Here is a 56035-nt window from a genome sequence, read left to right as displayed (position 1 = left end):
TCAATCGAATATGCTGCCATCTCTAAATAATCTGTTTTTTTACATCTTTAAAGTTTACAATCTTTGTGGCTGGTTTGATATCAAATTGCTGTAATAGAAAAAGCTAAAGATGCATGGGTTGCTCAAGATGTCGATGCTCTTGCACAGTTGTTTACAGTTGATGGGGAACTAATCGTACCTGGTCAATCTTGGCGGGGGCAAGAAAGAATTCGAGAAGAAGTTACCCATTTTACACAACAGTATTCAGATGTCAAAATAGACATCCACCGGATTATCGTTGGAGCAAATCAGGCAGCAGTAGAATGGCACTACGAAGATACCGAAAAGGCGACAGGTCGTCGTAATAAAGCTGATGATGTAATTGTCGTAGATTTCAGAGATGGTAAAATTAGTCGTTGGCGTGAATATTTTGACACACAAACGCCAGCTAACAAATAGTTACACTAGCTATGATAGTCCGATCTCGTTAGTTCAAAATGAATTAAGGAGATTAGAGCGTCATAATTAAGTTGTAATCTAAAAGACACAAGACGTTTACCACCTTAGACCGCTCTGATGAAGGGTTTAACCTTCCCTTGGTGATAATAAATTGGAGGAAGCGACAAAAACTCCAGACCGTCCATGCCTTTAATTGATTTACACTGTTCAAACATCTGCGATCGCTCTCCTTCGATGTCTGATAATGGGTCACAGCGGCATAACACCCATACAGTGTTGTTTGTTTTCACTCACTAGAATAGCTAACAGTTGGATGAAAAACCTTCACTCGAAGGTAGGAATACTAGCTAGCCAACAGAGAGAGCTATATTGGTTATCCAAGCCTATCTCAAGTAGGATTTTAATTCTTTATAACTTGACCACAAAATCGCTTAGCTACTCCAGCTAATGGGTAGAAACTGGGCGGTTACGAAAATCTCAGATGAAATTAGTCCCCAGATAATAAATGCTTGATTGACCTTTAGCTAGATTTTTCAACTACCTTTTTGCGATCGCAGGACGAAGATACCAAAGAAGTCGTTATCCTGAGAAGTTTCTTTTGTTTAAGCGTGGATGAGTGGTGATGTCTACGACCGGCTGTGACGCTCCTTGACTCATCCACGCTTAAGCAGTGACTAATCTAGCGCTTTATTTACGTACTAGGTTGAGCAGTTCTTTAGGAGAAGCGAGTAAGTCAATCCCTACAAAGAAGATTTTGCCTTCGGGATTTAGCAAAAACCGCCATGCAATATTCATACCCACACTAGCACCGAACCAAGGGCTTTGAACTTTGCCTGTGACTTTAACTTGTGTATAGCCATCTTCCACTGGCTCAGAGACACCGCGCTCTGGGATCATCTTCAATCCCTGGCATTCTTCACGCATATAAACGCGGATTCCGTCCTGACCAACAATCGGTCTTTCAAAGGGAGGTTGCAAGGCACCTTCAGAGGTAAACAGAGCAACCGCAGCATCAAAGTCATTGGCATTCATGTTGTTGATATAGCCCAGCACCGTAGCGTTGTTGATGCCCTCAATCGTGATTTTAGTCCGAAATGCTAGTGCAGTGGGAGGAGCCACAGGCTCTGAGACTTTTTTATAACTGCCGGGAGCGTTCGGGTCAAATCCCATGCTAACTACGGTATTGCGTAGGATTGTGATTTGTTGACCTGAATCAGCATTGCGGATAGCTTCCAACACCTCGGCAGCCTTTGGAGAAAGCTTGTAGCCTTCTGGGATTGGAGCAACGATTCCCTGGGCCATCCATTCTCCTAACTGATACCAGAAGCCCAACTTGATGTTCACGGTGAAGGATGCATAGGAACGGCAGAAGGGAGTGTGAGCAGAGTTAGCCAAATCGTACATGACTTGCGTTTGAGCCTCAAAAGACATCTGCTTAATTTGTTCGAGTAAGCCTTGCGCCAGGATCATGTTGGCTGCTCCAGGAGCAGCAACCGTAATACTTTTACCCATCTCGGTATAGGCAAACCAGAGTAATGCTAGTTGATCTTCAGCATTGAGCTGAGAGAATGATTCGACAACAGTTGGAACAACATCAGCAACTAGGGTGCCGGGAAAAATACTTTGAGCCGACTGGATGGTAAAAGGCATAGCAGAAATTCCCAAAAGAAAATTACAGTTCTATCGAATCTGAAAATCAAGTGTGCAAAGACGGAAAGCAAAGGCATTTAGCTGTTAACAAAGGCACTCAGTAGCTGTTGCGTATGCGTAGCCCGTACTTCTCTACGAGACGCTGCGCGTAGCTTGCTTCCAAGTGGTACGGCAAGCTCAGTAACCATCGTAGACATCGCTTTACCAAAAGCATAGCGATTCCTCTTGCCGTTGAGTTTTAATACTCGGCAAAGCACATTGCATACTCAACTGCATGTTATTTAGAAAGCCTTAATCAACAGTGCTTTAACGCATTTATGTTGCTTTTGTATCTTTATGTAAAGAAACATAGCAACTTCGTTACAAATAAGCAATACTTCCTCACTTATAGATTGATAATTTATTTTTATATAAATGATAAGTTTTATTCAAGTAAGATTAAACGCAATTAGTGCCATTGTGTGTATTCACTTCTAGGAGCTCCGGCGTAGCCCGCACTTCTCTATGAGAGGGTACGCCAACGACAAAGCTAGACATTGCACGTCTGCTACACCATGAAATTTCCGTAAAAAATCCTTAATTGAACCTATAGCGGTTCTCAGTTGGGTGTAATACGCCTGCTTATTGGGGAGTCCGAAGCCAGAATTCAGGTAACAATCGCTATATTGCGATACCTACTTTTTCGCACAAATCCAAAATACCCTAGTTGCTTAGTACGGATTTTACTACCTTTATATTTATGTCAAGCACTTGTAAAAAATATTTACAATAGTTAATATTAATTTACAGATAACAAAAGATCACAAATAGAGGCTTTACCATTAACGAACGCTGTCAACTCAACAAATTTGCGATTGAACCCAAGATTTATGTTGATAAAACCCCACGGACAGGCTTCACCGAATATGCTGAAAAACTCAACGGCCGTTTGGCAATGATTGGTTTTATCTCACTTAGAGCTTTGGAAGTTCTCGGCGGACACGGTTTGATTAGATGGCCAACCAACCTTTAGATAAGACACTTTGAGATTTACGAATTTTCTTTACTTGACAAATAAAATAATTTAGAGGCAAACTATGAAAACTGATTTTGATTACCCCAAAAAAGATTTAATTGGGCCGGTTGTTTTTAGACCTGATTTCAACAACTTTGAGATTATCAATGCAAATCAAGCCTGGTCATTGTTTTTCACAGTCGGTCAAGATGACAAGGGACTGGGACAAGAAATTGAATTCGGCAAATTTTTCACTAACCTTTTAGTCGCCATTGGAGTAACTGGAATTCTTTGGGCAATTTACTTCAACCAATTGGGATGAGCAAGTTTGTTCATTTCTAGGGTGTAGGAACTTCAACTGAGGTCTTGGATTTGAATACCAAGACTTCTTTTTAGTTTAGATTGATCGGTTAGCAAGTCTGACAATTCAGACTTTAGGCGTAGGTTGGGTTGAACGTAGTGAAACCCAACCTACAATTATCTTTAACCAAGTGTATTGAATTATAGCCGAAAGTAACTATACAACAGGCATTGATAACGATATTAGACCTACCTTTAAAGAGTGCTGAGTTAAAAGGTAGGAGTTAATTTTGAATTTTAAACGTATCGCGGCAGTCCCTAGTTCAACGTAAACAACGAATTGCCTCTAATAGACCTCTAGCTTTATTCAGCGTCTCTTCGTATTCTTTCTCTGGCTCAGAATCAGCCACCAAACCTGCGCCGGCTTGGACGCTGACCGTATTATCATGCACTACCATAGTGCGAATTGCGATCGCAGTATTTAATTGTCCTTCAAAATCGTAATATCCATACACACCGGAGTAAACTCCCCGACGACTAGATTCTAACTCGTGGATAATCTCCATCGCCCTAATCTTGGGTGCGCCGCTTACCGTACCTGCTGGGAAGCAAGCTTTCAATAAATCCCATGCTGTTTTACCAAATGCTAATTTACCCACAACATTGCTGACAATGTGCATCACATGGGAGTAGCGCTCAACTACCATTAATTCATCAACTTTGACGCTACCATTTTGACAAACACGCCCCAAATCATTCCGCCCTAAATCAACAAGCATGACGTGTTCGGCAATTTCTTTCGGATCTTGGAGTAAATCCTGAGCGAAGGCTGCATCTTCCTGGGTAGTTTTACCCCGTGGACGTGTCCCAGCAATTGGGCGTACCGTTGCTATCACTTCACCATCTGCATCTATTTCGGCTTTCACCATCACTTCAGGACTGGAACCGATGATTTGCCAATCTTGGAAGTTAAAGTAAGCCATGTAAGGCGAAGGATTTATCTGACGTAGGGAGCGGTAAAGGGCAAATGGATCGCCTATGTATGGTGTTGATAATCGCTGAGAAATTACTACCTGGAAAATATCGCCTGCTTTGATGTGATCTTTTGCCTTTTGGACGCTAGCACAAAAATCAGGACGGGTGAAGTTACTAGTGTATTCCTCTGCTCCTCCAGATACGTGACTTCCAGGCGGTTTCCATTCCAATCTGGTTTTTTCTGGAGATAGTGGCAGAGATAGCTTTTCAAGCATTTGGGTGACGCGATCGCCCGCTTGTTGATAGGCTGCTTTCAAATCTACTTTCTCTTCACGTAAATCAGCATAAGCGATCGCCCAAATTTTCCGCTTCACCTGGTCAAAAATCAATAGGTGGTCTACCTGCATCCACAACCCATCAGGTATATTTCGGTCATCTTGGGGATTAATTGGCACACGCGGCTCAATCCAGCGAATCAATTCATAGCCCCAAAACCCAAATAAACCGCCAATTCCTGGCGGGAGCTGTGGTAATTTAACTGGGTGATAAGGTGCTAAACATTCGGCTAAAGCTGTAAAAGGGTCGCCTGCAAAAACGACCTGCGAACCATCGCGGTTTTTCTGGGTCGTGCGATCGCCCCTTGCTTCCAAAACCCACACCGGATCGCAGCCCACTAAACTATAGCGTCCCAGCTTTTCCCCACCTTCGATCGATTCCAACAAAAAGCTATAGGGCTGACCTGCACATACTTTATACCAAGCAGATACGGGTGTATCTAAGTCCGCTACCCATTCTTGATATACCGGGACGAAGTTACCTTTTACAGCTAGCTGAGAAAATTCGGAGAAATCGGGGAATACCATAAATTGCTTGGGGATTGGGTATGGGGCATGGGGCATGGGACATGGGGCATGGGGCAATTAGAATTTTGGATTTTTGATTGACGATAGCGCAGCATTAGCGACTATTCGAGCGTCACGTCTTTTGGATTAAATTTCAATTCTTTAATTCAAAAGCGTTCGATGGTTCCTGAGCCTTGTCGTTCGCGTAGCGTCCCGCAGGGAAGGACTGAGCGCTCACGCCCTACCCCTCCGGGGAAGCAAGCTACGCGTAGCGTTCCGCAGGAAAGTCTAAAATCTAAAATTCTTACTCCCCAGTCCCCAGTTCCCAGTCCCTAGTCCCTATGCTTCGTGGGTAGCTTTACCACTGAACTTGAGTTGTGCAGGACTGGGGTTTTCCCCAATGCTGCGTGGGACATAAGCCACTTTTGGACGACCTTCTTTGACTTTTTCGGGGAATTCACCATCAGCTGGGTGAATTAAAGTAGTTTCTCCGTTAGGTAAAATCCGGTAAATTTTGTAGTCTGTGATTTTGAATTTCCGGCGGAGTTGCTGACCGCCCAAAGCGATGCCATATTCTTTACGAGCTATATACAGCAGGTTTTCACCTTTCCGCATAATAGCAGCACCACTTGTAGGCAATTCAAATACTTGCTCTTTCGGGCTAGTCCAAGTGATCGCGTACTTTTCTTCAACTTCTGCTTTTCTGAGCAAGCCACCGGTGCTGCCACCGTATAGCGGGGTTTGTCCAGAGAGTGTTTCTGCCATAAAGTGATTCTCTCAACGTTTTTAGGGAATCCTAACATCGCAACCAGGATTATATTGCGATCGCGTCATAGACTGTAACAGTTTTTAGTCATTTGTCCTTTGTTCTTTGTCATTTGTTAAAAATTAGTACCCAATGCCCCTGATCAGTGCTGAGTTTTGAGTGCTGAGTGGGGAATCTCACTTCTTTACTCGGAAAATAGGAAAAGAGGAACTCGGAACTGTTTTGCCCAATGACTAATGATTAATGACTAATGACTAAATACCTATTTACTCTTGACTTTTGTCCGCTTTTCCTCTTGGCTACTGTGAACAATCGGGATAGTGAAGTGAATCTGACTACCCTGGTCTTTGCCAGTTGACTCTGCCCAAATTTCCCCACCCCAGCCATTAACAATTTGACGGCAAATTGCTAAACCAAGTCCAGTCCCGCCAGTGGTGCGGCGCAGCGCTCCTTCTTCTTGATAGAAGCGGTCAAAAACTACTTCTAAACGATTCGGTTCAATGCCCCGTCCAGTGTCAGCTACAGTCACCTCAACCATTTGACGGCTGTTGTGAATCGCTTTGATAGTGATTTCTCCTTGGGGTGGCGTAAATTTATAAGCATTGTCCATGAGTTTTGCCAGTACCTCTACTAGCCAATCACCATCAGCTCTAACCAAAGGGAGGTTTTGGGCAATTTGAGTCTTGATTTGGAGCGGCTTTTCTGTTGAGGAACGCGTGCGATTTCGGCTGAGTGCTAAATCTACACACTCTTGGAAGGTGAGTGATTCTGGGTGCCACTCCACCCGACCGCTTTCCAAGTTGGAAAGTGTGAGGAAATCTTGTACCAGTTTTCGCATCCGCTCTGAGTCGGAAAGGGCAGTATTCAGCATGATCTGCTGCAACTCCAAGGGCATATCCGGCTCACTAGCGAGACTTTCCAGGCAGACTTGAATCGTAGATAGGGGGGTACGCAGTTCGTGTCCGGTAATAGCTATCAGGTTGCTGCGGGTGCGGTCTAGGGCTTCTAACTGCTGGTTAAGTTCTTCTAGGTTGGCGTAAGCTTCCGCTTGGATGAGAGCTGCTCCGACTTGGGTAGCGATCGCTTCTACCAAATCCAATTCCCCAGGTTGGCACTCATGGGGTGGCATCCGGCAATAGTGCAACTCCACAATGCCTAATAATCGCCCCTGATAAAACACTGGTTCCATCAACCAAGAACGAATGGCAAACTTCTTGGCGATCGTGGAGAGTGCTGGCGAATTGTTTACGCGAGGGTCGGTCAGCGTATCGCTCACACAAACACCTTCGCCTTGGTCTACAATGTCCCGAAATAGGGAATTTTTCTCTAACTCCCAGGTTTGCCCACGAACCGATAAAACACCGGGATTCAAAAACTCGTGTTCAATTATGGCTTGGCTATCTGAGGCTTGAGCGCGGTAAATTAAACAGCGACACGCTTCTAGGTGTTGTCCTAATTCTTGTGCCGCCACCTGGAGAACTTCGTGAGGATCGAGCGATCGCCGAATGGCAGTGCTAATGGAGTTGACTAATCGTTCTTTTCGTGCTTGGGCAGCAATTGAACGGTAAGCTTTATGCAATTTGTACTGGCTAGCTTGCAAATAAGTTACTAAGCGCTGCACAAAGGGATCTGTATCAATGTCACAAGCGTATTCGTTTACTTGTTCGGCTCCAGAGTTGCTTCGCGGCTGTCCGATGCCAAACCTCTGACGTGCCTCCTGAATTTTACTTGCTAGTTCTGGTCTGTAAACCAAAATCCTGTCTAACAGCAATTCGGCGGCTTTCAGGCTTACCCCCCTTTCCGATGTCCAAATTCCCTCAAATCTTCGCGCTGTGTCGATATCCAGATTCGGGCTTAGTTCCGGTAATTGCCTATTTTTGGCAATAGAACCAAGGTTTTCCCGGCAAACCAGACAAGTTGCATAATTGTCAGCAATTACTACTAAATGCCACTCTTGACTTAAGCCATCCTTTGGTTCAAAAGCGATCTTTTCGTAGTGTTCGGAACTGTTGGTGAAATCCGTTTCTGGAGCAGATAATACATATACTTGATTACTTCGCAAGGCAAGTCGCTGGTAGCGATGAGCTTCTTGGCGGTAGAATCGCTCTCGCTGAAAACTAGCAATTACAAGGGGTTCAGCTAAAGTCCCAGCCAAAACTTGATCTTCCATCGCGTGCGAGAGCGCCGTTAATGAAGCCTTAAAATATAGCTGGGGTCGCAAGTAGGGTAGGGACTTTAGCAGATCACTCAGCACAGAAGTCGAAATGCTCATGAATTATTGTTAAACGCTCAACCTCGATCAGATCCACGTCACAGCTGCATTGTACAAATTCCAAGGGACTCTCAAGTAAAATAGACAGTTGCAATATGTAAAGAACGCTAAAAAGCGCTTTTCGCCAAAGCAGGCGCAACACTTTGTTACCAATTAGCAGGAGTGCGTACAACTTGATTTGTTAATTGACAACCTACTACGCCCAATATACATTCAGGGCGAACTTATGCTTTTGCTTGTACAGGTAAAATCTTTCCTAACTAAGTACTAAAATACTAATTATTGTATGGTTTGAACTCTTGTGTTGCCGAATAACCACTGATAATTGATTGATAGTTCACACGTTGCCGTAGCAGGTTGTAGACATCGCCTACTTTGATTTATGCTCACTAAATAAATTTTCCTACCCAGAAATTATTATTGCTACATTCAGATAATTTAGTCCATAATTAGTGATGAAATTTAATCAATTAAACCTCATCTAAGTTTATAAGCGTAGTTTTTGCCCTCACCCTAAATCCCTCTCCTAGATATGGGAGAGAGACTTTGAAATTCTGGCTCCCCGAATCCCAAATCTGGGATTCGGGGTTGGGGGATGAGGGCAAATCCTTTTGATCACCGAAGAACTACAGGTTTCAAGATAGACGCGGTTTAATTAATTATCATAAATCTGTCTAATCAAATACTAAAGATATTTAAGACAAAATCGTATAATAGTAGGGAACAAATGCTCTCTATACCCAACAAAAACTGTGAATTTCGCATTTTTGCTGAGTATACTATATGTCTTGTATTTCTGAAAGTTAAATGACTAATGAATTATCTCAAAATCCTCACTTTTTAATCTTGACTTGAGACTTATAAAATATAAAATTATCAAAATTTGCTTATATGGATTTGAGCAGTGCTATTTTGTCAGCAGTATGTAAGGATTACTTTGGCTGGAATGGCTCAAACTAATTTTAGAGAGCGTCTTTTTTTCGGAAGTTGTGAGGGTCAGTAACCTCAACTCGGAAGACCACAAAAATATAGACCTGTACACGGAACTTTTACTAATGACACCGGATACGCTAATGACCCCGGAAAAAATTTTTCTGGATGGAAAAACTTTTATTCCTGCTGAACAATTACCGATCCCGGAGTGGCCTTGTGTTGTGAGTGAAAGACCACAACCGACACTGACGGTTAAAGATGATGATTTATTTTTTGTGACAGATAGCATCGGGAATATTTCTGGCTGTTCCCTCAACGATGGCAATTCCAGCATGGGGCTGTTTTGTTGTGATACAAGATTTCTGAATCGCTTGGAATTGCAAATTGAAGGGCGATCGCCTGTACTCCTCAGTAGTACTGCTGAAAAAGGGTTTTCACTCTCAGTTTTGTGTACCAACCCCAAAATTGAGGAACGCCTGAAACCCGACACTGTAGGAATTCGCCGAGAAATCGTGCTGAATGGGGCACTATTTGAAGAAATAGAAATATCTAACTACAGCACAACTACCGTCAGTTTTGAACTAAGCATCAGCTTTGATGCAGATTTTGTTGATTTATTTGAAGTCCGGGGTTATGACAGAGAAAAACGAGGTCGGCTTTTACGCCTAGCGGAACTGACGGCTGAGGAAGAAACATTTTCTTTGATTGATGGCGTTGCGTCTGTACCCAAAGAGCCATCCGCCTCTAGGGAACAATCTTTGACACTCGCCTATCAAGGTCTGGATGGCTCCGTGATGGAATCCCGGATTCTATTCCAGCATCGGCAACCAGACTCTTTCAAGGGTTACACTGCGGTTTGGCAGCTAGAGTTAGCTTCTCATGAAACTCAAAAGCTGGGCTACCGAGTGAATATGTTGAGAAACAACCAATCCAGTTCAACCGTGAGCGCCGCCTTCACATTAGGACAGGCGAAAGCGGCGGAGTTGATGGAGGAGCAAAACTGGGTACAACAAATTACACGCATTAGCTCAGATAAGAATACCTTCAATCGAGTGATTGAGCGGGCTGAACAAGATATGTATTTGTTGCGCCAATCTTTTGGGAAGCATAAAACTGTTTCTGCGGGAGTGCCGTGGTTTTCGACACTATTTGGGCGAGATTCGCTGATTACAGCTTCTCAAACCCTGATGTTAAATTCGCAAATCGCCAAAGAAACCCTGATATTACTGGCGACATATCAAGGTAAATTTGAGGACGAATGGCGCGAAGAAGAACCGGGTAAGATTTTGCACGAGTTACGTTTGGGAGAAATGGCTCGTTGTCAAGAAATTCCCCATACACCTTACTACGGTACAGTTGATGCCACTCCCCTGTGGCTGATGCTTTATGCCGAACATTATGCTTGGACTCACGATCAAGAACTCCTAGAGCAACTTTGGCCGAATGCTCTAGCAGCAATGGACTGGATCGATCGCAATAGCAAACAAACCAGCTACCTCAGTTACTTCCGTAAATCCAAACGCGGTCTGGTTAACCAAGGTTGGAAGGATTCTGGCGACTGTATTGTAGACCAGAAGGGAGAATTAGCCAACGGGCCAATTGCCCTCTGTGAGGTACAAGCTTACGTCTATGCTGCAAAAACGCGCCTAGCAGAAATAGCTAGAATGAAGAAGCGGCTTGATTTGGCAGATCGTTGGCAAGAAGAAGCTAAAAATCTTAAGATTCGTTTTAATCGAGATTTTTGGGTAGAAGACCAGGATTTCTGCGCTTTAGCTTTAGATGGAGATGGCAAGCCAGTAGACAGTATTACCTCAAATCCCGGTCATTGTCTGAATTTGGGACTCTTCACACCCGAAAAAGCCTATAGTGTAGCAGAACGGTTGCGGGCACCAGATATGTTTAATGGTTGGGGCATTCGGACTCTGAGTAGTTTGTCACCCGCTTATAATCCGATGGGCTATCATATTGGTTCAGTTTGGCCTCATGATAACGCTCTGATTGCAATGGGATTGCGATCGCTCGGTCTAATCGATCAAGCCCTGGAAATATTCCAAGGTTTATTCGACATGACTGAGCAGCAGCCCTATCAACGTCCTCCAGAACTTTTCTGCGGCTACGAACGGAACGGTGATAATAGCCCTGTGCAGTATCCAGTTGCTTGCACTCCCCAAGCTTGGGCTACTGGTAGTATTTTCCAACTATTGCAAATGATGGTCAATTTGGTGCCTGACGCTCAAAATAACTGCTTGCGAATAATCGACCCCGCTTTGCCAGAATCGATTAATCGCCTGTCATTTCATAATTTGCGAGTCGGCCCCACTATCCTCGATTTGGAATTCGAGCGTTCTGGTAGTACGACTGCTTGTCGCGTTGCGAAAAAACGGGGTAATTTGCGGGTAGTTATTGAAGCTTAGAAAGTGACTAGGCTTGCCGTGAGCGTAGCCGAATGGGAGTAGGGAGTGCTAAACTCCCTATTTTATACTTAGTGCGTGCGATCGGTAGCACGGCATACGGTGGGGTAAGCGGTAGCAGAGAGCTTTGTATCCCCATCAAGGACTCTCACCGCTCCAACGAAGTGTTAGTCTGCAACTCACTGATCGCCTCTCAACTGTGATCGCCTCCACCGACAACCTTATAAATGACAAAACTTTGACCGATAACCCCAAAACGACTGCGACAACCAACAAGCGTCTGAGCGATCGCACCGCACCTCTCACTAATAACCTCGAAACGTCGCTTTCCGAGCCGAGATGATCCGAATCATGACGTTTTCACGCTCCTGATCGTTGCGGCTTGCATCAACCACCACTAGAAACGGATCGAAGAAAGCTTCTACAGCTTGCTGAAATGTTACGCCGTCATTATTGCTGGGATTAATCCCAGCTTTCTCCTCGTTCCAAACGAAGGTGACACCATTAAGCACGAAAAATACATCCATACCTCATAGTCTAGGCAAGATGTATTTACGTTGTCAATACGTTTTGTGATAAAAGTTTACAATTACAATTCCGGGCTGAATCTTGATGGGTGTCAGAACCTTGCAATGCTCACCTGTTTCTTGTCTTCCTCAACCCGATAAATAATGCGATCCGGTTTTATAATTAATTGGCGAATGTTAGGCTGATCAAATTCAGAAACCTTTTGCGCCTTAAATGGAAATTGGCTGAGTTATTTCGTTTTCTCTAATAACCTCTGACCAATTTTCCTGGCTGCTTCCGGATTATCCTGAGCGATGTACCGAATGATAGTTTCTAAATCTCCAAGTGATTTTGGCGAGAGAATTACTTGGTAGTCCATGTATCGATTATCTGCTCAACCTGCTCAACCGGAATGCCTTGCCCTTGATCAATTTGGTCAAACCCTTCCCGTATAGCTGCAATAAACTCAATTTTCTGAACAATTTCTCGTAGGGTTACATCCTGGGGTAAATGTTTCACCAACTCAATAACGGCTTTTTTGTCACTCATAACAACTTAAGCTTGTGTCAAGTGGACAATACAATGTTATCTTCCCAACCTACCGACGCGATCGCCTCAAATTCAAAGGATGCTAATAAATTTCTGCTACCAGAAGCTTTAAGGATGCAAAAACAACAATAATTTACACCCAAACTTCTAACTCCTGTACAGACGCGATTAATCGCGTCTCTGCTCCTAACTCCTAACTTTTTTAAGCTTCCTCGGAATTTTCACTTTTATGTCCTGGAGATGCTTCATAAAGTGCATCGAGATGTTGACGCGCATCTTCAACGTTAATCGAACGCATTACCAAAAGTGGCTCTTTAATTAAGTTGCCCGCGCTATCTAATAACTCTGGATGGGGTACAAACTGTTTTTTTGATGAATAATAACCATAGTTGCCTTGATTATTCATTGACAAGGTATTCGTCGGGTAAGTTCGCTCCCGATCAAAACTGAACATAATCAGATTACGAATTAAGTTGCCAACAGCTATAAATGCAAGGATTGTAAAAGCAAGAATGTAAAGCAGGTGTAACATGGGATTTTCCTCCAGGGCAGCAATTTTTAAAACTTTATTTTGTAACGCTTTGCTTCGCCGATACTGTGACTCACAGTTAAGACGAGTATTTGACGCACTCTTTGGGCACTTACATTTATATGAAACTATTTGTCAACCGTTATTCAACTTACGGTAACATAGGATACATTTTTTTGTTAGTCCAAATAATGTTAAGAAATTGTTAAGAATTTTCTACTATCTGTTTAAGGACTGTTTTACTGTCTTGCGTAAACGCAAAGCTGTGAGGCTGTAGCAATCTTCTCTCATGGGCTAAAGCATCTCGTAAGAGAAGGGAAGCCGCTAAGAGCGATCGCGCATCTGGCAGAGAAGCAGTGTCACCCGCAGGGTTTGGAGTAGTCTGGCAAAATTTACCAGATGAGAGCATCTGCTGCTTAGAGTTCACGCCCTTGACGAAAGCGCATTGCGACATTCCAACATTCTGTTACTAAATCATGCCAAGGCATTAACGTTGCCATCTCAATCCCGACTTGTTTATCAGTAGCAGCAAACAGCATCCTCACCGTGTTTAGTTCATCCTGCGCTTGCTTAACACGCCAGAGCAAGTCAGATTGCTCTTGCTCACTCATAAATGATATTTGCTCAGTTTCGAGTAAATGGCGCGATCGCCTAAACCAATGCTGAAAATCTTCCAGCAGGGGTTCTAAAACCGTTTTCAGTAACTCAGTCCCTGGTAAATTTGAGTCTGACATAAATAATAAGCATATTTCAAACTTGCTTACTAATATTAACGTTATTTATGTTTCTTAACATATTTCTTATTTCTCTCATAATTCCGGGGATGTAAAAATATGTAACAAATAACACAAAATGTATTATATAGTCTTGATATCGGGTTTGTAGAGTTCCTTTGGAGAGGCATCTATACGTATAACTGACAGCGAGTTGCAATTCATCAGATAATTTAGCGATGTCTACGACGGGCTACGCCTACGCGTCCAATCCTGAATTTCACACTCAGGTAAGCAATCAAAAATTTATCTTTATCCCCGATTAAAAATTAATCTTAGTAGTGGGAACATGAAGCCGACAGGGCAAAAATCAAAGTCGTTATAGTTGAATAAGCCTACAGATTCAGATAAACCACCTTTTGTAATCACTTCGCCAATGGTTCAGCAGCCAATGTCGCTAAAATCATCGAATCCGTCAGAACAGCCAGAACAAGTTGAAAAAATTTATTTACCGCGTACCAGCGAATCGGAGAACTTAAAAAAGATTCGCCACACTGCTTCCCATGTAATGGCAATGGCAGTACAAAAGCTGTTTACCAAGGCACAAGTTACAATCGGCCCTTGGATTGAAAACGGTTTTTACTATGACTTCGACAATCCAGAACCATTTAGCGAAAATGATCTCAAAGCCATTAAGAAAGAGATGGCGAAGATTATCAATCGCAAGCTGGGAATAAGTCGAGAAGAAGTTAGCCGCGAAGAAGCCGAACGCCGGATTCAGGAAATTAACGAACCTTACAAGCTAGAAATTCTGGCAGATATTAAAGAGGAACCAATCACGATTTACCACCTGGGGAATGAATGGTGGGATTTGTGTGCAGGGCCTCATCTGGAAAATACTAGTGAATTAAACCCGAAAGCAATTGAACTAGAAAGCGTTGCTGGCGCTTATTGGCGTGGGGATGAAACTAAAGCCCAATTACAACGTATCTACGCCACCGCTTGGGAAAGTCCAGAACAACTCACTGAATATAAACGACGCAAAGAAGAAGCGCTGCGGCGAGATCACCGGAAGCTGGGTAAGGAACTGGGATTATTTATATTTTCTGATCTAGTCGGGCCAGGTTTACCTTTGTGGACGCCAAAGGGTACTCTGTTGCGGAGTACTTTGGAAGACTTCCTTAAGCAAGAACAATTAAAACGGGGTTATCTGCCTGTGGTGACTCCCCATCTTGCTAAAGTCGATTTATTTAAAAAATCTGGACACTGGCAGAAATATAAAGAAGATATGTTCCCTTTGATGGCGGATGACGAGGAAGCCGCAGCCAAAGAAGATGGCTTTGTCCTCAAGCCGATGAACTGTCCCTTCCATATCCAAATATATCAAAGTGAGTTGCGCTCCTATCGGGAACTACCGATGCGACTGGCAGAATTTGGTACTGTTTACCGCTATGAACAATCAGGGGAATTGGGCGGTTTAACACGGGTGCGCGGTTTTACTGTGGATGATTCTCACCTGTTCGTCACCCCAGAACAGCTAGATAGCGAATTCCTGAATGTGGTGGATTTGATTTTGTCGGTGTTCAATAGTCTGCAACTAAAGAACTTTAAAGCTAGACTGAGTTTCCGCGATCCTGCTAGTGATAAGTACATCGGTTCAGATGAAATTTGGGATAAAGCCGAAGGTGCAATTCGCCGTGCCGTTGAAACCTTGGGGATGGATCACTTTGAAGGTATTGGAGAGGCAGCATTTTATGGGCCAAAACTTGACTTTATCTTTAGTGATGCTTTAGATCGGGAATGGCAATTAGGAACTGTGCAAGTAGATTACAATTTGCCAGAACGCTTTGAGTTGGAGTATGTCGCCGAAGATGGGGTTCGCAAACGTCCGGTAATGATTCACCGTGCGCCTTTTGGTTCACTGGAAAGGTTGATTGGGATCTTAATTGAAGAATATGCAGGCGATTTCCCTTTGTGGTTAGCGCCTGTGCAAGCTAGATTACTGCCAGTGGGTGATACACAGTTAGATTTTGCTAAAGATGTGGTGGCGAAAATGAGAGCGTTGGGCATCCGTGCAGAAGTTGATACCAGTGGTGATCGCTTGGGTAAACAGATTCGGAATGCAGAGAAAGAAAAAATACCCGTGATGGCAGTGGTGGGAGCTAAGGAAGTGGAAACCAACAGCTTGAGTATCCGTACTCGCGCCTCTGGGGAATTGGGAGTTATAGCTGTAGATGAGGTGGTAGAGAAAATGAAGGATGCGATCGCTAAGTTCGAGAATTTCTAAAATCTAACCGCAGACGCACACTAATTATGATTAGTGTGCGTTTTGTCTAGTAGATCAGATCATTGGCTAGCTGGTAAATTTTGGCAAAGGTGCGATCGCTTGTTTTATACTGGATAGCTAGCTATCCAATCAAGCCGAGCCTTCCAGACAAAGCGATCACCTCACTAAGAATAATTTTTCATAAAGCTAAGACTTTGCTTGTTTTAATATATAACTAATCGGACAGAAATATTTACACATCACTTTTCAGACTGGATAAGGGTTTCAGGTCAAAATTTGTGTAATTAATTTTGTCTTACTACTTATCATTATATACTGATATCGAAGATAATAAAATTAAGCAGCTCTGGCAGGCAGGCAAATGACCGAGCTTTACGGAGGAAACGATCCTAGAGACATTCCCGCCTACTCCATTAGCGATGCCGCTCGTTATTTACGCATTCCGGCAGGCACAATTCGTTCTTGGACAGTTGGACGACACTACCCGATTTCAAAAGGTTCCAACTTCTTTAAACCCCTTATCCTAATTCGTAATCTTAAACCAAGACTCCTCTCATTTAACAACCTAGTTGAAGTTCATGTTTTAAGAGCAATTCGCAAAAATCACAAAATTGATCTAGGCAATGTACGAACTGCTCTTGATTTCATTGATGAGCAATTTCAAGTATCCCACCCGCTTGCTCGTGAACGTTTTCTTACCGATGGTGTTGACCTGTTCATTGAGCGCTATGGCTCTCTGATTAATGCATCGAAAAGCGTGCAAACGCAGATGAAAGAGGCTTTTAATACTCATCTTGAGCGAATTGAACCCGACGACACTGGGCTTGCAATTAAACTGTATCCCTTTACTCGCTCTCACGAGGAAGATAGCCCTCGTGTTGTCGTCATTGATTCCCGAATCGCCTTTGGTCGCCTTGTTATTGCTGGGACAGGAATTACCACCAGCGTGTTAGCAGAACGGTATAAAGCAGGTGATTCAATTGACGATCTCGCTTATGATTATGACAGCGAACGCTTCAAGATCGAAGAAGCTATCCGGTGTGAACTACCTGCTGTTGGATGATTCAACCCCAGTCCATTACTTTTTTTATAGATAGATGTCTAGGTAACAGACGCATTGTAGAAACGCTTCGGTCCGCAGGTGTCACTATCGAAATCCATGACGAACACTTTGACAAAGGCGCTCAAGATGTGGACTGGTTGCCAGAGGTCGGCAAAATGGGCTGGGTTGTTTTGACCAAAGATGGCAAGATTAGCAACAACTTATTAGAAAGGATTGCTGTTGCACGCGCTCAGGTCAAGATGTTTATATTTGCTTCCCAAAGTGTATCAGGTGCAGATATGGCCACAATTTTTCTAAAAGCAATTGTGCCGATGCAAGAATTTGTTCGGAAACATCCTGCTCCATTCATTGCGAAAATCTATCGTGATGCAAGTATTGCCCTATGGAAAGACAGCTAGGCGCTAGTAGAAGAATTAGAACGGTTTTCTTAGATTGCGCGATCACCTTTTTTGGATACTTAAGCGTCCAATCAAGTAGGCAGATATTGTACAAAGAAGAGTAAAGAATTTTTCACGAGTGGTAATTTTGGCGTTGCTTTTGGGAGCTATACAGCTATAGAGTTAAATTTCTACTGTGAATTAAACTTATATTTTTAGGCACTGCTTTTTCATTTGGCGTAGATGCATTTGTATAATTCGTAATTTTATTTAGAAATCAAAGCTGTTTCTGCCCTTTCCTTGGTAGGGAAAGAGAAGGGAGTTAGGTTTTTTACTAGTCAAGCAGGAACCGCTACAGTTATCTTTTTACCGTCTGATAACTCAACCTAGCCAGAAATGGAATATTAATGTAAATACTACAGGAATTTAAAAAGATACGCTCAGAGTATAATAATGAGCTTCCTTGAGCGATGGTGCGTAGGCGTAGCCCGTACTTCTCTACGAGACGCTGCGCGTAGCTTGCTTCCACGAAGTGGTACGGCAAGCTCAGTAACCATCGTAGACATCGCCTACTCAAACCACTGCACGAGATAATAACAATACCTCGTTCAATTGTTGGCGATCGTTAATGTCCTTTGATAACCTCTGCAAACTCCTGTCCGAAAAACATCCTGCTACCTTTGCCAGTTGGGTATTAGGAACACCGCAAACAAGCGTCAAAGTCCTCAAAACCGAATTGAGTATCGAACCAATTCGCGCTGATTATGTAACATTCTTACAATTACAAGGACGCATTCTCCATCTGGAATTTCAAACCAAACTAGAATCTACGCCACCCCTACCCTTGCGGATGCTAGATTATTGGGTACGTTTGTATCGTTTGTACCGTCTACCAATAACGCAAGTTGTCGTATTATTGCTTCCCCCTGCATCAGGAACCGTAATTGAAACTGTCTTTTCAGTCGAAACTACTCGTCATGAATATCGCGTGATTCAAATGTGGTCAGAAAATCCTGAATCATTCCTCAATGACCCAGCTTTATTACCCTTAGCACCACTAGCAGCAACCATGCAACCTCAAGCCTTATTACAACAAATTGTGGAAAAAGTTAATCAACTTGAGCCAAGACAACGACCAGAAATTTCCGCCTACAGCCAAATCTTAGCGGGGTTAAAATACAATCAGGATTTGATTCGACAATTATTTCGGGAGGGTATGATGCGCGAGTCAGTAATTTATCAAGAAATTCTCGCTGAAGGCGAACAACGTGGGGAACAACGTGGACGGGAAGAAGGACGAAAAGCAGAAGGGCAATTGCTCATTCTCCGTCAACTTGCTCGAAGGGTGGGAGAATTACCCCAAGAGGTGCTAGATCGTATTGAAACTCTCTCCTTAGAACAATTAGAAAATCTCGGTGAAGCATTGTTGGATTTTCAGGCGATCGCGGATTTAGAAACCTGGTTTAGTACATTAGACGTAGGAGTGAAAATGACGTAGGTACAATTTATGAATTATGCCTACCAAGGATTTCGGGCAACGCATAATTAATTTCACTCCTATGTCTATTAGAATTTTTCCATTTGAGCCAATGTCTGATAGCGCTAGAGGAAAAATAGTTTCAGAAGAACGAAAGCGATCCCTAGCTTGTCAGATTGCCACATTAGAGTTCAATTAACTGGAAGCCCCAAGGTTTCAAAGCCGCTAAAGCTAATTCTCCATCTACACCTTCATAAGCCTCCCATTCCAAGGGATGCTCTTTAGGATGTCCGTCGCCGACATTACCTGCAACTTTGATTATCGGACAGTTGGCGATGCGATCGCGCTCTAACCCTTTTGGAATTGCTAGTTGGATTTTGTGACCGACAAACTTCGCTGTACTTTCATTAGCTACAGATTCACGGATCAAACAAATATCACCAGCAGTCCCCCAAGTCGTTTGGTAGATGTGGAGAAACGATATATAGGTTGCTGGTTTGATGGATCTTTTTAGAACGTGCATTATCGGTAATCCTTACATTATGAGTGAAAAATTATATGAGTATTTTCTATCACGTTCGTTGGGAAGAATGTTTTTAACTCACATTTTGCACCTAGCCCAGGCGATTAGAAACCGCCTGGTGGAATATATCTGAAGCTCAAAACACGATAATTACCCACATACTAACTCCCAAAGCGATCGCCGCTAGGTGTTGCCAAAGGAGCGATCTTACTGGTTGCTTGGCAATCTTTTGCGTTAATAATATACTCAGTAACACGGAGAAAATTATCGTTGTACCTTGCAAAAAGGCAATCACAGCCGGGTGAGCAACCAATATTGGCAATTGTTCACCACTCAACCCAAAAGTAGCAAAAGCTACGGGTAAAATCCGCCCACCTTCGCCTAAGCCCAAACGCAGATAGTGAGCCAAGTTGCCCCCCAAAACTAATGGTAGGTAGCCATAGGCAAGTTCTACAAATGATCGAGGTCTATTATAATTTTGGATTTTGGATTTTGCTGCTTCGATATAGTTCGCTAACCAGTAAAACAGTTGCATGACTTTGTATGCGGCAAAGGTAAAAGCTGCTGGGATAATTAACACTAGCAGCGATAATCCTAAGTGCTGCCAAAACTGAGTTAAATCCAGTTGTAAGCCCAACCAAGATAGCAACTCTGGTAAGCGATGCAGATATATACCACCCAATAGCAAAAACAATAATGCTACTTCATAGCTGCGGGGTACATGAGTTGTCCACAGTTCAATACCAGGGGGACGCAAGTTGAACTCAACGGAACGATGGGGACAGGCTTTAAGGCAAGTCATGCACAATACGCAATCTCTATTATCTTCTAACTGCGCTGGGTGCGAGTATAAAGGACATCCATTCGTTTCCATCCCTTCGCCCTTTTGCGGACCACCTTTATAACACTGATAAGTGGTGCAACTGGCAGAACAAATACCTTGCTGTGCCCGGAGTTCCGTCATGGAAAGTTTGGCAAATAAACCATTCATCCCGCCGATGGGACAGAGATACCGACACCAAAACCGCCGCTCAAAAATGGCAGAGAAAATCATCGCCCCGGCGGTAATTAATAGTAGCAAACAAGCGCTGAGGTAGGCAGTATTTTCTAAATGCCAGAGTTCTTCCCATAAGAAAATTAGGGAGAACAAACCAAACATGAACCATCCGCCCCATTTCTCAGCTTGCTCTCTGGGCCAGCGCTTAAGTTTTCGAGGCCACAGCCATAAAGATAACTTTTGGGTAATTTCCCCGTAAATCATAAAAGGACAAACAGAACACCAGATACGTCCCAAAAAGGGAAAGAGAAATAAGAAGAAAGGCCACCACCAAGCCCAAAATAGATTTAATCCGAAATTGCGATCGCGGGTTTGAGGCCCAATAAATAATACTGCAACCATGAGGGCAAAAGCCGTTGCAGTAAAACCATAGTTAAGGCGATCGGGCCACCAGGGACTACGTAAAAACCGCCGTAAACGAGGATAGGCATTTAACAAATTCACCCGAAATCGTTTTTTCTTAGTTTCGGCTGGCCAGAAAATTTCTTCTGTTAATTCATTGGCATCTTCCGCTTGCACGATCGCCCGTTCTACCAGATTTTTCAATTCCTTGACATTGCCAGGGAAATCATAGGACTGTAGGCGGCGCAAAGCTTCTGGGGTGATGTGCGGTTTAGAAATGCCTCTAGCCCGAATGTAAAGACTAGTATAATATTCAACCTGTGCCTGAATATCAGCTTTCCGCACCCGTAGCGGCGGTACTTTAATAATGTGACCAATACAGCGTTCAATTGTCGGCTGAGTTTTTTCTGAAACAATCAGAATTCTAGCTTTACTGGGACGAGCTTCGGCTGCTGGCTCTCCAGAACGAGTCACGGGGGTATATGTGCTAGTTTTGAGCAACTGCGTCACCGGAGGTAATAATTCTTCGGGCAATTCTTGGATGTTGTTGAGAACTAGAGTACCTTCTCCCAACCATTCCAACAGTCCTGGTTTACCGCCAGCCCGACCGAATAAATCTGCACCGCTAGTCTGGAGAATACCACAATTTACTTTAATAATTGGTTCTCGCCGTTTTGGAGAGCCAAAGTGGATCAGGGCTGCTATATTGTCTTTTTCTAACCCTGGTTCTCCGAAAATATCCACTGATTTGCGATCAGCCGCAGCTTCTCGAATTTGCTCCCGCAGCCGCACAGCATAACGACTTGTACCCACAATTCCGCGTTGCGCCTTGGTGACTAAATATGGCCGCAAAGCTATGGAACGCTCTTGTTCATAACCCAGTGCAGATGTTACCTGAGCTAATTCTTGAACCAATTGGCGGGAAAAAGCCTGAGCAATTTCCGGGTATTGGCTGACTAACAAACGTAATTTAGCAACAGGTAGAACCCAGAAGCGACATTCTGTTACCGTAGTAATTGTGAATGGAGTTAATTCATCCAACAGCAATTCTTGGAGGTGGATCACTGCTCCGGGGAGGAATCCACAAGCTAAGGCTGGGTTGCTTTGATTGCTGCTATTGCTTTCGAGTTGACCTTCTACAAGAATATAAAGGGCTTCTGGAGGAGTGCCTTCGCTAACTAAGTCAGTTTCGGGTGGCACAACTTGTTCTTCAATTACTTGTGCGATCGCATTTAACACTTCAGGCGAGAGAATTCCTAAAGTCGTGCGTTCTTGTAGCCATGTAACCGTTTCTGGAGATGTCATATTAAGTTCTCCGTGTAGGCTGCTGTATAACAAGAATTATCCCTTGAAAACCACACCAAAATATCTGCGTGTGGCGATGCGTGACAAGTTATATGATGTCCGTCCATATACCTTTCCCTCCACAGCAGTCAAATAGGGGCGTTTCAGCTCCCCCAAGTACTTCAACATAGCACGGGGAAGCTTCTTGTGACACACTCCTACACTGTACTGTACTCAGTCAGTGTAGGCTTCTCAGCGACTCCCGGTATTCCGTCGGACATTAACTGAGCTTTAAGAACCGCATGACCCTCGGCTCTGTCTTACAAAGTTTTGTGCACGGAAACCGTCCCCACAAACTTTGCGCTATTTTTTATGTTCAGCGCGGCATTATGATCACGGTTTAGACTGCAACCACAAGCGCAATTATGCCATCTTTCATGTAGTTTTTTGGCAACTTTCACCCCACAATTAGAACAATCTTGACTTGTGCCTGACGGATTCACAGCAATTACCAATAACCCAGCATTTTCGGCTTTGGTTGTTAGAATATTGAGGAAACTTGACCATCCGGCATCATGTACAGACTTCGCCAACATGGAACGAGAAAGTCCTTTGACGTTTAAATCTTCATGAACTATAACGTCATATTTTTTTAAGAGAGTATTAGCGGTTTTAAAGTGAAAGTCTTTTCGTTTATCAGCCACTTTTTTGTGCTGTTTGGCGACGTGCTTAATAGCTTTCTTGCGGCGATTACTTCCTTTTTTGCGACGTGATATCCGTTTTTGAATAACCTTCAAATGCTTGGCAGCTTTACGGGAATGCTGGGGAATTGGAACAACATCTCCCTCAGAAGTTGTCAAAAACTCCTTTAAGCCAAGATCAATACCAGTTGTTGATTCTGGATTGAAGTCAGGTTTGATAGATGGAACTGTTGTATCTTCCAGGCTTAAAGTCAAATAGTATCCATCAGCTTTTTTTGTTACTGATGCTGTTTTGATTTTAAACCCGTCAGGTATTGGGCGATGCAAAATAACTTTAACTATGCCGAACATTGGCAAAGTGATTAAATTACCTTGCAAGCACCCATCTTTGATTTGTGGATAAGTGAATGTTCGGTAACGATCACGAGCCTTGAATCTCGGTTTACCACTACGCTTCCCATTGCTATCCCCTTTTAGAAATCTGTCAAAAGTTACCTTAACTCGCTTAACTATATCCTGCAAAACTTGTGAATAAATTTCACCATACCAAGGATGAGTTTTTTTAAGTTGTGGTAAAGTTTTCTTTTGTGAGTAATAGTCTGGGTTGTCCCGTAACTCTGGTATATGGCATACAAGAGGACAAGCATCAATCGGTGAACGATTCCGCTCATACCAATCAAATCTATCAGCCAACAGAAAATTGTACTGAGCGCATAGCATAGATAGCCATCTATCTATTTCAATGCCTTGTGCTTTTGTTGGTCGTAGCTTATATTGGTACGCTGTCCTCAATCTTCCATCCTCAGATATTAAAAGTATTGTACTATAGTGGGTACACATTGGGTACACATAATGAAAGATTCTAGGTTAAGCGTCAGAATGTCTATTCGCAGGTTAAATAAACTTCGCTCTTATGCTGCAACAAAGGATAAAACAGTTACACAGATAGTAGAAGATTGGGTTGATAGGCTGCCAAATATACTTGTAGCAAGCGTTGTCGAAACAGAGAGTGTTAAAAACGACGCTGACCCTGTTGCTGTCAATCCGTAGGATTGAATTGGTCGAGGGTCGCGTCGTTTTTAACCGCCTTATATCTCACCACTGATTCCGAAGACGGAATTCAGTGGGAGGCTTACGGCGGAATAGCTAAATTCTGATGATCTGCGTAGCCTATTAATGCGATCGCTTCTTTCCATCAGTGCTTTTCCCCCTGACAAAACCGCGCTCTCAGTTCTTCTGCTAAAATCGGGCTTCGTCTAGCTTTTTACTGGTGGGTTAATTTCAAAGTGGATATGATGATCGTGACCAATCATTGGGGTACAAAGCCCCTCTTGAATTAGCTTTCTATCGTTGAAGAAAACCGCCCCCACCTGTACCAGCTTGTGCTTGCGAATAGACTTGAGAATAGCTCGCGTGGTATCTTGATCATATTCAGAACTCGACCAAAAAATGCCGCCAAAAGCCCCATTATTTTTGGGCAAGAAAACATCGCACATCATGCCAGTTTCATGTCCATGATGGTCGGGAGTATCTCCTCCATGAGGAAGACTAACATCATTAATTGCAAAGAAGGCAGCTTTGGGATGAGTATTGCGATAACTATTTTGATAGTCTTGGGCAATTTCTTTGATCACATCAGCTAACCAGTGTGTCCCATAATCGTGGTGATCTTGGATTTCTGCCAGTTCACCGTTAACCAAACCATTGTCAGGGTCGCTGTTTGGCATTAATACCCAGCGTGGTGCGTTAGCTGCTTGCAACCAGCGATGAGTCGTTTCACCAACATCAACTCGACCATCACCATTAACAGTACTGCTACCTGCAATGATTGACTGAAATAGTTTAATTGCGTCAAATAGTCCTCTGTCCCTGTCTGCACTGTTAGGATCGCCTACCCATGTGTAGCCTAGTTGATGCAATCGCGCTTTAACTGCTTTAACATCATCAGCTTTATTTACTGCACCAATTCCCACACTACCACTGAGTTTAATTACCTTCGCTGCTGATAAACTCGATGGTGTAGGCTGTTGAGTCTTCTGATCGTCCTGATGATCCAAAGGAACAATCACTTTAATGTGCAGCTTTAGAGTTTGAGCAGCGATCGCAATTATCATCTGGCGATCGCCTTTTTGTTTAAAGACGAAATCAAATTTCCACCTGCCATCTTCTTTGATTGGTACATTGGGGCCTGGAAATTTATCATCAATCATTACCGACAAAACTTTACCATTATCGGCTAAATGTGCTACACCTTCAACTCTAAAACTTTGCCCTACTTCCACTTCTTGAGGCGCACGAATCACCTGAAGTTTTTCCACTAATGGAGGAATGACAACTCCCTCTGCATTAGCCAGCAATTTCTGGGCTTCTGGAAGCAAGTTTACAACTTTACTGACATAGTTAGGATCAGTTGAATAGCCTTTACCTTTGAGAAAGCCAAGGAAGTTTTCTGGCGTATTTGTATGTTCTTCTAAGCCTTTATAAGCAGAACGAGTTAAAAATTTCCAATAACCAATAATAAAAGCATCAACATCTGGGAATTTACAGAATTCAATTTCTTCTGGCTCGGAAGGAACTTTCATTTTAAAAGGCTGGGCAAACCCCTTCATGTCAGGATATCGCCATTTCAATCCCGCAAAATTATTAGCATTGACAGCAAGATAACTTTCACATCTAGCAGATTCTAGCAACCACTGAGCGAGATTAACTTCTTTTAAAATCTGCCGATTTATCTCAGAAATTTTCTCAGCTTCAATACCAACTTGGGTAAAGATTCTTGCTAAATCTTGATGAAGATAATTATTAACCAAATTCTCTAGTAGTGACATCACTTTGTCCCCTGAAAAAATCTTGGAATAGTAAATTTAAAATTTGCTGAGATTCCCGACTTATCTAATACCATTTCTTTTTGAAGATGCATCTATGAGACTTACCCAAAACTGCGCTGTAGGGGCAATTCATGTAGCTTTAGCTGACCGCAGGGTATTGCCCCTACGTGAATAAAGCGCAGCCTCACATAGAATTGGTATAAGAAGCCGGGAATCTTGTTGTTAACGAATGATTTAGATAAAGTTAATCTGTTGCTGCTGTATCTGGAGGGCAATTGTGTCCAATATCAATCCCAAAATTCAGAGAGTTGATTTCCTTTTTATAGCTTAAGAGATCAGCATTATCTACTTACACTGTATTAATTCTTAACCTAAATGCGTAAGTCTAGTCCATTGTAGACAGCACTCTGTCCGTGACCAAAAGTGAGTTTTTACAGTAAATAAATCTAAATTTTGGCTAATTATCTCATAAATCCTGAAATACCACGAACTTTAACCAATATAAGCATAAAAGCAAGTTCATGGTGAAGAATGGGAAGACAATCATGAATTTTCCTACCTAAAGAGGGTTCACAGAAATAAATTTTAATGTTAACGTTACAATTTATGTTGATTATAGTTGTAGAAGAGTCGCTATCTGGAAAAGTCCATCTTGCTAATTGATCTAATCGTCAAACCTGGTCAATATGAAACTACCTAACTATTTTCAAAATAATTCCAAAAACTCTTTAATAGAAAAGTATCACCTTTACAAAGGCGAAAAATTGAACTGGCTTCAAGTAACTCTTCGGCTTGAAAGCTCAATTATTGCTATCATTCTCCCTTGGGTACTTTTTTGTGCTTTATATGGGTTTTTAATATCATTTTTATATTATTTAGGATTTCCAGTAGCATTTTCAAATTCCAGCAGTATTCTTACTAATGCTGTTTTAAGTTTTAATATTGGTTTTACATTACTATTAGTTTTTCGGACGAATACAGCCCATCAGAGATTTTGGGAAGGTCGTCAACTATGGGGAGGTTTAGTTAATACATCTCGCAACTTAACTCGCGGAATTTGGATAATAGTTAAAGAGAAGACACCGCAAGATAGATTAGAAAAAGAGGCAATGCTTCGCTTAGTGACTGCTTTTGCAGTTGCAATGAAGTTACATCTAAGATCAGTACCTTTAGACATCCAGGTAGCATCATTAATGTCTCAAAAACAATATTTACAACTTAAAGATACTAATCATCCTCCACTGCAAATTGCTTACTGGATAGGAGATTACTTGCAATATCAGCATGACCTGAATTGTCTAAATGTCTATCAATTGACTACTCTACATAACTGCGTAGATGATTTAGTAGATATTTTAGGTGGTTGCGAACGTATTTTAAAAACGCCACTGCCTTTGATATATACTATTAAACTCAGACAATTGCTATTACTTTTTTGTCTGATCTTACCTTTAGAAATTGTTAGCGTTTTGAATTGGTGGACTGGGATAATAATGGGTTTTGTAAGTTTTACATTATTAAGTATTGAACAAATGGGATCAGAAATCGAAGAACCTTTCGGGTTTGATCCCAATGACTTACCTTTAAATGCAATTTGCAATACAATCTCAAACAATGTTGAAGAATTAATCAGGGTTGCTTCTGACAATAGACCTCTTGCAAAAGTCCCTAACACCCCTCCCACAGGCGGGGTGGGGAGAATTTGACGTAAGTCAAAGGCGGGGTGGGGTTCTTTTTTTGATTTATGCAAGAAGTCTAATGTTCGTTCTTCCTAAATCTATAAATAAGTTTTTCTAGATAAATTACTGATTTATGTCCTTGGCTTACCTCACTCTCAATCCCTCTCCGATATATTGGAGAGGGAAGCTAGAGACAGAATGAAGTTTTACATTTTATTTAATCCACGTTCCTAAGTAGTAATTTTCTGGGGTTTATCCTGATCATTTTGGACTTATTTTTAGATACCAAAATGTAGGATACTACGTTTTTAAGTGCAAAGATTAGCGGGGATGAAATTCGACCTCTTTCTCCAGAATCTTAATATCATAGTTGCCAAAGAAATCATGGCCTAGTAAGCCGATGCTTGCTTTTGGTGCGATCGCTACCTGAAGATTATTGGCTGTAACTCCACCGACTGCAATAGATTTTACCTTACTGGTTGGAAATTCTACTTGGCTACCATCGGCAATTTGGGCTTGCATTGTACCTGTAGCCTGGAGTTTAAGTGTATTCGCCATATTTTGAGTGATAATGGTTCCACTAGCACCTGTATCTACAATCATTTCAAAGGTTTTTTTGTCATTGAAGGTGACATCAATCACAGGAGTTCCACCAAAGCGGCGTTTGACTGGGACTCGAAAAACTCTATTGTCTGAAGGTGCGGCTATATTACCACAAAGCCTTGCCAATCCAACGGTTTGACCAGAAGAAGTTACCATGTAACATACTCCTGGATCGTCAGCTGTTGCCTGATGAGAGAATGCTAAAAATACTAGCGTCGGGATTAGTGCCGCAGTTACGCCCGTCGTAGACATTGCAACTAGATTAACGGTCATAATCCAACGCTTCCAAGCATTCTTCATGTTATATTGCTCTCTAATTTTAATGATATTTTTTAATAACTAAATTCTTCATAATAGCTGCAAAAATTGGTGCTGAAAGCCCCGATTGTTAAAATATAAATGCCATAATTATTAACCTGTAATAAAATATTAAAGTACCTTGTATTCTTCAGATTATAATTTTTATTTATCTATTACATCTAAGTGATTTATCCAATTTTTATCTTTTAAAGTTAGTTAGTGATTTGTTATTTAGGTGTCTTCATAAGATAAAATCGTATCTTATTCAATACATCTTATCTATAATTACTAATTGATAAATTAAAGATTAGGTAAAGACATGATAAAACTACTTAGAGCAGATTAAATCTGGCATACTAAGAAGTTAAATAAGAGAAATTTGTAAGCTGATTCAAGGGTTGCTGCTGCATATACAACAGTTGCGATCGCATTTTTAACAGCAATATCTCTTTATTCAAATATGACATTTTCACTATTAGTACACCCAGCAACTACACCGCAAATAGCTGCTGCAAAATTATCCACTCCTGCCATTTTAAATAGTGTGCTGCATTCCATCTCAGCGTTTACCTATCATAAAGTTGAGATTAGCGATCGCCCCAAAATTATAATACGCTAGGACATTTTTTAAACTTTACGCCAAATCTCCTCCTTCCCATATCTGAAGTTGTCTTTCGGCTGCAACTATGCAATTGAGATGCTTGGGTGGGTAAAGAAAATGATCGTAGGCTAATGCCATCTGTCTAGCAGCTTCAGTATATGGCACTCGTCCTATTCCTGTACCCAATCCAGGACAGGCAATAGTGTTAATTTTTTGCTCGGCGTGTTGATTATGGTGGCGAACTGCCAGCAGCATTGCCCACATCGCTACATAAGGAATATCTGTTCCAGCAATGATCATCGGAACTCGCATAGTAGGTGTATGAGCTAAAAAAGGATGCTTGTAATGACCTGTTTCCACAATCATTGATGTTCCCACAGGCTGTTCACCCAAATAATCTTCAAGAATGCGCCCCTGGACTCTTGCCATTAAAGAACAACCGAAAAAACGGATAATTGCCGCATCTATGCCACCATCCATCATCCCGAAAGAGTTAGCAGGGCTGACCATACAATCAAAATCTGGCAACCACTCGAAATAGTTATTCACTATTTCTACATTGGGTAAGTAGTTAAAATGCTGTTGAAAGGCTGCACATAACAAAGAGTCGGGAGCTACCAATATCAATTTCAAGCTTTTATTTCCTCCGCTTGAATATCTATTTTAGGTGTCAGCTAGGGCAAACATCAACTGCTTCTCTATATCATCAGCCTGTAAATTTTTGATGCTACAGTCATAATACAAAACATTACTCTTGAGGTGGTGGCTGTTTGCCGCTTAAACAAAAGGAAATTTACAGATGTGGTTGAAATTTTTTAAAATAGACATAGGAGTGAAAAAGAATTGTTTTGAGGTAGCACTGCTACGTCAAAACAAGGGTTCTGGGTAACGCATATTTAATTTCTGGAGATGTCTAATCTATAGGTAGGGGCAATACCCTGCGGTCAGCTAAAACTAGATGAATTGCCCCAGAGTGCGTGTAATTTTGCTTAAGTCCTATATGGGTAGAGTATTTTGTATTCTGAATTCTGCCTCCTTCAAGAAACTTGTATATCTTGCAGCTTTGCCACCATTTCCGCACGCGCCGAAACTTTCAACTTGCGAAACATCCTTTTCAAAGCTTGTTTGACGGAATTTTGTGTAATCCAAAGTTTTTCTCCAATTTCTGCGTTCGTTAACCCCTGCGCTACCAAGTCGGCAATTTCTAACTCACGCGCTGTTAGAGGACATACTAAAAGGGAATTGGATGTTTTTGGTTTTGTCCGTAGAGTCGCCATCTTTGCTGACAAATGAATACATAAGGCGCTCAAGTCAGCTAAATCGTTGCCATTAAAAGCCGGATTTCCCTTGTCGCGGGCTAAGTTAAACGTTCCCACAAGACGACCATTACAAACAATTGGCCCAGTCATTACGTGTTCGTGATCGGAACGTGAGCAAAAATGCTTCCAGTCTCCTGGTGATAATAATAACTGCTCATGGGCTGGAGCATGACGCTCAACCACGTAACGCCCGACTGGATTGCTTTCTAAGCATACTGCCGGAATACTCTGAAGATCAATCCCAGTGTTTGGCTGCTCATCTAAGAAATAAATACCCCAATTTTGCACGCCAAAATGCTCACCAATTTTATCCGCGAGAGCTAGTCTTAATTCTTGCTCATTTCGGACATTAGCGATCGCATCAAATACGGTGTGGAGAGAATTAGCCATAAGTGTACCCAGTTGGGGACTATCGTAGCCTCAACAATTACTTCTATGCTAATACCAAGGAAACTAAAACGCTAATTTACAGTAGCGACTAGGAGAAGCACATGACAGTTACACAACTTTCTGCTCAGGAACTTTTCCGGGCTGCTTATGAGAATCGCTATACTTGGGAGAAGAATTTCCCCGGTTATACCGCCAATATTACCTTTAAGCATGATGATCAAGTGTTTACAGGCAAAGTTATCATCAATGCCAATCTCAAAGCGGAAGTTTTGGATGTAGATGACGAGTCAGCCAAGCAAGCAATTCATGGTCAAGCATGGGAGATAGCAATTCATCGTATCCGCCGCAGCTTTGAAGACACCCACAGCGCCAATACGTTTAGCTATGGTAAAACTGACCAAACTGGTGCGATTGAGCTTTTAATGGGTGGTAAGGCTGAGGGCGATAAATACAAAGTCCGCAATAATGAAGTCTGCCATGTTCACCGTCTAATCCACGGTATTTTTGTGACAATTGACACCTTTAGCAGTCACGACACTGGGGAAGGTTACTTGTCCCATACCTATGACTCTGTGTACCATGACCCCAAAACTGGGGAACAAAAGGGCGGTAGAAGCGAATTTATCGATGAGTATGAAAAAGTTGGTGACTATTTCATCCTAAATCGTCGGGAGATTCGCACGGAGACAGCAGGACAAGTATCTATTCAGGAATTTGTCTTCTCTGACATCAAATTGTTGGAACCTGTTGCTGCTTAAAGTTTATTCTGGATTATAAATAAAAGCGATCGCTCTTTAGTTGAAGGGAGCGATCGCTTTTATTTTTTGGCGTTTGGAGTTTTGAACACCAACTTCCGAGTTCTGAGATAGAATTATGAACTTCAAAAGGCGAGAATCAGAAATCACACTACCGAAACTGAGTGTAAAGCTGACTAACAAAGGCGATCGCTTCAGATATAATCAACATATAAAAAGTAAACACCTACTATTTAGCAGATAGTAAATAAAATGACACAACTATCTTCTAATCACACACCACGTCGAGGAAGAGTATTTCCAGAACGTCAATTATCACCTGAAGAAAAAGCACGACGCAAAGCTGAAGATGAGTTATTTTATCAGCATTGTCGAGTAGTATTTGACAGAGTTAAACCAGAGTTAATCAAAGAACACTACGATTGGTTTATAGTCATTGAGCCTGATAGTGGAGACTATTTTATAGATCCAAATGAGGATGTTGCTAGACAAAAGGCTCGTGATAAATTTGGTGATACTTTGCGTCTCATGATGCGAATCAATGAGACTGGAGCCTGCGGCAAAATATGATTTTCGGAGAGTTTAACAGTAAAGGCGAGTTAATTTTTGAAATTGGTTTGATTGCTGCTGATGGTGATATTATCCCAGTACAGGCGCTACTAGATACAGGATTTACTGGCACTCTAGCAATTGATAATCAAGATGCTCTCTCGCTGGGATGGTTACGGGAAAGTCACAGAGAAGATATGCGGACAGCGCGGGGAGAAGCACAATTTAACTTGTTTCAGGGAGCTATACTTTTAGATGAAGAAGAGTTTATGATTTCAGCGTTGGGTGGAGATGAACTGCAAGACATTCTTTTGGGTGTGCGTTGGTTACAGACAAAACGACTAGTGGCAGATTTTACCGCAGGACTATTGACGTTAGGGTAAAGGCGATCGCTTCAGATATAATCAACATATAAAAAGTAAACCCCTACTATTTAGCAGATAGTAAATAAAATGACACAACTATCTTCTAATCACACACCGCGTCGAGGAAGAGTATTTCCAGAACATGAAGAGTGCTGAGTTCCGAGTGCTGAGTGCTGAGTTAAAAGACCACCCACAAGGGGTGGGGTATCAACCTACCTCTTGAGTTAAGAAGATTCCGCCCACAAGGGGCGGGGCTTGTACCAAGTACATAAGTGCTGAGTAGTTTTTTACTTACTCAACACTCAGCACTCAGCACTCAGGACTGAGTGTTGTCAACTATCACCTGAAGAAAAAGTATGGGGACAAGCACGGTTTAATCTTTATTGGGACTTACGCAAAACTACACCTTGTAAGGGCAATTCCTGTAGCTTTAGCTGACCGCAGGTTATTGCCCCTACGAAGAAAATCATGGTTTCGGCTATTATTTGCGTAAGTCCTGTTTATGAGTGAACCGTGCTTTTAGATGGAGAGTAGTTCACCTACATTAGAAATATTTTGGTTTCAAAGGAGAAGCAGGAGCGGATAATATGAGGATATTTCTCACATTACTAACGTAACGACCTCCAGCTTTGTCACCTGGAACTACTAAACGAGCAAATCCTTCATCTATTAAAGGCACAACTGTAGCATCACTAGCTTTTTTTGCGTATGCAACTAGTACTGTTTTCCCTTCAAAGTTAGGTTGAATTTCACCAATAGCTACGACTGCACCATAGCAATCTGTGGCTTCAGCTAGCACATATTGCCTCAACAAAGAGTTTTTAGGATTCAAACCAGAATTACTAGGTTTTAGACCACCTCCAGCTTTTGGATTATTAATCAATTCCCATAGGGGGACTCCATAGTATGTTTCGGTTCGTTGACCTGAGCCGGTTTGAAAGCTTACAGTGATTTCAGTAACTAATGCTGGATTTTGTTTTTTTAAAGCATCTCGCAAATTTTTCAGGTTTTGCAAGTTATATGTGGTTGGATTATTCAGTTCTCCACCCAAGCGAAAACTTGGCGAAAAACCTCCAAGACACTTATTTTTATCCGAGAGAGATGGTATTTTCTCTTTTTGAAGCGAGGGAAGAACACTCCTTGAGTCAGCTAAAGTAGGCTGCCATAAAACCAGTATCGATAGTATTAAAGACGCAATTGGGATCGTGGGGGTAAAACGCATAAAACATTTCTCCGTTTACTATTGAATATTGAAAAAATTAGATAGTTTTGCTCAAAGCTGTTTGCTCACCAAAAATTAGTTTCGTTATCGCCAAAACTGAGCAAGTTGACAATAAATTTTGTTAGATAAAAATCAAACCGGTTCTATCGTTAAACTTTCAACTCCTTGCCAGACGATACAAAATAGCTAGTTTTCAATATGTGTTATTAAAAACTAATGAATCTTTACGCCAAAGTTAGCCGCAAACCTATTGTTAGATTTACGTCTTTCAAAATGGATAAGTATATGTGTGTAATCTACTGAAGATAATACCAACTTATTTAGTAATTACCAAATAATATGGTAATCAAACGCTAACAAAATTAATTTTTATTTCGGTGATGCGTACGGCAGTTCCTTTAGGTGTATAGGAATTACGTTAGCGAGTCCGCGTACTCTGTAAGAGTTGCAAGCTACGCTTTTAGCGTCTGTCTTTGCTACGCAACGCTACCGCGAACGACACGCTGCGCGTAGCTTGTCCTCCGCCAGGAGTACGGAGAGAGCGTCATTACGAATTACGAATTACGAATTATTTTATTTTTCCCCTACCTCGCCAAGTGCAAGCGATCGCACAAAATTCCTTGAATCATTTGTTGTACAATTTCTTTACTCAAACTGCCATCTACGCGAACAATTCGTGAGGGATCGGATATTGCTAAATGTGCGTATCCTTCTTGAACGCGCCGATGAAAAGCGATTGTCTCCTGTTCAATCCGGTCTAGTCCAATTTTGCTTGCTAGTTTGCGGGACAGTCCCACCTCGACATCGACATCTAACCAAATAGTTAGGTCACTCTCTAAACCACCAGTAGCAATATAGTTAAGCTGATTGATTAAACTCATGTTCAGACCGCGACCATATCCTTGGTAGGCAATGGTAGAGTCGGTGTAGCGATCGCATAAAATATATTTCCCGGCGGCGAGATTTGGTTTGAGTTCTTGTTCAACGTGTTGCGATCGGTCAGCAGCATACAACAAAAGTTCTGTCACTTGTGCAACTGGCTCGTCTTCTGCCTTCTCTAATAGCAAGCGGCGAACGTGTAAGCCTAACTCTGTTCCTCCTGGTTCACGAGTTACCACTACAGAAACACCCAGATTTTCCAACCACTCAGAACAAAGCTGCATTTGGCTGGTTTTACCACAGCCTTCTACCCCTTCAAATACAATTAATTTGCCACCCATGCTTTTTTGTTTTTGTGTGCGCTGCAATAAACTTGTTCGCTGACGTTTGATTAAGAATAGCGCGAAGTTTCAACTGAGAATTGCTATAGAGGATTACCAACAATTTAAGGAGTCAAGCTCACTATGGGCTTCGTCGTAGGACGCTTGATATAGGCAGAAGATAAACCGCGATTCGTTCCGTTTGTGCAGATTTTGTTGTCTTGCTAGATTTGCAGAGATTTTTAGAAGCGGTGAACGCCTAAGATAAAGCTATTAGCTTGACTAAGCTGAAAATAGCTCGCACCTCGAATCCCAAATTGTGACATATAACCATAACTTTGGGCTAAAAGTCTTTGTTCAGAACATTAAGGAGATGGGAACTCTATTAATAAGCTTAATTACAGTATCCCACCCCGCACTGCCAATCATGTCCCATCCTGCTGATCCCACTTTTAGCCAATCTTCTTACCCTCGCTTGACTAGAAGCCTGAATGCTGTTGAAAGTTGGGGCTTCGGTTTGACAGCTCATATTTCCTGGACAGCATTGGTTCCAGCAATTCATGCAGCTCTGGGTTCCCAAGCTATTTTTGTCTGGATACCTGCGGTGATTTTGGGAATGCTGCTCAATTATCAGGTAAAACGCTTGGGTATGCATTTTATGAATGTGGCTGGAGGAACACCTAACTATGCTACCAAGCTGCTGCAAAACTACCCCGGACTAGCTCGCTATGCAGCAATTGGATACCTCCTTAACTGGGTTTCCTACTTAGCAGTTAATACGATCGTACTCAGAGATTTAATTAAAGTGAATTTGGAGGCGCTGGGTATTGCCTGTCCAGACATATTTCTGGATATTGGCTTTACACTATTGCCGTTTATCGTGGCGTTTAGTGGGACTCGCGCCTTGAGTATTTTACATTTATTTTTTGTAATTCCAGCCTTTGGACTGCTAATTACCTTCTGTGTACAGGGTCTTGGCTGGTTAGCGTTCTCTGGTGATAGTCCGGGGTTTTTTCCTAGCAATTGGTCATCTTTGAGCTTTGTGGATTGGGCAAAGTGGTTCTTTTTTGTCACCTATGCAACCTACAGTTGTGAAACGGCTTCTTCTTTTGTCGCCGATAGCCGCCAACCCACGCAGACGCTACGCTTTCTAGACGTTGCGGCTTGGATGATGCCACCGATCTTTTTAGGGGGGTCTTGGGTAATGATGCGGTTAGCAACAGATCCAAACCTCAAAGACAATGCTTTTATGAATCTGGTGGCGGCTTCCCAGCCCTTTTGGGGAAAATCAGCTGCTATAAGTGTTTCCTTTTTGCTAGTAGCTGCAAGTCTTTTAGGTTCGGCAACGGTCGTTTCTAATTGCCCTCGAATTTTGTATCAGTTGGCCTTAGATAACCACGTCTCACCAGTATTTTCCGTTGTGTCACGCCGGGGTGTGTTTGTTCCAGCGCTGACCTTGACACTGGTGTTGTGCCTAATCTATCTGATTTGGGGAGATGTAGCGCGAATCGTGGCTGTTGGTAACATCGGTTGGTTTGTCTCTTTTATGTTATTCCATTTAGGGCTTTGGCTGCGGCGCGATCGCCCGGAAGTTTTGTTCCCTCGCATATCTCTAGGCATTCTGCTGTTAGAAGTTGTGGTGCTGTTGGTGGGCGGACTTGCGTGGGGTTGGCTCAACTTCCTAATTGGGCTATTATTTCCCATTGGTGTGATGGGAATAGATGCAGTAATTCGCCGTGTGAACTTCCCTCCATTCCATCGCAGTTGGTGGATGCGGCAATATCGCACGCGCCCTGTGATGATTATCAAGGACTCAGTAGTTCTCCAGGTAATCATCTTAATTTTTTTACTGTGCAGCGCAGTCGGAATTGGCTGGTTATTTGGTGTCAAACTTAATAATGTGGCAACTGCGGCGGGTGAAAATCTATTTGTGGTGCTGCTGATGAGTGTAGCATTTGTAGGAGTAGCGATCGCTTGTTGGACAAGTTTACCTCAAGTGGTGGCGATCGCAGAAGCACGAGAAGCTGCCGAACATCTGTTTACTGTCGCCCAAGATGGTATTTTAGTTGTGGATGATCAAGGTATTATCCGACAGGCTAACCCAGCCACTGAATCTTTCTTTGGTGTCAACCCCTCTCAGTTGTTGGGAAATCACCTCAATAAATGGCTACCCACATTAGTCTACTATCCAGACCAGTGGACAAAGCGCAGCGAACAAGCCTTACTTCACAACGGGAAAAACAGAACTCTGGAAGTTTCCATCTCAGACCGACCCCATCAGGACTTTCAGGAGTATGTTGTCATTCTCCACGACATTACCCAGCGCAAACAAGCGGAAGAGATATTGCGACACTCTGAAGCACAATTGCGCCAAGAGGCAAAGCAGCTAGCATCTCAACTGGTGCAGAGTGAAAAAATGTCCAGTTTAGGGCAGTTGGTAGCAGGTGTAGCGCACGAAATCAATAACCCAATTAACTTTATTTATGGCAATATCGCTTTTGCCAATCAATATATCCAAGATTTACTTAGTTTGTTGCAATTATACCAGCAAAACTATCCTAATCCAGTAACTCAAATTCAAGAAAAAACAGAAGCCATCGACTTAAATTTCCTGATTGCAGACTTACCAAACTTGCTAGCTTCTATGACAGTTGGTGCTGAAAGAATCACAGAAATCGTCTTATCTCTACGAAACTTTTCCCGCTTAGATGAAGCCGAGATGAAAGCGGTGAATATCCATGAGGGTATCGATAGTACGTTGATGATTCTAGAACATCGGCTCAAGCCTAAATCTGACTATCTAGCAATTGAGGTGATCAAAGAGTATGGCGACCTACCATTAGTCGGATGTTATGCCGGACAACTGAATCAGGTATTTATGAATCTTCTGGCAAATGCAATTGATGCAATTGAAGAGGGAGTGGGGAATGGTGACTGGGAAGTAGGGGAAAAAACGCTCCCTATTCCCTATTCCCTACTCCCTACTCCCCAGATACGCATTCATACTAAACTCACCAGCGAAAAGCAAGTAATTATTCGCATTGCTGATAATGGTTTAGGCATTCCAGAAGATGTACAAAAACAGTTGTTTGAACCATTCTTTACCACTAAACCAGTTGGTAAAGGTACCGGGTTAGGTTTATCTATTAGTTATCAGATTATTACCCAAAAACATCAGGGAACATTACAATGTATTTCGGCTCCGGGACAAGGTACAGAATTTGTAATTGTAATTCCGCTAAATCAGCAAAATACGTAAATTGTCACGACCTGCAAACAGCAATTTGATAAAATTCCCACTTAGTTACTAATAGTAACTGTAAAATGAAATGCCAAACAGCAAAAATGGACATGGACAATTTAAGATTCACACAGGAATAACTTACACAATGAGCAGTACAATATTCGAGGTATTATTAAAGCAGAACACTATGAACTGACAATCATGCATAACTCTGCCAGTCAATCTAAAACTTTACGCGAAGCATGGGAGGAAGGTTTACAGCAAGGGTTAACCCAAGTTGCACTCAATATGCTGCACGAAGGTATTGATTTAGCTATAGTAGCAAAATTAACGGGACTACAACTCGAAAAAGTGAAGAATTTACAAGCTAGTGATTCAGTTTATTCTCAAATATTAGTAAAGGATTTTCTGGAATTGAGTGAGTCGTCACTAAAAAAAATTTGGCTTAACCCAGAGGAAGATGAAGCTTGGAAGGATTTATAGAAAACCTTGGCAAAGGGGATGTAATTTCAGTACCTTTTCCCTTTTCTGATGCATCAGCTACTAAAAGACGACCTGCTTTAGTAATTGCCGAATCAGATAGTAACAATATAATCGTCTGTCCAATCACCAGTAAACCAGGCAGAGAGTATGAAATTAAGTTAGAAGACCAAGACTTCCGAGTTGGTAAACTAAATTTAAGTCCTTGCTACATTCGGACTAATATTATTGCCACGGTTGATAAAAGTAATGTTATTCGATATATAGGAAAACTAAAGAACGAAAAAATCAATGAAGTCATTACTGCAATTATTGAAATCCTTCAAAAGCCTCCCGAACCTCCACCGCCAGCATCAAGAGCTTTAGAACGAGGTAAAAGCCCAAAATTATAAAGTTTTTAGGTTGGGTGAAATAGTAACAAAGGATAAATTAAAAAAGGGTGGACAACTTTCACCCTGATAACTTTTATAATCTTGTCAAAACTTTCTATGATTCAGATAATAATAACGTCTACCACCATTTCAACTGCTTACCAACCCAGTTGCCAGCTTGATACACTCCGTAAGCAGTAGCTCCTGCTCCACCAATTAGAATTGCACCCATTACTACCGGGCCGCCCACTGCTGAAGTTACAACAGCAGTCGCAGCAGCTCCAGCCACATTAGTTCCCATAGCTCCGGCAATTGCTGTTGTAGCGCCACCAAGCCCCATTGATGAAACTGTGGAAGCTATACCTGCGTAACCAGCAAGAGAACCAGCGCCTGCTGTCGCAGCAGAGCCAACAGAAATTCCTAGAGTAGCAGCAGTCTTGATGCCAGCCTCAGCAGCCTTTTCTGCCGATTTATCGTGTCCATCTAAACTATCACTAAACCCATCAAATGCGTCTTTATAAGGAGCCATAAGTCACAGTTCTATTATTTACAAGTACCTAGCTCAAATCCTGAGCGTAGTTTGTACCAAGTTAAACTATATATATCTGAAATGTCATCGGAAATTTCCGAATAAGTATTCACATTAATAAGCTGCATGAACTGTGAAATTTTTAACATTAATTTTGCTACTTTTTTAAAGTTAATGTAAAGTTTTACTTTATATCGATTGAGTAGAACGAAGTAGAACCCAACAAAGCCTACTGCTTTTTGCCTACTATTTTCCTTAAGAAATAGTCTTAACTCTCATCGAATAATCTACACCTGTCGCCAAAATATTCCACACCGGAAGTAGAAATACTCCAAATACCCTTGTTATGCTACCTGTATAGCGTTGAGGAAATAGAATAATGTTGAAGTTTTTTGCTGACCGAGGTGGTACATTCACAGATATTGTTGCTGTTACTAATAATCAAGCAATTATAGACAGACTATCAAGACATCTTGAACGTTTTTTAATTGTGACTCTGCCTAATCAGCAATGGATTATAATCTACAAACTGCTTTCAGAAAATCCCGAACAATATCAAGATGCAGCTATCCAAGCTATACGGGATATTATGGGTATTTCTGGCAACGAACCCATTCCTACTGAAGCAATAGAAGTAGTAAAAATGGGGACAACAGTAGCAACAAATGCGCTGTTAGAAAGGAAAGGAGACAGGGTTGTACTTCTGATTACTAAAGGCTTTAAAGATGCCCTACAAATTGGCTACCAAAACCGTCCTAACATCTTTGCCCGTCAGATCATTTTACCAACCATGCTATATGAGCAGGTGATTGAGATTGATGAACGTTATGATGCTAATGGAAATGAATTAATCCCTGTAAATATTGAACTCGTTAAAAGTGACTTAGAAGCAGTTTACAACACAGGAATTCAGAGTTGTGCGATTGTTTTTATGCACAGCGATCGCTATCCTTCCCACGAACAACAAATAGCCCAACTTGCTTTAAAAATCGGCTTTACGCAGATATCCGTATCTCATCAAGTTAGTCCATTAATGAAGTTGGTCAGCCGGGGAGATACAACAGTAGTAGATGCTTATTTAACTCCTATTCTACATCGCTATGTCAACCAAATAGCGAGTCAGTTACCTGGAGTCAAATTAATGTTCATGAAATCTGATGGGGGTTTAGTCGCAGCCCAACAATTTCAAGGCAAAGATAGTATTTTGAGTGGACCGGCTGGCGGGATTGTCGGCGCAGTTCAAAGTAGTAAAAGGGCAGGTTTCGAGTTAGTTATTACCTTTGATATGGGAGGGACAAGTACAGATGTCGCCCACTTTAAAGGAGAGTATGAACGACAACTAGATTCCGAAATTGCTGGGGCGCGGATGCGAGTTCCGGTATTAGCAATTAATACCATTGCTGCTGGCGGTGGTTCAATTCTCTTTTTTGATGGTTCTAGTTATCGTGTCGGGCCTAAATCTGCTGGATCAAATCCTGGGCCTGCTTGTTACCGACGCGGGGGGCCATTAACGGTTACTGATGCGAATGTGATCTTAGGCAAAATCCACCCCCAATATTTTCCCTCAGTTTTTGGAATTGATGGCAATTTACCTTTAGATAAAGATACTGTCATTCAGCAATTTACCCAATTAGCCCAAGATATTCAAGCCGCGACATTAAATCATTGTACTCCCGAACAAGTCGCGGCTGGATTTATAGCGATCGCAGTAGAAAATATGGCGATCGCAATTAAAAAAATCAGTCTGCAACGGGGTTATGATGTCAGGCAATATGTGCTTTGTTGTTTTGGCGGTGCCGGCGGGCAGGTTGCTTGTTTAATCGCCAATACGTTGGGAATGAAAAAGATATTTCTCCACCCTTATGCTGGTGTTCTTTCTGCTTATGGAATGGGATTAGCTGATGTCAGGGCGATTAGAGAAGCGGGAGTAGAACAATCTCTCACTCAAGCATTAATTACTAAATTATACCAGTTAATGGAATATTTAGAAACTCAAGCCATAAATGAAATAGATCAAGTGTGTAGTCAAGTAGAAGTAATCCGAAAAGTTAACTTAAAATATGAGGGAACTAACTCTACATTGACCGTTAATTTTGCTGATGAAGTAGCAGTGATGCGGCAAGAGTTTGAGACTGAACATAAATCTCGCTATGGTTTCCTTCAATTAGAGAAAACCTTAATTGTTGAATCAGCCTCAGTGGAAGTCATTCAGAAGATGGAGACACCTGAAGAAGCTTTAATTATTCGTACTCGCCCTTTAGATCAAGCTCTTACATCTGTTGAGACAGTAAGAATGTTTAGTACTGATAGATGGTATGATACTCCTGTTTATCGGCGGGAAGATTTACAACCAGAAGATAATATTAACGGACCTGCGATCGTTGTCGAAAAAATTAGCACAATTGTAGTTGAACCTAACTGGCAAGCGAGATTAACTGAATGTAATCATCTGATTTTACAGCGTAAAGATTGATAACTTCAAGATAATCAATATCAGTTACATTGTAGTAAATCTAAATATAATTAAAAAATGTACACAATATCTCAACCAGATCCCATCCGCTTGGAAATATTCAAAAATCTCTATCAATTTATCGCTGAACAAATGGGAATTGTGTTACAAAACACAGCCACATCGGTAAATATCAAAGAGAGGCTGGATTTCTCCTGTGCTATTTTTGACTCATCGGGATTATTAGTAGCTAATGCCCCTCATATTCCTGTACATTTAGGCTCGATGAGTGAAAGTATCCGCAGTTTAATTAACGATAAAGGCGACACCCTAAAACCGGGGAATGTGTATCTATCCAATAATCCTTATAATGGGGGAACACATCTTCCTGATGTCACTGCAATTACCCCTGTTTTTGACGGAGATAAAAAACAAGTTATTTTCTACGTCGCTTCTCGTGGACACCAAGCTGATATCGGTGGAATTACTCCTGGTTCAATGCCTCCCCACAGTACCACAGTAGAAGAGGAAGGAATTATTTTTGATAATTTTCTCTTAGTTGAAGAGGTAAATTTTCGAGAAACCGCAGTAAGACAGCACCTCTCAAATCATACTTATCCTGCTCGTAACCCTGACCAAAATATCGCTGATTTTAAGGCACAAATTGCTGCAAATGAAAGAGGAGTTCAAGAAGTTCGTAAAATGGTTTCCCAATACGGACTTGAGACTGTCCAAGCTTATATGAAATTTGTGCAAGCTAATGCTGAAGAGTCGGTAAGAAAGGCTATCAATCTTCTCAAGGATGGCTCATTTATTTATGAAATGGATAATGGGGCAATTATTCAAGTAAAAGTTACGATTCACCAAGAAAGTCACAGTGCTACTATTGATTTTACTGGAACTTCTCAGCAACTAAATAGTAATTTTAATGCTCCGAAAGCTGTAACTCAAGCAGCAGTCCTATATGTCTTTCGGACTTTGGTTGATGATAATATTCCTCTGAATGCTGGGTGTCTTAACCCTCTAGAAATTATTATACCAGTCGGCTGTATGCTGAATCCAATTTATCCAGCAGCAGTAGTAGCGGGTAATGTAGAAACTTCTCAAACGATTGTTGATGCTTTATATGGGGCTTTGGGTATTATGGCTGCTTCTCAAGGAACGATGAATAATTTTACTTTTGGTAATGAGCAATATCAATATTATGAAACTATCTGTGGCGGCTCTGGCGCAGGAATTGATTTTGATGGAACTGATGGTATTCATTCTCACATGACTAACTCCCGCTTGACTGATCCAGAAGTTTTAGAAACTCGTTATCCTGTACTTTTAGAAAGCTTTAGTCTTCGTCCCGATAGCGGTGGTAAAGGAAAATATTCTGGTGGTAATGGAGTTGTCCGCCGCATCAAGTTTCTAGAACCCATGACAGCTAATATTCTCTCTAATCATCGGGTTGTCCCTCCCTTTGGATTAAATGGTGGGGAAGCCGGAATTGTCGGACGCAACTGGATACAACGTCAGAATGGAATTGAAGAGAATTTAGACAGCACAGCAACAGTAGAGATGAAACCTGGGGATGTTTTTGTGATAGAAACGCCTGGAGGAGGTGGATTTAGTAAAGTCTCCTAAGCTGTAAATGCGATGCGCCAAGGTTTTTTCTCTATAGTTCCACCTCTGAACCTCATCACTCAAGCTTTGAACTCGGAATGTCAAGCTTTTTTCTCGGAACTTCATGCTTTGAACTCGGAACGCCGAGCTTTTTTCTCGGAACTTCATGCTTTGAACTCGGAATGTCAAGCTTTTTTCTCGGAACTTCATGCTTTGAACTCAGAACGCCGAGCTTTTTTCTCGGAACTTCATGCTTTGAACTTAGAACGCCGAGCTTTTTTCTCGGAACCTCAAGCTTTGAACTCGGAATGTCAAGCTTTTTTCTCCATACGTCGAGTTAGGAGGCTGGGAAATCTAAACTTTGCCGAAAATAGATCACTATTTCATTCAACCAATCTGTTCTGTGTCTGGACTTATCTGAGTCTCCATTGCTCTTTGTGTCGCTCAATGATCTCACCCAAAAGGGTAAGTCATATATCAACCGATCAGATCACCTGAATGAAGGAAGCTGAAATTAATAATAAAGAGGAATCTATTACTAAAGAACACCGATCGCATTTTATCTAAGAATAAGGTGATGAAAGTTGTTACCTTAATAAATTCTGCACTTATTTTTGCTTCGATTACTTTTGTACCTGGAATGGTTAGCGCTCAAATACCCACTAGCAACACCAGGCAAATAGCTATTAACTCTAACAATTTATCTAGTCACTCTACTTCTGTTAGTTACCTCCAACCTTTCAATCTAGTTAATTTTGCTTATCAGGGAGGTCTGAAGCAACAGGGTATTCCTAGTGGAGAAACGCTAGTATTTCAAACTCAGAACAGGAATATTATTGCAAAAGATTTGGTGAAGGCTGCTGTTAATGCAGATAAATTACCATCACAAGTTTTAAATGATCAAAATTATCTAACTGCTGTTAATTTCCAACTCAACGCATTGCCTGATTATGCTGCTGCTGATTGATTTGGTTTCTTTTATATCTTTTGAGAAAGCTAAATTTATCACCATACTATATTCGTGCGCTTGTTACTAAATATAAATAAAAGGCTTTATACACAGCGATTGCTGTATACAAAATAAAGTTTGATGAAGAACAATTTCTAGATTTGGAGATAAGTTTTGCCCAGAAGTTGTACTTCTGGTGTGCTAAAGGCACAAAGAATTGTACAATCGATACACCCATCAACCAAAAATTTCGTTTTCTATAGAAAATGACATAAGTAATTAGATCCGGGAGCCTAATGTTGCAAGCCTACTCCTATAAGGCAGGTATTTAAACCATCAAGAGGACGAATACTTATTGAATACTGCAACTGAGTTCTTGCGACCAAAGGAAAACACAGAAAACGGGTCTTTTCGATTCCCCATTTCCATCCCAGGAGTGCCTACAGGCATTTGGGGAACAGATAAACCAATAACATTTGGCTTTTCTTGAAGCAGACGTTTGATGTCGTCTGCTGGGACATGTCCTTCGATGACATATCCATTAACAATTGCTGTGTGGCAAGATTCCAATTTATCCGGCACGTTGTACTTTTGTTTGACTATTTCGATGTCAGGTGTAGAAAAGTCTGTGATTTTAAAACCCTGTGCCTTTAAGTGGTCAATCCACCCGCCACAACAATTACAATCGGGACTGTGATATACAGTGGCATTTAGTGCTGTTGATTTTAATGATGTCCGTTGATCGTGGATACGCCTAGTAGTATTTACCAGTAGAGCATTAGCTGCAACATAACTAGGAAAAACAGCTTGAGCATTACTCATAGGAGCAGTGCTTCCCAAGATGCTCAACACTCCTGCTGTGAGACAAATCATTACTACTGCACGTACCAAGATGGGAAATAACCATTTTTCCCAGCAATAAATAAACTGTTTGTGCGACATCTGAAACTTCCTAAGTAAGCTGTTACCTATAGAACTTGCATTATCAGGGCGGGCAAGATGCCCACCCCACAATCATCTTGAAAAAATATTAGTGCAAATTAAAGGCACAACAGCTTACAACATTGCATAAATTTTTAAAAAGACTTTGCATATCTTTACGTCCCTCTGCGTTTAAAAGCCCTACGATTTTAAACGCAAAGCTAGGAGTATCTCACTTTCGTAAAAAGCCTTGTCAAACCTCACCCCAACCCTCTCCTTGGTAAGGAGAGGGAGCAAGAATCTTGTTTCTCATCTGGTATATTTGCAAAAGTGATTCCTTATAGTCATCATAGCTGAAAGCGTAAATGCGTAGCGGCTTGTCGCCAGACATCAGTCATCAAAGCTACCATTATTTACCCCGCAACTTCGGTTATTATTTGCGGTAGAAGTCATTGCAACAGTGTTAGTATGTCGAACATAGGCATTTTGTAACTTCTAAGTTGTCGTTCTAGAAGAAAACAACTCTACTACATCAGCCCTCTGTTTTCAGATTATTCTTTTGGCGAAGGTACTGAACTATTAACCCATTTGCACCAGTAGTAGGACAACAGCAAGCCATAGAATTACTCACTCAGGCTGTCAGACAAAACCGGGTTGCTCCAGCCTATTTATTTGTGGGGCCAGATGGTGTAGGAAGGAGTTTAGCAGCCAGGTGTTTTGTGGAATTGCTATTTTCTAGTGGGATGGAAGTTACTCCATCTTTACAAAAGCGTTTGCGTCAAGGCAACCACCCAGCTTTGTTGTGGGTGCAACCAACGTACCAATACCAGGGACAACGATTAACAGCAGCAGAAGCCGCCGAGAAAGGAGTTAAGCGTAAGGCACCACCTGTAATTCGGCTAGAGCAAATTCGGGAAATTACCGAGTTTCTCAGTCGGCCACCCTTGGAAGCACCGAAGAATGTGATAGTGCTGGAAGAAGCCCAAACAATGGCAGAAGCCGCAGCGAATGCTTTACTTAAAACTTTGGAAGAACCGGGACAGGCGACGTTAATTTTAATTGCACCTACACCTGAGTCTGTGTTGCCAACTTTGGTATCACGCTGTCAACGCATTCCTTTTTATCGTTTAGATGCACAGTCTTTGGCTGTTGTACTCACACAAACTGGTCATGAAGAAATTTTGCCAAATCAGGCAGTATTGAGTATAGCAGCTGGCAGTCCGGGAAGTGCGATCGCATCTTACGAGCAATTACAAGCTATTCCCCCTGAGTTACTCGAAGATTTAAAAAAAGCCCCTGCTTCCTACCGCAAAGCCTTGGAGTTAGCCAAAAAAATCGATAAAGATTTAGATACAGAAGCACAACTCTGGTTAGTTGATTATCTTCAGCAATTCTACTGGCAGGAGTGGCATCAACCCAGGATAATTAACCAGCTAGAACAAACTCGTAAATACTTACTTGCTTACGCTCAACCACGGCTAGTTTGGGAATGTCTGCTTTTATCTGTATACCAAAAATAAAATCGCATTCAAAACTCTTTAGCAACATTAAAGAAGTCGGAAGTCGGAAGCAGTAAGTTAGAGTGAATAGCTCATTCAAAAGCGATCGCGTTAACGCGATCGCGATCGCCTTTGATTTTCGGTTCAAACAGTTCAAACTTGTACAAGTCAAAAATAACACTTTCTCAAAGTTATGAAAATTAAATTAGTCCATGCTCACTTTTTACTATCGACCGGCGATTATAACAACGAGCGGGTCGGGTTTACATCTGAATTAGAAGAAGGCGACACAGTTGAATCAGCCGTTGCTGAAATGAGACAGCTAGCCATAGTAGCAATTGGGCCTAAATCCAGGGAACTGTACGATCAAAACCAGCGATTACGAGTAGAGAGCCGCCAACTTGAGGAGAGGATGAACAGGCTTCGTTCTGAATGGGAAGCAACAGCAGAATTTTTGAAAGCGCAAGGACTAAAACCCGAAGCGCCTTCCATGCCTCAATTCCAAAGGTTGCTAAACGCCGTCAAAGTAGAATCCCAGGAAGTTACCGCAGAATTTGTTGAGGAGGCTGAACCAGATAATATCCCTTTTGATCCTGCGACTCAAACCGAAATTAGTGACGGTTTTTAGTCGCAGTTTTAGTAAAAATTGGAGATTGTATGAGCCAACCCATCGACCGGGGCAAACAAATTATCAAAGATGCCATACGCTCAACCGAAACGGGAGAAATTGCGAGAATTCCGGTTGCTGATGCCGCCAATTTAGCTGTATTTCAGCAAGCATTGAGAGCGGCAGATGTTCAGAGAATGGTTATCCAAAAAGGGGTTAGGGTTGAGTTTTATTTTCCTGATTCGCCAGTTGAACAAGCTAAAAATCACATGCTGGTGGTAATTGCAAATGCAGGGGTTGAAATCCGAGAAATATTGTTTCCTTACATGCAGCAAGATTATGCAGATGCAGAAGTAGCCTTGGCATCTCCCGAAGTTCAAGCAGCCTTGCAAGAGCGAGGAATTATAGCCTCATTACAGCGAGTCGGACCACAAAAGCAAGAAATAGTAATTGCTAGTTACGACCAAGTAATGAGCGGTGAACTAGACAGATATTTACGTGAGACAGGCAATGACAATGATTGATACAAACATCCCGCGACCAGATCCCGCATGGGATTATTACCAGACTTGGCGCTCATTGCATGAGATAAAAGCCAGAATTGACGAGGCTTTAGAGTTTATGAATGACATCGAATCATCAACTCTCCAAGCGGACGAAGCGATTAGAAGTTTGCTAAATCCAGCTTCTAATCGTCTGATTTTAATCGTTGCAGAATTATCTGATAATGATGAACCGCCTGATGAATCGTAATTGCGATCGCGCTGACAACAGCGTGGGCTACGTGACACAGTAGCCGAAACGACGGGTATATAGCCCGTCGTCGCGGATTGTGTCCAAAGCAATCAGCAAGTTAGTCAAAGGAAGTGCGGCGTTAAGAGTGAAATGCGCCCCCTAATGTGAGGCGTTTTTCTATTCATGCGCTGCCTTTCTCCGATTAATTCCCCCGAATGCGTTTACTCCTGAATCGCGCCCCTCAAGTGTGGGGCGTTAGGGTGATTCGTGCGCTATTAAGTTCGGGCTAATCAAAGGATGCCAGTCCTTGAAAACCACCTTTTAGATATCGCAGAACCATGACAATAGAATTAACAATTTTGGGAATTGATGTTAGCAAATCAAGCGTAACAACTCACATTTTAACACAATATCCCAAAGGCGGATTACAGGCATACTGGAGTAAAACAAGAAATAAAGCATCTACTTTATATCCGGCTTTTTACTCCAATCCTGATGCTAAGAAAAAGCAAAAATCTACTTTTGACTTTGCTGATTATCTAGCAGAAATCAAGCCAGATTACGCAATCCTAGAACCAACCGGAAACCACTATTCAAGATTGTGGGCATCCATCCTCAATAAGCTACAAATCAAAATTCTCTGGGTTGGTCATGTCGAATTGCGGCGTTATCGCGGCGGCAAGAATTTACCGAATAAAAGTGACCCCGCCGACGCTTTAGCAATGGCCGCCTACGGACATGATCCAGATCACCATCTGGAGACTGGGGAATTAAACATGAGGTATTTCCTCATGCACCGCCCAGAGCCAATCGACGAACTACGCGACCTCTGCCAGCAACTTGAACACCTTAACCGGGTGCAGTCACCAATTGTAAATTATGCTAGACAGCTTCTAGCTTGGCAATTCCCAGAAGTGGCGCACACCAAGAGCGCATCTAGCAAACCAGGATTACTACCACCACTTTGGGGATGGTTAGCTAAAAGGCTCGAAATTTCTCCCGCCGGGAAAACCAGAATCGAAAATCGCTATAAAATATCCATCGCCAAAGACTACGGGATTGAAATCGATCCAATCTTGGAATTACATGCTGAATGGATGTGCGATATTTCGCTCTATGAGCAGCGCCTAGAGGCAAGAATCAGTGAAATGCTGACTGAAACTGCATTTAAGCCTTACATGACAGTGTTTGACAAGTTCGGTTTTGGCTTGAGAGTGCGATCGCGGTTGCTCACCAGGATCTATCCCTTTGAGTCGTTCCTGGGTGTGAATGGTAAACCCGTGATTGAGTATGAAGTGCGGGAAGTAAAGAAAACGGAACGCGAGCGTCAAAACGGAGAAACTATCGTCAAGCGACTAGCTGGTGACACCAAACGAATCAAACGTAACCGCAGCCGCAATACCTTCAAAATGAGATTGGGCATGGGCACTGTTCTAGAACAATCCGGTGATGGACTCGTTGAAAAAGCTAGTGGTTCATCTTTATGCAGAATTAGTCTCTGGCAGTATGTTCTAACCGGCGTAGAAACTGGAAGGCTACCAGAAAATGAACTGACCAAAGAATTGATCAACTACCGCGACTCACTCAAAGCGAATGTCAACGAGCAAGGCGAGAAGCTGCTAGGTGGTAAGCATATCCAAGGCAAGCTAATGAGTAAAGTGGTAAATCTGCTGTTTGCTGAATTGTGTAAAATAATTCAGTTACCCTGAATAGAAACATGACTAACCTGATTGAATACGAACAAGCCAGCGACGAAGTACGTGCAGTATATGACGACATCCGTGCCACACGCCAGAATGACTATATCAATAACTTTTGGAAAGCTATAGCCAATCATCCGCCTACTTTGCAACGAACTTGGCAAGCGGTGAAGGAAGTGATGACTAACCCTGGTGAGATTGATCCACTGATGCGCGAACTAATTTACATCGCCGTGAGTGCGACGAATGGCTGTGAGTACTGCATCGCCTCGCACACAGCATCGGCGCGTGCCAAGGGGATGAATGATACCATCTTCGGGGAACTAATGGCGATCGCAGCCACTGCCAACATGACCAATCGCCTCGCCAACGGCTATCAAATTCCGGTGGACGAGAGATTTAAGACGTAGGAGTGCAGCCTTGTCTATCCCTGCTTAAAATAGGTTTAGCAGAATTATTGACTATGCCCAAGGTTGAGATTAACGGGATTGATTTGTTCTACGACATCAAGGGAGCCGGTGAGCCTTTGCTATTAATAGCCGGCTTCCTTTGCGATCATGCCTATTGGTCGCTGATCATGCCATCGTTGATTTCGCAATATCAAGTTATTCGCTTGGACAACCGAGGTATGGGGCGAAGTTCTGCTCCTGAAACGCCTTATAGTCTGAAGCAGATGGCTAGTGACGTTGCAGCATTGCTCGATCAGATTGCGATCGATAAGGTGCATCTAGCGGGTCATTCAATGGGTGGGCAGATAGCGCAAGAACTAGTCTTAGCATATCCTGAAAAGGTACAAAGTCTGGTGCTACTTTCATCGTTGGCAAAGGGTGATGCATTATTCAACAGCATCATTGAGACTTGGGGCGACCTCTGCGGCAATGTAGACCTGAAACTTTATGAAAAAGTCGTATTACCCTGGATATTTACAGATACGTTCTACTCGATTCCTGGGATGATCGAAGGTCTGATTGAATTTGCAATCAAATATCCTTTCCCGCCTGCGACTCATTCACTCTATCATCACAGCCGAGCTATACTTGACTTTGACACAACAGACCGCCTTAAAGAAATTCATTGTCCTACCCTAGTTCTAGTTGGTAAACAAGACATTCTCACCCCGCTAAAGTTTTCCCAGCAACTTGCTCAAGGTATTCCCAAAGCTGAACTTGTAGTTCTCGATCGTGGTAGTCATGGCTTCTTAGTTGAGTCGCCGGATTCTGTGGTTTCAGCTATGCTTAACTTCTTGCGGAAATTGAAGCCAGCTTAGACTATAGACATCTCCATAAATTAAATATTTATGCGTTATACCATTTCTTTGTGAGGCTGCGCCAAACCCTTTTAACTTCATTTCTTTCTTTCTTTCTTTGTGTCCAACTCTTCTCTACGAGAGGCTGCGCCAAGGAGACGCTACGCGTCAATACAGTTCAGTTAAGGCTAAAAACTAAAGCTGGTGTAGGTTGGGTTGAGGAACGTAGCAAGATTCCGCAGGGTAACCCAACATTATCGAGACTTTGTTGGGTAACGCTTACGCTCAACCCAACCTACTATTCTCTTAACTGAACTGTATTACTTTTTAACTCCTAAAGCAGGTCTATCTCGAAACCTGTAGTTCTTCGGTGATGAAAAGGATTTGCCCTCATCCCCCAACCCCGAATCCCAGATTTGGGAGAAGGGGAGCCAGAATTTCAAAGTCCCTCTCCCAGATATGGGAGAGGAATTTAGGGTGAGGGAGAAAACTACGGTTCTCAACTTAGATGAAGTTTATGTCTAATGTAATTTAAATATTCAGCGAGTTTCTAATTTAGAAACTCGCTCCTCTAATTTATTTACTTGTTGCTTCAATTCAACCACCAAAGTTGCCAGCCGATCAAACATCCGATCTTGCTGTGATAAGTTTCCTCTAGAACCAGTTGACTGTCGTGGGGTAAGTCTTGGTCTTGAGGATGGAGACTGACGACTTTGACCGAGTTGAGACTCTATCTGATTTAACCGCGACTCGACACGATTAAAGTCCGCTTCCAGATTATTGATGCGGGACTCCACTTGCTGCGATGAAGCAGTTTTGGCAAATAACCCGCCCCAGATAATTGTTACTAAAATCCCAGCAAATATTAGCACTTGGATTTTTTTCATGTCAATACTCTGTAGGCACTTCACTTATTGTAAATTAAAGGGTTTAAGTCTACACGTAGTTTCAGTTACCCTGCCGGAAGCCAGCTACAGTCCTTCCCTCCGGGACGCTACGCGTAGGGAAGTGGTACGACAAGCTCAGAAACCATCGGGGTTTAAATAAGAGTCTGAAACTCTCTTCTCTACGAGAGGCTACGCCAACGGCAAGGCTCAGTGACCACGCGAACAATGCGTGAATTTTGAATTGTTATTTATCCTGTTCTAAGTTAGAAAATAACTTCTGCCAATCGATAGAGTTAACAGTATTATTGCCCTGTTTTACCTCAAACGTGACATGACAAGCGATCGCTAAAACTAGCGATCGCACGCAAAGTTCTGCCACATCCTCACGGCTGATTCTACCCTTAATATTATCGCCTTGCTCAAATATTAATTCCTTACCTCCTGCTTCCTCAGTTAAAGCACAAGGTCTAATAATTGTATAAGGAATTCCGCTTTCTCTTAAACTATCTTCTCCCTTCAACTTCCAAGTTAAAATTCCTCCCAATTGGTCATTTAATTTTACTGCTGGCGGTTCTTCATCTAAATTAATGCCGGGGCGTCCGGGACGAGTCACACCTGCTGAACTAATGAGGATAAATTGTGGTAAACTTGTCCCGCCATCAGCTTTAATTGATTCCAACTGCAAAGCAAAACCACCTGGAGAAAATTTGGGATTTAAAGCACCATCATATTCAAATTTGCTCAACATCAGTTGGAATGAACAAATTCTATTCTGCTCAATTGGCGGCGCATCTTTAATAATTTTTGCCCGAAAGACGGGAATCAAATCTGCAAAGGCAATATGAACATCTATCCAGATATTAGCTACGGTATCGAAAGAATAGCTATAGCCAATGCCATCCCATTTTGGATCTGTCCGTAGAAAGATTTTATAACGCTGACCGTCACCTTTGACGCGCAATTTTACACCTTGGTAATCAGATAAATTGAAGGGTGGATCAAAATTCTTAGTTCTGATCGAAGCAAATCCGCCAGAGTTAGCGGTAGAAACATTCCCAGCAAATAAAGCTGTATTTTCTACTAATTGGATATTACTGGCACTCACGCCACCCATGACGACATCATCCAACGCCCCCCAGTTATCCTTTAATTCTGCTGATGGCTTTGTGAAATCAAATATCGGTTTTTCGTTGGCTTGGGGTAGATATTTTGCCGCCGCTTGGACTAAATTTTTCACACCTTGATATTCTACATTTTCTGGGGTGTCGCCAACAATTTCTGGCTGGTAAAATTTAACACCTTGATAATATTTAGCTCTATCTGCTGTATCTCCCTCAACTGGTTGCACGCGCACTGCTGTACAACAAACTACAGCTTGGATATCAGCCATAACTAAAGGAGTTAAAGTTTCTGGTTGAGTGATATCCGCAACTACCAAGTCTATATCATTACCAAGAATTGACCGCGCTTTCTCAATGTCTCGAACTAGTGCGCGAACTTTATAACCTGCTTCGAGCGATCGCCTTACGACTCGTTTACCTACACCACCTGTTGCACCTGCTACTAATATTACACCCACTTTTGTTCCTCCATTGGGTCTATCTTGATTATCCTTAGGACGACCTTGGATTAACTGCTGTAGACAGTTAAGGAAAGGAATTACCTCAAAGTAAGTCAGGGCTTCGATAAACCTGCCTAAATCCCATTGAGAACGATTTTTGTCAGTCATCTTTGCGTCCTCATAACTTTCTTCAGTTTAGCCTAATGAGCTAGTTATATTGTCAGGACTTACGCAGAGGTAACGGAAAATCGAACCATTTTAAGCCTTTTGACAATAGCAATAGGGATTTGCACTCTGTTGTTGATTATTCCGGCAATTAGGGCTGCGATCGCCCGCAAACCAAACTTGGGGCTGGCGCGATCGCAGGTTGGACTTGGGACAAAAAAGGAACATCGTCTAGTTGACAATTAAATATAATTAAGCTAAATCTTGAGCATTTCATCCGATTGCTTAATCACGTTAGGATACTTAATTAGGTGTTCCTAATCAAACGGTAATTTACTTATGAGCCAACTTGAAAACATTCAAGCTGAGTACGAAAAGTTTCCTGAAGAATTTGAGAGTGTAATCATTAGCACCGTGAGCGCCCAGGCAATACCCAATGCTAGTTATGCTCCATTTATAATGGATGATTCTAAGAATATCTACATTTACGTCAGTGGTCTTTCGACTCATACCAAAAATCTCTATGCGAATCCGCATATTAATGTCTTGTTTATCGAGGATGAAGCTAAGAGTAACTTAATTTTTGCTCGTCGGCGTTTGAGTTTTGATTGTACGGCAACTTTAATAGAACGTGAAACTGACGAGTGGAATCAAATTGTTGAGCAATTTCAAGGGCGGTTTGGTGAAATTATCGAGGTTTTGCGCGGCTTGTCTGACTTTCGGATTTTCCAGCTAACTCCCAGTGAAGGCCGTTTTGTAGCTGGTTTTGGCGCAATCTATGACATCACTGGTAATAACCTCGATCAACTTGTTCAGATCACAGGAGATAATGACCAAAAGCAAGGTTAACAATTCAAAATTGTACCCTTACAGGGAAGCAAGCTACGTCCAGCTTCTCGTAGAGAAGATAGTTTCAGACTCTTATTTAAACTTAAACTAAACTTTGGAATTTTATGCTTCAGTTTCAACCTCCTGGCTTTGGACATAAAGTCATCCATACATCCTTGGGGGCAATGGTTTACTATACCCAAACGAATGCACCTTGGGCGTTCGCTGATACTGAAGATTTACGCCCACTATTGTTTCTGCATAACTTTGGTGGTGGGGCATCTGCATATGAATGGTCTAAAGTTTACCCGGCTTTTGCCTCTAATTACCACATTTTAGCCCCCGATTTAATCGGCTGGGGAGAATCGGCTCATCCAGTTCGGGATTATCAAATTAGGGATTATCTCAGCACGATCGCCGAGTTTATCATCCAAACTTGTCGCCAGCCCGTGACTGTGGTAGCCTCGTCTCTAACAGCCGCTTTTGCTATCCGCCTAGCTATTATTCAACCCAATTTATTCAAAGCACTGTTTTTAGTGTCCCCCTCTGGATTTGACGATTTTGGACAAGGTGCTGGACGCAGACTTCCGCTTTCGGTGATCAATACGCCTCTGTTGGACAATTTTATTTACATCCTGGGTGCTGAAAATGAAATTGCAGTCCGAAATTTTTTACAAAGTTTTCTCTTTGCCAAGTCAGAACGAGTATCTCAAGAGATGGTGGAGGCTTATTTAACTTCTGCACAACAACCTAATGGCAAGTTTGCCGCCTTGGCATTTTTGCGGGGCGATCTTTACTTTGACCTAAGTTTATATATTCAGCAACTGACAATTCCTACCGTCATTTTTTGGGGAGAAAAGGCACAATTTACCAGCATCAAACTAGGACGACGATTGGCAAATTTAAATCCAAGTGTAATTCGAGATTTTGATGCGATCGCAGATGCCGGAATCTTACCTCATTTAGAAATACCAGAAGTTTTTATTGGTCTATTGCAACGGTATCTTTAGAGGATGTTTGAAAAGTATTGAGCGAATAGAATTCGCTACTACACAAAGCTTATTCCACCTCCGTGGACTAACACAAAATCAAGGGTTTTGTCTGTGTAGCCGCGACTTCTAGCCGCCCGGCGAGTAATAAATTAGACTTTTCAAACTGTTATTTAATTTGAGATTTTCGGGAAAGTTGCTCAAGTCAAGCCACTCCGTTGCGAGGGTTCCAAGAGTTGTAAGCAGTGGCGCGGCAGAGCCGCAAGAGAAAATTTCTAAGATTGATTAAAGAATTATTCTCGCGTACTTCTCTACGAGAGGCTGCGCTCAGTACAAGTTTCAATTCGCTTGCTCTGGGATCTTTTTAAATTTTACCGAAAGTCGCTTTCGGATCATGCTCTCTCTGGCTTGTTATGCAAACTCTCTAGAGAAAGGCAGTATTGCTCTGCTCGTACCCATAGACA

The 56035-nt window shown here is 42.1% G+C and carries 53 protein-coding genes; 30 read left to right on the top strand and 23 right to left on the bottom strand.

The window, feature by feature from the left end; genetic code table 11:
* The first annotated feature begins 84 nt into the window (after window positions 1-84).
* Complete coding sequence (locus tag V7K15_RS05590; RefSeq protein WP_334903759.1) at window positions 85-438, top strand: nuclear transport factor 2 family protein; 354 nt, start codon at window positions 85-87, stop codon at window positions 436-438.
* 687 nt (window positions 439-1125) lie between these two features.
* Here V7K15_RS05590 and V7K15_RS05585 read toward each other — a convergent pair.
* Window positions 1126-2088, bottom strand: coding sequence for an orange carotenoid protein N-terminal domain-containing protein (locus tag V7K15_RS05585; RefSeq protein WP_334903748.1), 963 nt, complete (start codon window positions 2086-2088; stop codon window positions 1126-1128).
* 799 nt (window positions 2089-2887) lie between these two features.
* On the opposite strand from V7K15_RS05585, the gene V7K15_RS05580 reads away from it, so the two are divergent.
* Complete coding sequence (locus V7K15_RS05580) at window positions 2888-3100, top strand: high light inducible protein (RefSeq protein ID WP_334903758.1); 213 nt, start codon at window positions 2888-2890, stop codon at window positions 3098-3100.
* Between the two features lie 64 nt (window positions 3101-3164).
* On the top strand, window positions 3165-3404 hold the full coding sequence (locus V7K15_RS05575; RefSeq protein WP_292791051.1) for a hypothetical protein: 240 nt from the start codon (window positions 3165-3167) through the stop codon (window positions 3402-3404).
* Between the two features lie 301 nt (window positions 3405-3705).
* Here V7K15_RS05575 and trpE read toward each other — a convergent pair whose 3' ends face one another.
* The 3 genes from trpE to V7K15_RS05560 all read right to left on the bottom strand — a co-directional run bounded on the left by trpE (window position 3706) and on the right by V7K15_RS05560 (window position 8237).
* Complete coding sequence (gene trpE / locus V7K15_RS05570; protein WP_334903746.1) at window positions 3706-5220, bottom strand: anthranilate synthase component I; 1515 nt, start codon at window positions 5218-5220, stop codon at window positions 3706-3708.
* A gap of 318 nt (window positions 5221-5538) precedes the next feature.
* Complete coding sequence (locus V7K15_RS05565; RefSeq protein ID WP_334903745.1) at window positions 5539-5964, bottom strand: photosystem I reaction center subunit II PsaD; 426 nt, start codon at window positions 5962-5964, stop codon at window positions 5539-5541.
* A 263-nt stretch (window positions 5965-6227) separates the two neighbouring features.
* Complete coding sequence (locus V7K15_RS05560; RefSeq protein ID WP_334903744.1) at window positions 6228-8237, bottom strand: DICT sensory domain-containing protein; 2010 nt, start codon at window positions 8235-8237, stop codon at window positions 6228-6230.
* 1055 nt (window positions 8238-9292) lie between these two features.
* Between V7K15_RS05560 and V7K15_RS05555 the strand changes: the two genes are divergently transcribed.
* The gene (locus tag V7K15_RS05555; RefSeq protein ID WP_334903743.1) at window positions 9293-11584 is read left to right on the top strand and encodes an amylo-alpha-1,6-glucosidase; all 2292 of its coding nucleotides are present in this window, start codon (window positions 9293-9295) and stop codon (window positions 11582-11584) included.
* 302 nt (window positions 11585-11886) lie between these two features.
* Here V7K15_RS05555 and V7K15_RS05550 read toward each other — a convergent pair whose 3' ends face one another.
* The 6 genes from V7K15_RS05550 to V7K15_RS05530 all read right to left on the bottom strand — a co-directional run bounded on the left by V7K15_RS05550 (window position 11887) and on the right by V7K15_RS05530 (window position 13900).
* Complete coding sequence (locus V7K15_RS05550; protein ID WP_334903742.1) at window positions 11887-12108, bottom strand: BrnT family toxin; 222 nt, start codon at window positions 12106-12108, stop codon at window positions 11887-11889.
* Window positions 12109-12338: 230 nt separating this feature from the next.
* On the bottom strand, window positions 12339-12467 hold the full coding sequence (locus V7K15_RS29905) for a type II toxin-antitoxin system RelE/ParE family toxin (RefSeq protein ID WP_442949647.1): 129 nt from the start codon (window positions 12465-12467) through the stop codon (window positions 12339-12341).
* Entirely contained in the window at window positions 12452-12637 is a 186-nt protein-coding gene (locus V7K15_RS05545; protein ID WP_334903740.1) for a hypothetical protein, read from the bottom strand. The genes V7K15_RS29905 and V7K15_RS05545 overlap by 16 nt, the downstream gene beginning before the upstream one ends.
* 202 nt (window positions 12638-12839) lie before the next feature.
* Window positions 12840-13169, bottom strand: a complete 330-nt coding sequence (locus V7K15_RS05540) for a DUF2973 domain-containing protein (protein WP_334903739.1) — start codon at window positions 13167-13169, stop codon at window positions 12840-12842.
* Window positions 13170-13371: 202 nt separating this feature from the next.
* Window positions 13372-13593: a hypothetical protein gene (locus tag V7K15_RS05535; protein WP_334903737.1), complete on the bottom strand. Its 222-nt coding sequence runs from the start codon at window positions 13591-13593 to the stop codon at window positions 13372-13374.
* Complete coding sequence (locus V7K15_RS05530; RefSeq protein ID WP_334903736.1) at window positions 13583-13900, bottom strand: DUF2605 domain-containing protein; 318 nt, start codon at window positions 13898-13900, stop codon at window positions 13583-13585. The genes V7K15_RS05535 and V7K15_RS05530 overlap by 11 nt, the downstream gene beginning before the upstream one ends.
* 415 nt (window positions 13901-14315) lie before the next feature.
* On the opposite strand from V7K15_RS05530, the gene thrS reads away from it, so the two are divergent.
* From thrS to V7K15_RS05510, 4 genes are all read left to right on the top strand, one after another.
* Window positions 14316-16166 carry a threonine--tRNA ligase gene (gene thrS / locus V7K15_RS05525; protein WP_334903757.1) on the top strand — a complete coding sequence of 617 codons (1851 nt, stop codon included), beginning with the start codon at window positions 14316-14318 and terminating at the stop codon, window positions 16164-16166.
* Between the two features lie 361 nt (window positions 16167-16527).
* Window positions 16528-17229 carry a DUF433 domain-containing protein gene (locus V7K15_RS05520; protein WP_334903735.1) on the top strand — a complete coding sequence of 234 codons (702 nt, stop codon included), beginning with the start codon at window positions 16528-16530 and terminating at the stop codon, window positions 17227-17229.
* Entirely contained in the window at window positions 17226-17627 is a 402-nt protein-coding gene (locus V7K15_RS05515; RefSeq protein ID WP_334903734.1) for a hypothetical protein, read from the top strand. Before V7K15_RS05520 ends, V7K15_RS05515 begins: the two co-directional genes overlap by 4 nt.
* A gap of 607 nt (window positions 17628-18234) precedes the next feature.
* Window positions 18235-19104 carry an Rpn family recombination-promoting nuclease/putative transposase gene (locus V7K15_RS05510; protein WP_334903732.1) on the top strand — a complete coding sequence of 290 codons (870 nt, stop codon included), beginning with the start codon at window positions 18235-18237 and terminating at the stop codon, window positions 19102-19104.
* 163 nt (window positions 19105-19267) lie between these two features.
* Here V7K15_RS05510 and V7K15_RS05505 read toward each other — a convergent pair whose 3' ends face one another.
* The 3 genes from V7K15_RS05505 to V7K15_RS05495 all read right to left on the bottom strand — a co-directional run bounded on the left by V7K15_RS05505 (window position 19268) and on the right by V7K15_RS05495 (window position 23782).
* Window positions 19268-19606, bottom strand: coding sequence for a hypothetical protein (locus V7K15_RS05505; protein ID WP_334903730.1), 339 nt, complete (start codon window positions 19604-19606; stop codon window positions 19268-19270).
* A gap of 136 nt (window positions 19607-19742) precedes the next feature.
* Window positions 19743-22310 carry a 4Fe-4S binding protein gene (locus V7K15_RS05500; RefSeq protein WP_334903728.1) on the bottom strand — a complete coding sequence of 856 codons (2568 nt, stop codon included), beginning with the start codon at window positions 22308-22310 and terminating at the stop codon, window positions 19743-19745.
* Window positions 22311-22609: 299 nt separating this feature from the next.
* The gene (locus tag V7K15_RS05495) at window positions 22610-23782 is read right to left on the bottom strand and encodes an RNA-guided endonuclease InsQ/TnpB family protein (RefSeq protein ID WP_334903726.1); all 1173 of its coding nucleotides are present in this window, start codon (window positions 23780-23782) and stop codon (window positions 22610-22612) included.
* 60 nt (window positions 23783-23842) lie between these two features.
* Here V7K15_RS05495 and V7K15_RS05490 point away from each other — a divergent pair, with 60 nt between their 5' ends.
* A complete protein-coding gene (locus V7K15_RS05490; protein ID WP_334903724.1) occupies window positions 23843-24040 on the top strand; it encodes a hypothetical protein in 198 nt (65 codons plus the stop codon).
* A 206-nt stretch (window positions 24041-24246) separates the two neighbouring features.
* On the opposite strand, the gene V7K15_RS05485 is transcribed toward V7K15_RS05490, so the two are convergent.
* On the bottom strand, window positions 24247-25818 hold the full coding sequence (locus V7K15_RS05485; RefSeq protein WP_334903722.1) for a glucosaminidase domain-containing protein: 1572 nt from the start codon (window positions 25816-25818) through the stop codon (window positions 24247-24249).
* 686 nt (window positions 25819-26504) lie between these two features.
* Between V7K15_RS05485 and V7K15_RS05480 the strand changes: the two genes are divergently transcribed.
* Complete coding sequence (locus V7K15_RS05480) at window positions 26505-27524, top strand: bestrophin family protein (protein ID WP_334903721.1); 1020 nt, start codon at window positions 26505-26507, stop codon at window positions 27522-27524.
* Window positions 27525-27818: 294 nt separating this feature from the next.
* Here the strand turns inward: V7K15_RS05480 and V7K15_RS05475 are convergent, their stop codons facing one another.
* The 3 genes from V7K15_RS05475 to V7K15_RS05465 form a co-directional block, all read right to left on the bottom strand.
* Window positions 27819-28400, bottom strand: a complete 582-nt coding sequence (locus tag V7K15_RS05475) for a retropepsin-like aspartic protease family protein (RefSeq protein WP_334903719.1) — start codon at window positions 28398-28400, stop codon at window positions 27819-27821.
* A 634-nt stretch (window positions 28401-29034) separates the two neighbouring features.
* Window positions 29035-29634, bottom strand: a complete 600-nt coding sequence (locus V7K15_RS05470) for a macro domain-containing protein (RefSeq protein WP_334903717.1) — start codon at window positions 29632-29634, stop codon at window positions 29035-29037.
* A gap of 404 nt (window positions 29635-30038) precedes the next feature.
* Entirely contained in the window at window positions 30039-30710 is a 672-nt protein-coding gene (locus tag V7K15_RS05465) for a LuxR C-terminal-related transcriptional regulator (protein WP_334903715.1), read from the bottom strand.
* Between the two features lie 101 nt (window positions 30711-30811).
* Between V7K15_RS05465 and V7K15_RS05460 the strand changes: the two genes are divergently transcribed.
* The 3 genes from V7K15_RS05460 to V7K15_RS05450 all read left to right on the top strand — a co-directional run bounded on the left by V7K15_RS05460 (window position 30812) and on the right by V7K15_RS05450 (window position 32397).
* A complete protein-coding gene (locus tag V7K15_RS05460; protein ID WP_334903713.1) occupies window positions 30812-31468 on the top strand; it encodes a DUF3386 domain-containing protein in 657 nt (218 codons plus the stop codon).
* A 249-nt stretch (window positions 31469-31717) separates the two neighbouring features.
* Complete coding sequence (locus tag V7K15_RS05455) at window positions 31718-32035, top strand: hypothetical protein (RefSeq protein WP_334903712.1); 318 nt, start codon at window positions 31718-31720, stop codon at window positions 32033-32035.
* Entirely contained in the window at window positions 32032-32397 is a 366-nt protein-coding gene (locus tag V7K15_RS05450; RefSeq protein WP_334903710.1) for an aspartyl protease, read from the top strand. Before V7K15_RS05455 ends, V7K15_RS05450 begins: the two co-directional genes overlap by 4 nt.
* A 526-nt stretch (window positions 32398-32923) precedes the next feature.
* On the opposite strand, the gene V7K15_RS05445 is transcribed toward V7K15_RS05450, so the two are convergent.
* Window positions 32924-33601, bottom strand: a complete 678-nt coding sequence (locus V7K15_RS05445; RefSeq protein WP_334903708.1) for a hypothetical protein — start codon at window positions 33599-33601, stop codon at window positions 32924-32926.
* A 584-nt stretch (window positions 33602-34185) separates the two neighbouring features.
* A complete protein-coding gene (gene tmk / locus V7K15_RS05440) occupies window positions 34186-34821 on the bottom strand; it encodes a dTMP kinase (protein ID WP_334903756.1) in 636 nt (211 codons plus the stop codon).
* A 406-nt stretch (window positions 34822-35227) separates the two neighbouring features.
* Between tmk and V7K15_RS05435 the strand changes: the two genes are divergently transcribed.
* The 3 genes from V7K15_RS05435 to V7K15_RS05425 all read left to right on the top strand — a co-directional run bounded on the left by V7K15_RS05435 (window position 35228) and on the right by V7K15_RS05425 (window position 38916).
* Window positions 35228-38059 carry an ATP-binding protein gene (locus tag V7K15_RS05435; protein ID WP_442949648.1) on the top strand — a complete coding sequence of 944 codons (2832 nt, stop codon included), beginning with the start codon at window positions 35228-35230 and terminating at the stop codon, window positions 38057-38059.
* A gap of 186 nt (window positions 38060-38245) precedes the next feature.
* Window positions 38246-38527, top strand: a complete 282-nt coding sequence (locus V7K15_RS05430) for a hypothetical protein (protein WP_334903705.1) — start codon at window positions 38246-38248, stop codon at window positions 38525-38527.
* Complete coding sequence (locus V7K15_RS05425) at window positions 38512-38916, top strand: type II toxin-antitoxin system PemK/MazF family toxin (protein WP_334903703.1); 405 nt, start codon at window positions 38512-38514, stop codon at window positions 38914-38916. The genes V7K15_RS05430 and V7K15_RS05425 overlap by 16 nt, the downstream gene beginning before the upstream one ends.
* Window positions 38917-39034: 118 nt before the next feature.
* On the opposite strand, the gene V7K15_RS05420 is transcribed toward V7K15_RS05425, so the two are convergent.
* Window positions 39035-39424, bottom strand: coding sequence for a hypothetical protein (locus V7K15_RS05420; RefSeq protein ID WP_334903701.1), 390 nt, complete (start codon window positions 39422-39424; stop codon window positions 39035-39037).
* Between the two features lie 379 nt (window positions 39425-39803).
* Here V7K15_RS05420 and V7K15_RS05415 point away from each other — a divergent pair, with 379 nt between their 5' ends.
* From V7K15_RS05415 to V7K15_RS05400, 4 genes are all read left to right on the top strand, one after another.
* Window positions 39804-41897, top strand: a complete 2094-nt coding sequence (locus V7K15_RS05415) for a hydantoinase/oxoprolinase family protein (RefSeq protein WP_334903700.1) — start codon at window positions 39804-39806, stop codon at window positions 41895-41897.
* A gap of 57 nt (window positions 41898-41954) precedes the next feature.
* Window positions 41955-43505, top strand: coding sequence for a hydantoinase B/oxoprolinase family protein (locus tag V7K15_RS05410; protein WP_334903698.1), 1551 nt, complete (start codon window positions 41955-41957; stop codon window positions 43503-43505).
* A gap of 12 nt (window positions 43506-43517) precedes the next feature.
* Window positions 43518-43982, top strand: a complete 465-nt coding sequence (locus V7K15_RS05405) for a hypothetical protein (protein ID WP_334903696.1) — start codon at window positions 43518-43520, stop codon at window positions 43980-43982.
* Window positions 43983-44061: 79 nt separating this feature from the next.
* The gene (locus tag V7K15_RS05400) at window positions 44062-44451 is read left to right on the top strand and encodes a hypothetical protein (RefSeq protein WP_334903694.1); all 390 of its coding nucleotides are present in this window, start codon (window positions 44062-44064) and stop codon (window positions 44449-44451) included.
* Window positions 44452-44769: 318 nt separating this feature from the next.
* Here the strand turns inward: V7K15_RS05400 and V7K15_RS05395 are convergent, their stop codons facing one another.
* Complete coding sequence (locus V7K15_RS05395) at window positions 44770-45375, bottom strand: DUF411 domain-containing protein (RefSeq protein ID WP_334903692.1); 606 nt, start codon at window positions 45373-45375, stop codon at window positions 44770-44772.
* A gap of 557 nt (window positions 45376-45932) precedes the next feature.
* Here V7K15_RS05395 and V7K15_RS05390 point away from each other — a divergent pair.
* From V7K15_RS05390 to V7K15_RS05360, 7 genes are all read left to right on the top strand, one after another.
* Window positions 45933-46874: a DNA polymerase III subunit delta' gene (locus V7K15_RS05390; RefSeq protein WP_334903754.1), complete on the top strand. Its 942-nt coding sequence runs from the start codon at window positions 45933-45935 to the stop codon at window positions 46872-46874.
* Window positions 46875-47046: 172 nt separating this feature from the next.
* On the top strand, window positions 47047-47481 hold the full coding sequence (locus tag V7K15_RS05385) for a hypothetical protein (protein ID WP_334903690.1): 435 nt from the start codon (window positions 47047-47049) through the stop codon (window positions 47479-47481).
* Between the two features lie 29 nt (window positions 47482-47510).
* Window positions 47511-47984, top strand: coding sequence for a hypothetical protein (locus V7K15_RS05380; protein WP_334903688.1), 474 nt, complete (start codon window positions 47511-47513; stop codon window positions 47982-47984).
* The gene (locus V7K15_RS05375; RefSeq protein ID WP_334903687.1) at window positions 47971-48213 is read left to right on the top strand and encodes a hypothetical protein; all 243 of its coding nucleotides are present in this window, start codon (window positions 47971-47973) and stop codon (window positions 48211-48213) included. Before V7K15_RS05380 ends, V7K15_RS05375 begins: the two co-directional genes overlap by 14 nt.
* 320 nt (window positions 48214-48533) lie before the next feature.
* Window positions 48534-49904: an IS110 family transposase gene (locus V7K15_RS05370; protein ID WP_334903685.1), complete on the top strand. Its 1371-nt coding sequence runs from the start codon at window positions 48534-48536 to the stop codon at window positions 49902-49904.
* A gap of 8 nt (window positions 49905-49912) precedes the next feature.
* A complete protein-coding gene (locus V7K15_RS05365) occupies window positions 49913-50305 on the top strand; it encodes a carboxymuconolactone decarboxylase family protein (RefSeq protein WP_334903683.1) in 393 nt (130 codons plus the stop codon).
* Between the two features lie 53 nt (window positions 50306-50358).
* Entirely contained in the window at window positions 50359-51162 is an 804-nt protein-coding gene (locus V7K15_RS05360) for an alpha/beta fold hydrolase (protein ID WP_334903681.1), read from the top strand.
* A gap of 518 nt (window positions 51163-51680) precedes the next feature.
* On the opposite strand, the gene V7K15_RS05355 is transcribed toward V7K15_RS05360, so the two are convergent.
* Both V7K15_RS05355 and V7K15_RS05350 read right to left on the bottom strand, forming a co-directional pair.
* A complete protein-coding gene (locus V7K15_RS05355; RefSeq protein ID WP_334903680.1) occupies window positions 51681-52028 on the bottom strand; it encodes a hypothetical protein in 348 nt (115 codons plus the stop codon).
* Between the two features lie 244 nt (window positions 52029-52272).
* Complete coding sequence (locus V7K15_RS05350; protein WP_334903678.1) at window positions 52273-53757, bottom strand: CIA30 family protein; 1485 nt, start codon at window positions 53755-53757, stop codon at window positions 52273-52275.
* A 99-nt stretch (window positions 53758-53856) separates the two neighbouring features.
* Here V7K15_RS05350 and V7K15_RS05345 point away from each other — a divergent pair, with 99 nt between their 5' ends.
* The 3 genes from V7K15_RS05345 (at window position 53857) to V7K15_RS05335 (ending at window position 55592) form a co-directional block, all read left to right on the top strand.
* The gene (locus tag V7K15_RS05345; protein ID WP_334903676.1) at window positions 53857-54000 is read left to right on the top strand and encodes a hypothetical protein; all 144 of its coding nucleotides are present in this window, start codon (window positions 53857-53859) and stop codon (window positions 53998-54000) included.
* Window positions 54001-54093: 93 nt separating this feature from the next.
* Window positions 54094-54603: a HugZ family pyridoxamine 5'-phosphate oxidase gene (locus V7K15_RS05340; RefSeq protein WP_334903675.1), complete on the top strand. Its 510-nt coding sequence runs from the start codon at window positions 54094-54096 to the stop codon at window positions 54601-54603.
* A 104-nt stretch (window positions 54604-54707) separates the two neighbouring features.
* Entirely contained in the window at window positions 54708-55592 is an 885-nt protein-coding gene (locus V7K15_RS05335) for an alpha/beta fold hydrolase (protein WP_334903674.1), read from the top strand.
* The last annotated feature ends 443 nt before the right edge of the window (window positions 55593-56035 follow it).

This window comes from Nostoc sp., assembly GCF_036919815.1.
Taxonomy (GTDB): Bacteria; Cyanobacteriota; Cyanobacteriia; order Cyanobacteriales; family Nostocaceae; genus Nostoc.
The sequence above is the reverse complement of the archived record's forward strand: the minus strand, read 5'-3'. Positions and strand labels throughout refer to the sequence as shown.

Bases quoted from the DNA above. Each gene is read 5' to 3' on its own strand.
- V7K15_RS05405 (WP_334903696.1), top strand. From the start codon at position 43,518: ATGCGCCAAGGTTTTTTCTCTATAGTTCCACCTCTGAACCTCATCACT.
- V7K15_RS05435 (WP_442949648.1), top strand. From the start codon at position 35,228: ATGTCCCATCCTGCTGATCCCACTTTTAGCCAATCTTCTTACCCTCGC.
- V7K15_RS05385 (WP_334903690.1), top strand. From the start codon at position 47,047: ATGAAAATTAAATTAGTCCATGCTCACTTTTTACTATCGACCGGCGAT.
- V7K15_RS05485 (WP_334903722.1), bottom strand. From the start codon at position 25,818: ATGTCACTACTAGAGAATTTGGTTAATAATTATCTTCATCAAGATTTA.
- V7K15_RS05360 (WP_334903681.1), top strand. From the start codon at position 50,359: ATGCCCAAGGTTGAGATTAACGGGATTGATTTGTTCTACGACATCAAG.
- V7K15_RS05515 (WP_334903734.1), top strand. From the start codon at position 17,226: ATGATTCAACCCCAGTCCATTACTTTTTTTATAGATAGATGTCTAGGT.
- V7K15_RS05575 (WP_292791051.1), top strand. From the start codon at position 3,165: ATGAAAACTGATTTTGATTACCCCAAAAAAGATTTAATTGGGCCGGTT.
- thrS (WP_334903757.1), top strand. From the start codon at position 14,316: ATGGTTCAGCAGCCAATGTCGCTAAAATCATCGAATCCGTCAGAACAG.
- V7K15_RS05480 (WP_334903721.1), top strand. From the start codon at position 26,505: ATGAAACTACCTAACTATTTTCAAAATAATTCCAAAAACTCTTTAATA.
- V7K15_RS05530 (WP_334903736.1), bottom strand. From the start codon at position 13,900: ATGTCAGACTCAAATTTACCAGGGACTGAGTTACTGAAAACGGTTTTA.
- V7K15_RS05460 (WP_334903713.1), top strand. From the start codon at position 30,812: ATGACAGTTACACAACTTTCTGCTCAGGAACTTTTCCGGGCTGCTTAT.
- V7K15_RS05550 (WP_334903742.1), bottom strand. From the start codon at position 12,108: ATGGATGTATTTTTCGTGCTTAATGGTGTCACCTTCGTTTGGAACGAG.
- V7K15_RS05450 (WP_334903710.1), top strand. From the start codon at position 32,032: ATGATTTTCGGAGAGTTTAACAGTAAAGGCGAGTTAATTTTTGAAATT.
- V7K15_RS05335 (WP_334903674.1), top strand. From the start codon at position 54,708: ATGCTTCAGTTTCAACCTCCTGGCTTTGGACATAAAGTCATCCATACA.
- V7K15_RS05455 (WP_334903712.1), top strand. From the start codon at position 31,718: ATGACACAACTATCTTCTAATCACACACCACGTCGAGGAAGAGTATTT.
- V7K15_RS05420 (WP_334903701.1), bottom strand. From the start codon at position 39,424: ATGGCTCCTTATAAAGACGCATTTGATGGGTTTAGTGATAGTTTAGAT.
- V7K15_RS29905 (WP_442949647.1), bottom strand. From the start codon at position 12,467: ATGGACTACCAAGTAATTCTCTCGCCAAAATCACTTGGAGATTTAGAA.
- V7K15_RS05540 (WP_334903739.1), bottom strand. From the start codon at position 13,169: ATGTTACACCTGCTTTACATTCTTGCTTTTACAATCCTTGCATTTATA.
- V7K15_RS05490 (WP_334903724.1), top strand. From the start codon at position 23,843: ATGAAAGATTCTAGGTTAAGCGTCAGAATGTCTATTCGCAGGTTAAAT.
- trpE (WP_334903746.1), bottom strand. From the start codon at position 5,220: ATGGTATTCCCCGATTTCTCCGAATTTTCTCAGCTAGCTGTAAAAGGT.
- V7K15_RS05545 (WP_334903740.1), bottom strand. From the start codon at position 12,637: ATGAGTGACAAAAAAGCCGTTATTGAGTTGGTGAAACATTTACCCCAG.
- V7K15_RS05500 (WP_334903728.1), bottom strand. From the start codon at position 22,310: ATGACATCTCCAGAAACGGTTACATGGCTACAAGAACGCACGACTTTA.
- V7K15_RS05565 (WP_334903745.1), bottom strand. From the start codon at position 5,964: ATGGCAGAAACACTCTCTGGACAAACCCCGCTATACGGTGGCAGCACC.
- V7K15_RS05560 (WP_334903744.1), bottom strand. From the start codon at position 8,237: ATGAGCATTTCGACTTCTGTGCTGAGTGATCTGCTAAAGTCCCTACCC.
- V7K15_RS05365 (WP_334903683.1), top strand. From the start codon at position 49,913: ATGACTAACCTGATTGAATACGAACAAGCCAGCGACGAAGTACGTGCA.
- V7K15_RS05350 (WP_334903678.1), bottom strand. From the start codon at position 53,757: ATGACTGACAAAAATCGTTCTCAATGGGATTTAGGCAGGTTTATCGAA.
- tmk (WP_334903756.1), bottom strand. From the start codon at position 34,821: ATGGGTGGCAAATTAATTGTATTTGAAGGGGTAGAAGGCTGTGGTAAA.
- V7K15_RS05465 (WP_334903715.1), bottom strand. From the start codon at position 30,710: ATGGCTAATTCTCTCCACACCGTATTTGATGCGATCGCTAATGTCCGA.
- V7K15_RS05445 (WP_334903708.1), bottom strand. From the start codon at position 33,601: ATGCGTTTTACCCCCACGATCCCAATTGCGTCTTTAATACTATCGATA.
- V7K15_RS05370 (WP_334903685.1), top strand. From the start codon at position 48,534: ATGACAATAGAATTAACAATTTTGGGAATTGATGTTAGCAAATCAAGC.
- V7K15_RS05375 (WP_334903687.1), top strand. From the start codon at position 47,971: ATGACAATGATTGATACAAACATCCCGCGACCAGATCCCGCATGGGAT.
- V7K15_RS05395 (WP_334903692.1), bottom strand. From the start codon at position 45,375: ATGTCGCACAAACAGTTTATTTATTGCTGGGAAAAATGGTTATTTCCC.
- V7K15_RS05475 (WP_334903719.1), bottom strand. From the start codon at position 28,400: ATGAAGAATGCTTGGAAGCGTTGGATTATGACCGTTAATCTAGTTGCA.
- V7K15_RS05520 (WP_334903735.1), top strand. From the start codon at position 16,528: ATGACCGAGCTTTACGGAGGAAACGATCCTAGAGACATTCCCGCCTAC.
- V7K15_RS05510 (WP_334903732.1), top strand. From the start codon at position 18,235: ATGTCCTTTGATAACCTCTGCAAACTCCTGTCCGAAAAACATCCTGCT.
- V7K15_RS05340 (WP_334903675.1), top strand. From the start codon at position 54,094: ATGAGCCAACTTGAAAACATTCAAGCTGAGTACGAAAAGTTTCCTGAA.
- V7K15_RS05555 (WP_334903743.1), top strand. From the start codon at position 9,293: ATGACACCGGATACGCTAATGACCCCGGAAAAAATTTTTCTGGATGGA.
- V7K15_RS05380 (WP_334903688.1), top strand. From the start codon at position 47,511: ATGAGCCAACCCATCGACCGGGGCAAACAAATTATCAAAGATGCCATA.
- V7K15_RS05505 (WP_334903730.1), bottom strand. From the start codon at position 19,606: ATGCACGTTCTAAAAAGATCCATCAAACCAGCAACCTATATATCGTTT.
- V7K15_RS05355 (WP_334903680.1), bottom strand. From the start codon at position 52,028: ATGAAAAAAATCCAAGTGCTAATATTTGCTGGGATTTTAGTAACAATT.
- V7K15_RS05400 (WP_334903694.1), top strand. From the start codon at position 44,062: ATGAAAGTTGTTACCTTAATAAATTCTGCACTTATTTTTGCTTCGATT.
- V7K15_RS05585 (WP_334903748.1), bottom strand. From the start codon at position 2,088: ATGCCTTTTACCATCCAGTCGGCTCAAAGTATTTTTCCCGGCACCCTA.
- V7K15_RS05415 (WP_334903700.1), top strand. From the start codon at position 39,804: ATGTTGAAGTTTTTTGCTGACCGAGGTGGTACATTCACAGATATTGTT.
- V7K15_RS05410 (WP_334903698.1), top strand. From the start codon at position 41,955: ATGTACACAATATCTCAACCAGATCCCATCCGCTTGGAAATATTCAAA.
- V7K15_RS05430 (WP_334903705.1), top strand. From the start codon at position 38,246: ATGCATAACTCTGCCAGTCAATCTAAAACTTTACGCGAAGCATGGGAG.